We start from the raw sequence: 57,178 nt of genomic DNA, 5'->3' as shown, positions 1-57,178 counted from the left end.
ACAGCGGGCGCGGCGAGTACCGCGCGGTCACCGACGACGCCGCCATGCAGGCCCTGCGCCTGCTGTCGCGCACCGAGGGCATCATCCCGGCCATCGAGAGCGCCCACGCGCTGGCCGGTGCCCTGGAGGTCGGCAGGGAGCTGGGCAAGGACGGGTTGATCGTGGTCAACCTGTCCGGCCGCGGCGACAAGGACATGGACACGGCGGCCCGTTACTTCGGGCTGTACGACAACGGCGTGGACGCCGAGGTCGCGCCCAACGAGGCCGACACGGCCGAGATCGAGGGGGACGCCAAGTGAGCGGAAACATCCAACTGCTGTCGGACACCCTCGCCGGCGCCAAGTCCGAGGGCCGGGCCGCGCTCATCGCGTACCTCCCGGCCGGGTTCCCGACCGTGGACGGCGGCATCGAGGCCATCAAGGCCGTGTTCGACGGCGGCGCCGACGTCGTCGAGGTCGGGCTGCCGCACAGCGACCCGGTGCTCGACGGCCCGGTCATCCAGACCGCCGACGACATCGCCCTGCGCGGCGGGGTCAGGATCGCGGACGTCATGCGTACGGTCCGTGAGGCGTCGGCCGCCACCGGGAAGCCGGTGCTCGTCATGACGTACTGGAACCCCATCGACCGCTACGGCGTCGAGCGCTTCACTGCCGAGCTGGCCGAGGCGGGCGGCGCCGGCTGCATCCTGCCCGACCTGCCGGTCCAGGAGTCCGCGCTGTGGCGCGAGCACGCCGAGAAGCACGGCCTCGCGACGGTCTTCGTGGTCGCGCCCAGCAGCAAGGACGAGCGGCTCGCCGAGATCACCGCGGCGGGCAGCGGCTTCGTGTACGCGGCCTCGCTGATGGGTGTCACCGGCACCCGTGCGTCGGTCGGCGCGCAGGCCCAGGACCTGGTGGAGCGCACCCGGGCGACCGGCACCGAGCTGCCCGTCTGCGTCGGCCTCGGCGTCTCCAACAGTGCCCAGGCCGCCGAGGTGGCCGGCTTCGCCGACGGCGTGATCGTCGGCTCGGCGTTCGTGAAGCGGATGCTGGACGCGCCCGATCACGCGGCCGGCATCGAGGCCGTCCGCGAACTCGCCGGTGATCTGGCGAAGGGTGTGCGCGGACAGGCGTGACGCAAGGGATCGTGACGACGTGACGTAAGGGATATTCCGTACGACTCACTCGAACGGGTGGACCTGGGACCGGGGAGGCGCGCTGCGCCTCCCCGGTTCGTTTCCGGGGTGTGAGCGAGAAGAACCGTGATGGAAAGCGCACCGCCCGTGAGCAGCTGGCGGCAGAGCGCGAGAAGCAGAAGGCCGGGGAGAAGCGTCGACGTGCGCTGATCGTGGGCGCGAGTGTCGTCTGTGTCCTGGGACTCGCGGCGGTGATCGGCGTGATCGCCGCGAACGCGGGCAAGAACAAATCCAGTGACAACGCGGGCCCGGTCGCGGCGCCCTCGGGCGCGCAGGGCAAGGACGGCCTCGTGATCCCGGTCGGCAAGGACAACGCCAAGTCGACGCTCACGGTGTGGGAGGACTTCCGCTGTCCGGCCTGCCAGGCCTTCGAGACGACGTATCGCCCGACGCTCCACGAGCTGACCGACGCGGGCAAGCTCAAAGTGGAGTACCACCTGGTCACGCTGATTGACGGCAACCTCGGCGGCAGCGGCTCCCTACGCGCCGCCAACGCGGCGGCCTGCGCCCAGAGCGCCGGAAAGTTCCGCGACTTCCACGACGTGCTGTACGAGAACCAGCCCAAGGAGACAGACGACGCCTTCGCCGACAACGCGAAGCTGATCGAGCTGGCGGGCAAGGTTCAGGGCCTCAACACCCCGGCGTTCCAGAAGTGCGTCAAGGACGGTACACACGACAGCTGGGTCGTGAAGTCCAACCAGGCCTTCCGGGCGGGCGGCTTCACCGGCACACCGACCGTCCTGCTGGGCGGCAAGAACATCTACCAGACGCTGACCCCGGACAAGCTGAAGCAGCTGGTGGAGTCCGCCAACCAAGGGTGAGGGGGCGAGCGTTTCCCGCGTCCCCGTTATGGAGCCGTTGCCGGGCCGTGTGCCGTGTGCCCGGTCCGGCACGGTAGCGTCGACCTTGCCATGGAACTTGCCTACATTCCCAGCCCGTCGCGCGGTGTGCTGCACCTCGGCCCGATTCCGCTGCGCGGCTACGCGTTCTGCATCATCATCGGTGTCTTCGTTGCCGTCTGGCTCGGCAACAAGCGGTGGGTCGCCCGCGGCGGCCGGTCCGGCACGGTGGCCGACATCGCGGTCTGGGCCGTGCCCTTCGGCCTGGTCGGCGGCCGGCTCTACCACGTGATCACGGACTACGAGCTGTACTTCAGCGACGGCCGTGACTGGGTGAACGCCTTCAAGGTGTGGGAGGGCGGCCTCGGCATCTGGGGCGCGATCGCGCTCGGCGCGCTGGGCGCGTGGATCGGCGCGCGGCGCCGGGGCATCCCGCTGCCCGCGTACGCCGACGCCGTCGCACCCGGCATCGCCTTCGCGCAAGCGATCGGCCGCTGGGGCAACTGGTTCAACCAGGAGCTGTACGGCCGCGAGACGCACGTTCCCTGGGCGCTGCACATCACGTCCTCCGAGGGCGGCCGGGTGCCGGGCTACTACCACCCGACCTTCCTGTACGAGTCCCTGTGGTGCATCGGTGTCGCCCTGCTGGTCATCTGGGCCGACCGCCGCTTCCGGCTGGGGCACGGCCGGGCGTTCGCGCTGTACGTCGCCGCGTACTGCGTAGGCCGCTTCTGGATCGAGTACATGCGCGTCGACGACGCCCACCACATCCTGGGCCTGCGCCTCAACGACTGGACCGCGATCATCGTGTTCCTGCTGGCGGTGGTGTACATCGTGGTGTCGGCGAAGCGGCACCCCGGGCGGGAGGCCGTGGTGGAGCCCGGCGCCGATGCCTCCGGCGGCAAGACCGAGGACGGGACCGAGACCGCGGGCGGCACCGAGGCCGACGGCGCGACCGAGGGCGAGGTCGACTCCGAGGACAAGGCAGACGCCGAGCCGTCGGAGACCGAGGACGAGGTGTCGCAGACCAAGGACGAGGCCGAGTCCGGAGCCAAGAAGAGCTGACCATCGGCTGTACGACCACGAGGGCGCCCGGACTTCTTCGGGCGCCCTCGTCGTGCGTCGGGTGTCAGAGGCGGTTCGGCAGGGACAGGGTTCGTTGGGCCGCAGTGACCACCGCCGCGTCGATGAAGCTGCCGTCCGGGAGGGCCTGGGCTCCCTGGTCGTTCGTTGCCGCCTTGAGGATCTTTTCCGCCTGGTCCAGTTCCGCCTCCGTGGGAAGGTAGGCGCGTTCGATGATCGGGAGCTGGCGGGGGTGGATGGCGGCCCGGCCCAGGAAGCCGAGGGCGCGGCCGTGGGCGCAGGAGGCGGCCAGGCCCTCCAGGTCGCGGATGTCGGGGTGGACCGACTGGGGCGGTGGGGCGAGGCCCGCCGCCCGTGCCGCGACCACGACTCGGGAGCGGCACCAGTCGAGGCCCGTGTCGTCGCGTACGCCCAGGTCGGCCCGTAGATCTGCCTCGCCGAGGGAGATGCCCCGCAGCGATGGGTGTGCGGCGGCGATGGCATACGCGCGCTCGATGCCCAGGGCCGTTTCGAGGAGGGCGTAGAGCGCAAGGCCCGTGCACTCCGCGATCCGCACCACCTCCTCGACGGACGTCACTTTCGGCAGGCGCAGTCCGGACACGCCCGGCAGTTCGGCCATGGCCCGCAGGTCGGCCGCAGCCCAGGGCCCGTCCGTGCCGTTGACCCGGACGTGGACCCGCACCGGCTGCGGCTCGGACAGCAGCTCGGCCGTCGCCGCGCGCGCGTACTCCTTGCGGTCCGGGACGACCGCGTCCTCCAGGTCGATCACCACGACGTCCGCGCCACAGGCCAGCGCCTTGGCCACGACGTGCGGGCGGTCGCCGGGAACGTAGAGCCAGGTCAGCGGGAACGGGATCACAGGACACCCTCCTCGCGCAGCCCGTCGAGGTCAGCCGGGGTCAGGCCCAGTTCAGTCAGGACGGCGTCCGTGTCCGCGCCGTGCGGTCGGCCCGCCCAGCGGATCGCGCCCGGCGTGGCGGACAGCCGGAAGAGGACGTTCTGCATCCGCAAGGGGCCCAGTTCCGGGTCGTCGACGGTGGTGACGGTGTCCAGGGCGGCGTACTGGGGGTCCGTCATCACGTCCCGTACGTCCTGGATCGGGGCCACCGCCGCCTCCGCCTTCTCGAAGGCCGCGAGGACTTCGTCGCGGGTGCGGGCGGCGATCCAGGTGCCGACCGCCGCGTCGAGGACGTCGGCGTGTGCGGCCCGGTCCACGCCCGTCGCGAACCACGGCTCGTCGATCAGCTCCGGGCGCCCGACCAGGTGCATCACACGCTCGGCGATCGACTGGGCCGAGGTGGACGCGGCGACCCAGAAGCCGTCGGCCGTGCGGTAGGCGTTGCGGGGGGCGTTGTTGGCGGACCGGTTCCCGGTGCGTTCCTGCACATAGCCGAGCTGGTCGTACCAGGTCGGCTGCGGGCCGAGGACCGTAAGGATCGGCTCGATGATCGCCATGTCGACGACCTGGCCCTCGCCGGTGCGCTCCCGGGCCGCCAGTGCCGCCATCACCGCGTACGCCGTGGCCAGGCCCGCGATGGAGTCGGCGAGGCCGAACGGCGGCAGCACGGGCGGCGCGTCCGGCTCCCCGGTGATCGCCGCGAAGCCGCTCATCGCCTCGGCGAGGGTGCCGAAGCCCGGCCGGCGCGCGTACGGGCCGAACTGGCCGAAGGCCGTGACCCGGGTCAGGACCAGCCGCGGATTGGCGGCGGACAGCTCCTCCCAGCCCAGGTCCCACTTCTCCAGGGTGCCGGGGCGGAAGTTCTCGACGATCACGTCGGCGGTGGCGGCCAGCCGGAGCAGGGTGGCGCGGCCGCCGGGCCTGGACAGGTCGAGGGTGATGGTGCGCTTGTTGCGGCCGAGCAGCTTCCACCACAGGCCGATCCCGTCCTTCGCCGGGCCGTGGCCGCGGGACGGGTCCGGTTTGCGGGGGTGCTCGACCTTGATGACCTCGGCGCCGAAGTCACCGAGGAGGGTGGCCGCGAGGGGACCGGCGAACAGGGTGGCGAGATCGAGGACGCGCAGGCCGTCGAGGGGGCCGGTGATGTTCGTGGCGTTCATGACGTGTACTGCGCCTCGATCTCCGGGCGGTACGGCATCGACGCCGACGCCCCCTCCCGCTGCACGGAGATCGCCGCGGCCGCGGCCGCCCAGGTCAGCGCCTCCCGGATCGGGCGTTCCTCGCCGAGTGCCACCGCGAGGGCGCCGACGAAGGTGTCGCCGGCGCCCGTCGAGTCCACGGCACTCACGCGGGGCGCCGGAACGACGAGAGGCTCCGCGCCCCGTTTCAGATACAGGCAGCCGACCGACCCCAGGGTCACGACCACCTCCGACACCTCGTCGAGCAGGGCGAGCGCCGCGTCGCGCGGGTCGGTGCGGCTGGTGAGGGTGGCCGCCTCGTGCTCGTTGGGGACCAACAGGTCGATGGAGGCGAGGAGTTCGGGCGGGAGCGGTTGGGCGGGGGCCGGGGTGAGGATCGTACGGACGCCGTGGTCGCGGGCCGCGCGGGCGCCCGCGAGGACTCCGTCCAGGGGAATCTCCAGTTGCAGCAGCAGGGCGTCGGCGGAGGCGATCACGCCCTCGTCGCCCGGGGTGAGGTGATCCACGGTGCCGTTCGCGCCGGGGATCACGACGATCGCGTTGCCGCCCTCGTCGTCCACGACGATGTGCGCGGTTCCGGACGGGCCCTCGACGGTGCGCAGCGAGTCGGTGTCGACGCCGGAGTGTTCGAGGGTCGTGCGCAGCCGGGTGCCGAAGGCGTCGTTGCCGACCGCGCCGATCATCGAGACGGTGGCGCCGGCGCGGGCCGCCGCGATCGCCTGGTTGGCGCCCTTGCCGCCGGGGATCGTACGGAACTCCCGTCCCGCCACGGTCTCTCCGCGCTGCGGGGCCTTCTCGACGTACGCCACGAGGTCCATGTTCGTGCTGCCGAGTACGGCGATGTGGGTCATGGGCGGGTCGCCTCCAGGTGGGTGAGGTGGGCGAGGGAGTCGAAGCCGGTGCCGTTGAAGTCGGCGACGGAGGTGGCGAGCCGGTTCTTGAGCGGGGCCGTCCAGCGGTCGGGGAGCGCGTCGGGGGAACCGGTGAGGAGGCCGGCGATGCTGCCCGCCGTGGCGCCGTTGGAGTCGGTGTCCAGGCCGCCGGACACCGCACGGCAGATGGAGCCGGTGAAGTCGCCGTTCGCGTGGGTGAGCGCGGCGGTGATCAGGGCGGTGTTGGGGATGGCGTGGACCCAGTGGTGGGTGGGGGAGTGGATGGCGTGGAGTGCGTCGACGATGTAGTCGAAGTCCTTGTGGGTGTGGGCGAGTTGGAGTGCCTGGTCGATGGCGCGGGCCAGCCGGGAGCGGGGTGGGATCACCGTACGGCCGGATTCGATGCAGGCGTGGACGTCATGGGTGGCGGTGGCCGCGGTGGCGATGGTGGCCGCGGTGAACATGGCCGCGTAGACGCCGTTGGCGGTGTGGGTGAGGACGGCGTCGCGGTGGGCCTGTTCGGCGGCGGCGCCCGGGTCGCCGGGGTTGGTCCAGCCGTGGACGTCGGCGCGGATCAGGGCGCCGATCCATTCGCGGAAGGGGTTGCGGTGGCGGGCCGTGTGCGGGGGTTCGATGCCGGAGAGGAGGTTGCGGTAGGCGACGCGTTCGGCGGTGAACGTGCGGCCGGCGGGGAGTTCGTCCAGCCAGAGGGTTGCCACGTCGGTGGTGGTGAAGGTTCTGCCGTGACGCTGCATCAGGAGGAGGTTGAGGAGGGGGTAGTTGAGGTCGTCGTCCTCGGGCATGCCGTCGATGTTCTCAGCGAGGGAGGTTGGGGCGGAGCGGCGGTTCCAGGGGTGGGTTGTCAGTAGGTCCGCCGGGACCCCCTTTGCCGTGAAGTAGGTGTGGAGGGGCCAGTTGCCGGTGGCCTGGGCGAGTTGGCGGATGGCGGGGAGGGGGAGCTTTTCGACGGGTTTGCCCAGGAGGCAGCCGACTGCTCTGCCTAGCCAGGCCGCTTCCAGGGCTCGCGGGGTGGGAGGTGCCGCCGAGCCGGCCGCAGGCTGGGACGGTGGCCATGCAGGGCAGAGCGCCCTGATCTTTGCCAGGTCCGTTGGTTCCTCGTCCTTCAAGTTGCTTGGCAGGTCCGCCAATTCGTCCAGCAAGTCCTCTGCCAGCAACCGGAGATGGCGGGAAGCCTGTGTCGGGGACGCGCCCGCCCGGGCTGGGGCCTCACCGCCCCCGGCCGCCCTCCACCTCGCCTCGATCGCCGACGGCTCGCGGCCGTCCTGGTGGGCCTGGTGGAGTTCGTGGGGCAGTAGGTCCTCCGGCTGGACCCAGGTCAGTCGGAGCATCCCGTGCCTCCGAGGTCGGTGAAGGCCTGTTCGTGGGCCCGGCGGCGTCGTACGTCCTGGGCGAAGATCTCCCGGGCCACCTCGGTGAGGGTCCGTGCCGGTTCCCACAGGTCCAGGCGGCTCGCCTCGGACACCGTCTTCGACCAGTCCTCCGGGACCGGCGAGCCCAGGGCCCCGGCCAGCGCGCCCGCCATCGTCGCGATGGAGTCGCAGTCCCGGCCGTAGTTGACCGAACCCAGCACCGCCTGACGGTAGTTGCCGCCTGAGACGAGCAACATGCCCAGGGCGACGGGGAGTTCCTCGATCGAGTGGAGGCGGGACGGGCGCCGGGCGCCGAGGGAGGGGGCGCGGTAGTCGGGGCCGACCGTGTCGTACGGCGCCACCGCCTCCCTCAGCGGGCCGAGCGCCGGCTCGAAGTCCCCGTGACGGGAGGCCACTTCGCAGACCTGCTCGATCGCCGCCCGCGTGCCGTCCTTCGCCAGGGTCAGACACGTGGACACCACCGACTCCGGTGTCGCCCCCGGTGCCGTGGCCGCTGCGACCGCCGCCGCGAAGACGCCCGCCGCCTCGCGGCCGTACGACGACTGGTGCGCGCCCGCGACGTCCAGTGCCTCGGCGTACGCGGCGGCCGGGTTGGCCGCGTTGACCAGGCCGACCGGAGCCAGGTACATCGCCGCGCCACAGTTGACGATGTTGCCGACGCCCGCCTCCCGGGGATCGACATGGCCGTAGTGGAGCCTCGCCACCAGCCATTTCTCCGCCAGGAAGATCCGTTGCAGGGGCAGCGCCTCCGCCTCCAGCTCCGGGATCCAGCGCGGGGTGGTCATCAGGTCCGGGACCAGGTGCTCGGCGATCGCGTATGCGTCGAGGTGGTCGCGGACCTGGGCGTACACCCGTACCAGCGCGTGCGTCATCAAGGTGTCGTCGGTGACGTGGCCGTCGCCCTTGTGATATGGGGCGATGGGGCGGGCGGTGCGCCAGGCGTCGCCGTTCCAGGGGCCGACGATGCCGTGGACGCGGCCGCCGTGGCGTTCCAGGATCTGGTCGGGGGAGTAGCCCTCGACAGGGCCGCCGAGGGCGTCGCCGACGGCGGCCCCCACGAGCGCTCCGGTGATCCGCTCCTCAAGACCGGCCGCGCTACTTTCTTCTCCTTTGGGCGTCATGCCCCGAATCATCCTCCTGGAAGGGCCGGTTGTGCGGCTTCCAGGAGTTCGGCGAGTTCCACGAGGTCGGTGCCTGTGAGGCGGGGGAGCACGCAGCCGGAGAGGGTGCGGCAGGCGTCGCGCCAGGCCTCCGGGATCGACTCGCCCCCGCCCAGTGCTCCGGTCAGGGCACCGGCGAGGGCGGGGGCCGAGTCGGCGACCCGGGACAGACAGGCCGCGGCGGGCACGGCGTCGGCGATCCGGCCGCGTGCGGCGGTGGCCAGGGCCAGGGCGACCGGGACCGTCTCGGCGGCGGCGATGCCGTAGCTGTAGACATGGTCCACGATCTGGTGTTCGAGCAGCGGGATCAGGGCGAACGCGGACTCCGTGCTGCGCGCGAGGACCAGTGCGTGCCGGGTGTTGCGGCCGATCTCCGTGCACTCGGGGAGTTCGGCGAGTGCGGCCGTCACGCACGCGTCCACCTCCGCTCCGGCGAGGGCCAGTGCGAGCGCCGCCGCCATCGCCCGGGCACCGTGCACGCCGTCGCCGTCCTGGGTGTAGCGGGCGTCGAACTCCGCGAGTTCTGCGGCGCGTTGGGGGTCTCCGGCGTGGGCGATGGCGAGGATGCAGGCCCGTACGCAGGCTGCGTCGTCGAAGTAGTGCGGGTTGTCGTGACCGGTCGCGGGCGGACGCAGACCGGCGGCGAGGTTGCCGAGTCCGGCGCGCACGGAGATACGGGCGCGCAGCGGCAGCACCGCCGACTCCACCTCGGGGGCGCGGTCGGCGGCCGCAGCGACCTCGGAGGCGACGGCGCTCCAGGTGAGGTCGATGGCGGCGCGGGTCCTGCGCTCCCGGCTGAGGTCGCCGAGCGCGCTGTCGTCACCGGCCCGCAGCACGGCCTCCGCAGCGAACACCGCCCACTCGGCGTCGTCGGAGGGGCCGAGGCGCAGGGGTTCCGGGGCCTGGTTGAGCGCGATCGGGACGGGGAGCGTCGTCGTCGCGTTCTGCTCGGCGAAGCTGTCCAGCTCACGGGTGAGCCGCCGGGTCCACTCGGGCATCCGGGCGGCCCGGTGCCGCGCCGCGGGCCATCCGGCGGCGTCACCGGCGGCCAGTCCGAGGAGAAGACCTTCGATACGGCGGGTCATGAGCGCACCTCGTTCTCCGTGGGGGTAGGGGGATCGGCAGCCGGCAGCACACACTTGTACGACTGCCCGCGGCTCACGGCCGTACCTCCTCCTCGTCCGCCAGGACGTACGCCGTCGGATCCGGTGTCTGCCACTCGGCCGGCTGCCACTCCTCGCGGCGGACGACCTCCGGTACGCGGCCGCCCGTGCGCGCGCCCCACTTCCCGCCCTCCTCCGGCACCAGCAGTTCCGCCACGTCCAGGATGTGGTGGCCCGCCATGGAGGGCAGGCAGGTGCCGCGCGCCGGGCCGATCGCCGCGGCCCAGTCGGCCGGGATCGCGGCGGAGCCCTGGGTCGCGCCGGCCAGGGCGCCCGCCACGGCGGCCGTGGTGTCGGCGTCGCGGCCCATGTTGACGGCGGTCAGGACGGCCTGCCGGAAGTCGCCGTCGGCCGCCGCGTACGCTCCGAAGGCGAGCGCCACCGCCTCGGGGGCCAGGTCGGTCCAGGGGTAGCCGCCGATGACGACGGCGGAGCGCACCGCGCGCTCCCCGCGGTGTGCGACGGCCACCGCCCGGCGCAGGGAACGGGCCGTCCAGGAGTCGTCCGGTACGACGGCCAGGGCGGAGGCGACGACCGCGATGGTCGGGGCGCCAGCCATCGCCGCCGCGACCCCGGCCGCCACCGCCTGGCCGCCGTAGATGCCCTCGCCGTCGTGGCTGACCGAACCGTCGATCGCCACCAGGCGGGCCGCCTCGGCGGGACGGCCCGCCGCGAACACCCCGAACGGCGCTGCCCGCATCGCGAGCCCGTCGCTCCAGGCGTGGCGGTGCTGGGCGGAGATGGGGGCGGCGAGGCCCCGGCGCAGGTTCTCCAGCGTGCCGCGCTCGCTGAAGCCCGCGCCCCGGAAGGGCCCCTCGTCCCGGTCGGCGATCCACTCGTGCCAGGCCGCCTCGACATGGGCCGGGGTGAGGGCCGAGCCGTGCCGGGCGAGCAGCAGCCCCGACAAGATCGCGTACTCCGTGTCGTCCGTGCCGGCCGGCTTCTCGGCGACATAGCCGGTGATACGGCCCCAACGGGCGCGGATCTCGGAGGGCTTCATGTTCTCGGCGGGTGCCCCGAGCGCGTCCCCGACGGCCAGGCCGAGCAGCGCGCCGCGGGCCCGCTCCCGTAGTTCGGCGGCGTCCCCGGGTGACGGGACCGAGGGGACGCAGGCGATCGATGCCATGGGCTGCCTCTCCTTCGGGGACCTTTGCGGATGTGTGCCACGGGAGGCGTGCGGGTGAGCACCGCGGGCCCCAGCATCACCCGGTCGACATTTGTGCGTGATTACTCTCGGATGAGCATTCGAAGGCAAAGTCGCAGGTTAGCCCAGCCTTTCCTTGCTGGCAGGGTGGGAATGGGAGGCGTATGTTTTGTGTTGTCGAAAAATAGAACTTGTCCAAAGTTAGCTTTGGCTAAGCTTCCTGGAGGACCTTTATGGCCATCATCGAGACCGAGGCTGCGCTGCATGTGGCGCACCGTGACAACCACACGCACCGGGATGTGAACGGCGGCTGGCTGCGTCCCGCCGTCTTCGGCGCGATGGACGGACTGGTCTCCAACCTCGCCCTGATGACCGGCGTCGCGGGCGGCGCGGTCAGCCAGCAGACGATCGTCATCACCGGACTCGCGGGCCTCGCCGCAGGCGCCTTCTCGATGGCGGCCGGCGAGTACACCTCCGTCGCCTCCCAGCGCGAGCTGGTCGAGGCCGAGCTGGCTGTGGAGCGGCGTGAGCTGCGCAAGCACCCTCAGGACGAGGAGGAAGAGCTCGCCGCGCTCTACGAGGTCCGGGGTGTGGAGCCGAAGCTGGCCCGCGAGGTCGCCCGACAACTGTCCGCGGACCCCGAGCAGGCCCTGGAGATACACGCCCGCGAGGAACTGGGCGTCGACCCCGGTGACCTGCCCTCGCCGCTGGTCGCGGCCGTGTCGTCGTTCGGTGCCTTCGCCCTCGGCGCCCTGCTGCCCGTGCTGCCGTATCTGCTGGGCGCGACCTCGCTGTGGCCGTCCGTGCTGCTGGCGCTCGCCGGGCTGTTCGGCTGTGGTGCCGTGGTGGCCAAGGTGACCGCGCGGACCTGGTGGTTCAGCGGTCTGCGGCAGCTCGCTCTGGGTGGCGCCGCGGCCGGTGTGACGTACGCCCTGGGTGCTTTGTTCGGAACCGCCGTAGGATAGTTCGGCTGGTACTTATGCGTTGGGCCGCATAGATAGCCGTTACTCGCTGGTTTCGGATGCTTAACGACTGGGCATGAGCCGTAAGCGCTGTCGGGCAAGGGAGCCCACGGTGCACCCGCGAGGTGGGCGACGCCGCTCCCCCCGCTCCTTTGGGCCGACGGACATCGATCTGTCCACGTCGGCCCCCGCATACCTCCGCCGCCCGTGCGCGGTACCCCCGCCGCGACCCGGTGGCGTCCGCATGTTGGAACGGAGTATCCGGTTCCTGAGAACCGCTCCATCATGTAACCTGCACGAAATTTTGCATCCAGCAGAGGGCCAACGTCGTCCCTCGGCACTTGTTCCCCCAGAGCCTGAACGGCCTGGGAGGGCCCCCAGCCACTGACGACGACGGGAGAGCCGATGCGTACGCCGCGCCAGCCGTCCCAGCACTCCACGAATGGCCAGAACTGGTCGTTCATGGATGCTCGCCCTGCTGCGCAGGGTATGTACGACCCCCGCAACGAGCACGACGCCTGTGGCGTCGGCTTCGTGGCCACCCTCACCGGCGAGGCGAGCCATGCGCTGGTCGAGCAGGCGCTCACCGTGCTGCGCAACCTCGAACACCGCGGCGCGACCGGCTCCGAGCCGGACTCGGGCGACGGTGCCGGCCTCCTCTGCCAGGTGCCGGACGCCTTCTTCCGTGAGGTGGCCGGATTCGACCTCCCCGCGGCCGGTGCGTACGCCGTCGGCATCGCCTTCTTCCCAGAGGACGGGGCCGCGGACACCGTCTCACGGATCGAGACGATCGCCGCCGACGAGGGCCTCACCGTCCTCGGCTGGCGCGAGGTCCCGGTCGCCCCCGAACTCCTCGGCGCCACCGCCCGCTCCACGATGCCCGCGTTCCGCCAGGTCTTCGTGACCGACGGCCAGTCCGAGGGCATCGCCCTCGACCGCAAGGCCTTCGTGCTGCGCAAGCGCGCCGAGCGCGAGGCCGGTGTCTACTTCCCGTCGCTCTCGGCCCGCACGATCGTGTACAAGGGCATGCTGACCACCGGCCAGCTCGAGCCCTTCTTCCCGGACCTGTCCGACCGCCGCTTCGCCTCCGCGATCGCGCTCGTGCACTCCCGGTTCTCCACGAACACCTTCCCGTCGTGGCCGCTCGCGCACCCGTACCGCTTCGTCGCGCACAACGGTGAGATCAACACCGTCAAGGGCAACCGCAACTGGATGCGCGCCCGCGAGTCCCAGCTGTTCTCGGAGCTGTTCGGGGACAAGGACCTGGCGCGGATCTTCCCGATCTGTACGCCCGACGCCTCCGACTCGGCGTCCTTCGACGAGGTGCTCGAACTCCTGCACCTGGGCGGCCGTTCGCTGCCCCACTCCGTGCTGATGATGATCCCCGAGGCGTGGGAGAACCACGACTCCATGGACCCGGCACGACGCGCCTTCTACCAGTTCCACGCCACGCTGATGGAGCCCTGGGACGGCCCGGCCACCGTCACCTTCACCGACGGCACCCAGGTCGGCGCCGTGCTCGACCGCAACGGCCTGCGCCCCGGCCGCTACTGGGTCACCGACGAGGGCCTCGTCGTCCTCGCCTCCGAGGTCGGCGTCCTCGACATCGACCCCGCGAAGGTCGTCCGCAAGGGCCGGCTGCAGCCCGGCCGTATGTTCCTCGTCGACACCGCCGAGCACCGGATCATCGAGGACGACGAGATCAAGGCGGCCCTCGCCGCGAAGCAGCCGTACGCCGAATGGCTGGAGGCCGGTGAGATCGAGCTGGGCGACCTGCCCGAGCGCGAGCACATCGTCCACACCCACGCCTCGGTCACCCGCCGCCAGCAGACCTTCGGGTACACCGAGGAGGAGCTGCGCGTCATCCTGGCGCCGATGGCCAAGGCCGCCGCCGAGCCGATCGGTTCGATGGGCACGGACAGCCCCATCGCGGCCCTCTCCGAGCGCCCCCGGCTGCTCTTCGACTACTTCACCCAGCTGTTCGCGCAGGTCACCAACCCGCCGCTGGACGCGATTCGCGAGGAGCTGGTCACCTCCCTGCGCTCGTCGCTCGGCCCGCAGGGCAACCTGCTGGAACCGACGGCCGCCTCCTGCCGCTCCGTCGTGCTGCCCTTCCCGGTCATCGACAACGACGAGCTGGCCAAGCTCATCCACGTCAACGCCGACGGCGACATGCCCGGCTTCAAGGCCGCGACCCTGTCCGGTCTGTTCCGGGTCAGCGGCGGCGGTGCCTCCCTCGCCGCGCGCATCGACGAGATCTGCGCCGAGGCCGACGCCGCCATCGACAACGGCGCCCGGCTGATCGTCCTCTCCGACCGCCACTCGGACGCCGAGCACGCGCCGATCCCCTCGCTGCTGCTCACCTCGGCCGTCCACCACCACCTCATCCGCACCAAGCAGCGCACCCAGGTGGGCCTGCTGGTCGAGGCCGGTGACGTCCGCGAGGTCCACCACGTCGCCCTGCTCATCGGCTTCGGCGCCGCGGCCGTGAACCCGTACCTGGCGATGGAGTCCGTCGAGGACCTGGTCCGTGCAGGGACGTTCCTGCCGGGCATGGAGTCCGAGCAGGCCATCCGCAACCTGATCTACGCGCTCGGCAAGGGCGTCCTCAAGGTCATGTCCAAGATGGGCATCTCGACCGTCGCCTCCTACCGCGGCGCCCAGGTCTTCGAGGCCGTCGGTCTTGACGAGGCCTTCGTCGAGAAGTACTTCAACGGCACGGCCACCAAGATCGGCGGCGTCGGCATCGACGTCATCGCCAAGGAGGTCGCCGCCCGGCACGCGAAGGCGTACCCCGCCTCCGGTATCGCGCCCGCCCACCGCGCCCTGGACATAGGGGGCGAGTACCAGTGGCGCCGCGAGGGCGAGCCGCACCTGTTCGACCCGGACACGGTCTTCCGCCTCCAGCACTCCACGCGCACCGCGCGCTACGACATCTTCAAGAAGTACACGGACCGCGTGAACGAGCAGTCCGAGCGCCTGATGACGCTGCGCGGCCTGTTCGGCTTCAAGAGCGACCGGCAGCCGATCTCCATCGACGAGGTCGAGCCGGTCTCCGAGATCGTCAAGCGCTTCTCCACCGGCGCCATGTCGTACGGCTCCATCTCGCGCGAGGCGCACGAGACGCTGGCCATCGCCATGAACCAGCTCGGCGGCAAGTCCAACACCGGTGAGGGCGGCGAGGACCCGGAGCGTCTGTACGACCCGGCGCGCCGCTCGGCGATCAAGCAGGTCGCCTCCGGCCGCTTCGGCGTGACCTCCGAGTACCTGGTCAACGCGGACGACATCCAGATCAAGATGGCCCAGGGCGCCAAGCCCGGCGAGGGCGGTCAGCTGCCCGGCCACAAGGTGTACCCGTGGGTGGCGAAGACCCGGCACTCGACGCCGGGCGTGGGGCTCATCTCCCCGCCGCCGCACCACGACATCTACTCCATCGAGGACCTGGCCCAGCTGATCCACGACCTCAAGAACGCCAACCCGCAGGCGCGCATCCACGTCAAGCTGGTCTCCGAGGTCGGCGTCGGCACGGTCGCGGCCGGTGTCTCCAAGGCGCACGCGGACGTCGTCCTGATCTCCGGCCACGACGGCGGCACGGGTGCCTCGCCGCTCACGTCGCTCAAGCACGCCGGCGGTCCCTGGGAGCTCGGCCTCGCCGAGACCCAGCAGACGCTGCTGCTCAACGGCCTGCGCGACCGGATCGTGGTCCAGACCGACGGTCAGCTGAAGACCGGCCGTGACGTCGTCATCGCCGCGCTGCTCGGCGCCGAGGAGTTCGGTTTCGCGACCGCTCCGCTCGTCGTCTCCGGCTGCGTCATGATGCGCGTCTGCCACCTGGACACCTGCCCGGTCGGCATCGCCACCCAGAACCCGATCCTCCGCGACCGGTTCGCCGGCAAGGCCGAGTACGTCGTGAACTTCTTCCGGTTCATCGCCGAGGAGGTCCGCGAGATCCTCGCCGAGCTGGGCTTCCGCTCCATCGAGGAGGCCGTCGGCCATGCCGAGAGCCTCGACGTCACCCGTGCCGTCGAGCACTGGAAGGCCCAGGGCCTCGACCTGGCGCCGCTGTTCCACGTGCCCTCGCTGCCCGAGGGCGCGGTGCGCCACCAGATCGTCGGCCAGGACCACGGCCTGGAGAAGGCACTGGACAACGAGCTGATCAAGCTCGCCGCCGACGCCCTGGCCGCCTCCAGCGCCACCGACGCCCAGCCGGTGCGCGCCCAGGTCGCCATCCGCAACATCAACCGCACGGTCGGCACCATGCTCGGCCACGAGGTGACGAAGAAGTTCGGCGGCGCGGGCCTGCCCGACGACACCATCGACATCACCTTCACGGGCTCGGCCGGCCAGTCCTTCGGCGCCTTCCTGCCGCGCGGTGTCACGCTGCGCCTGGAGGGCGACGCCAACGACTACGTCGGCAAGGGCCTCTCCGGCGGCCGCGTCATCGTCCGCCCGGACCGCAGCGCCGACCACCTCGCCGAGTACTCGACGATCGCGGGCAACACCCTCGCGTACGGCGCGACCGGCGGCGAGCTGTTCCTGCGCGGTCGGACCGGTGAGCGGTTCTGCGTGCGCAACTCCGGCGCCACGGTCGTCGCCGAGGGCGTGGGCGACCACGGCTGCGAGTACATGACCGGCGGACACGCGGTGGTCCTCGGCGCGACGGGCCGTAACTTCGCGGCCGGCATGTCGGGCGGTGTCGCCTACGTCGTCGACCTCGACCGCGACAACGTCAACGCCGGCAACCTCGCGTCGGTCGAGGCGCTGAGCGAGGACGACAAGCAGTGGCTGCACGACGTGGTGCGCCGTCACCAGGAGGAGACCGGCTCGACGGTCGCCGGGAAGCTCCTGGCCGAGTGGGACACGGCGGTCGACCGCTTCAGCAAGATCATCCCCAGCACGTACAAGGCAGTGCTCGCCGCCAAGGACGCCGCCGAGCGAGCCGGTCTGACCGAGACCGAGATCACCGAGAAGATGATGGAGGCGGCGATCAATGGCTGACCCGAAGGGTTTCCTGAACCACGGCCGTGAGGTCGCCAAGAGCCGTCCCGTCACCGAGCGCGTCAAGGACTGGAACGAGGTCTACGTCCCCGGCTCGCTGCTGCCGATCATCAGCAAGCAGGCCAGCCGGTGCATGGACTGCGGCATCCCGTTCTGCCACAACGGCTGTCCGCTGGGGAACCTGATCCCCGAGTGGAACGACTACGCCTACCGCGAGGACTGGACCGAGGCGTCCGAGCGCCTGCACGCGACGAACAACTTCCCGGAGTTCACGGGCCGGCTGTGCCCCGCTCCGTGCGAGTCGGCCTGCGTCCTCGGCATCAACCAGCAGCCGGTCACCATCAAGAACGTCGAGGTCTCGATCATCGACAAGGCGTGGGAGACCGGTGACGTCGCCCCGCAGGCGCCGGAGCGGCTGTCCGGCAAGACGGTCGCGGTCATCGGCTCGGGCCCGGCTGGCCTCGCCGCCGCCCAGCAGCTGACGCGGGCCGGCCACACGGTCGCGGTGTACGAGCGCGCCGACCGCGTCGGCGGCCTCCTGCGCTACGGCATCCCCGAGTTCAAGATGGAGAAGCGGCACATCAATCGCCGTATCGAGCAGATGCGCGCGGAGGGCACCCGCTTCCGCACCGGCGTCGAGATCGGCCGCGACCTCAAGGCGACCGACCTGAAGAAGCGGTACGACGCGGTCGTCATCGCCGCCGGCGCCACCGCCGCCCGTGATCTTCCCGTCCCCGGCCGGGAGTTGAAGGGCGTCTACCAGGCGATGGAGTACCTGCCGCTGTCGAACAAGGTCCAGGAGGGCGACTACGTCGTGTCGCCCATCTCGGCCGAGGGCAAGCACGTCGTCGTCATCGGCGGCGGCGACACCGGCGCCGACTGCGTGGGCACGGCTCACCGCCAGGGCGCCGCCTCCGTCACCCAGCTGGAGATCATGCCCCGCCCGAACGACGAGCGGCACGCGGTCAACCAGCCCTGGCCGACCTTCCCGATCCTCTACAAGGTCACCTCGGCCCACGAGGAGGGCGGCGAGCGCATCTACGCGGCGTCCACGACCCACTTCGAGGGCGACGAGGACGGCAACGTCCAGTGGCTGCACCTGGCCGAGGTGCAGTTCATCGACGGCAAGCTGACCCAGAAGCCGGGCACGGAACGCAAGATCCCCGCCCAACTGGTCGCCCTCGCCATGGGCTTCACCGGCACCGACCGCGAGAACGGCCTGGTGGACCAGTTCGGCCTGGACCTCGACGAGCGCGGCAACATCGCCCGCGACGCCGACTTCCAGACCAATGTGCCGGGCGTGTTCGTCGCCGGTGACGCGGGCCGCGGCCAGTCGCTCATCGTGTGGGCGATCGCCGAGGGCCGCTCGGCCGCCAAGGGCGTCGACCGCTACCTGACCGGCGCGAGCGACCTGCCGGCTCCGATCCGCCCGACGGACCGCTCGCTGATGGTCTGACGCCTCATCAAAATACGTCCCGTACAAAGGCGTACGGAACACAGCACGGCGCCTGCCCCAGTCCCCGACCGGACGACCGGGCAGGCGCCGTCGCATGTCCGCTGCTTCTCGTACCGCAGCAGCCGCGTCGGCTCCGCGTAGACCTGTTCGCCGAGCCGCCCGTGCACAGCGAGGACGCTGCGCCAGGACGCCGAGAGGGCGTCTTCCGCACCCCGGTCGGCAGTGCGCGCCTTCTTCCGTCGGCCGCCAAAGGGGAGTTGGCGTCGGTCTACGGCACCTTGTACGTCTCCCCGTACACCTGCCACACCAGCGGCGTCTGCAGGTCCAGGTTGCCGTCGTACAGGAACTGGCGCTGGGCCGTGTCGATGCGGGTGGTGTCGATGCCGGGCTTCTTGGTCTTCATGGTCCCCCGGCGCACGTCGAGGAAGATGTCGAGGTAGTTCTTCTCGCTGCCACCCTGGGACGGGGTGTCGGCCTCTCGCATGGCGCGTTCGCGCAGGCCGTAGAAGCCGTCCGCGCCGGTGCCGGGGCCGTGGAAGACCATGGCGTCGTAATAGATGAACTGGCCGAGCGTGCCCAGGCCGTCGAGCTTGGCGAGGCGGACGGACGGGTTGAAGTAGACGCGGTCGCGTTCCTTGTCCTGGGCCGTGCGGAAGGCCGGCAGCTCGGACTCCGCCTTCCAGGCAGTGGTGAAGCCGGGGTCCAGGCCCTCGTGGGAGTCCGTGCCGTCCACCTTGCGCAGCGCGGGGAGGTAGGTCGCGAGGCCGTTGTCCGGGTGGGCCTTGGTGTACCGCTCGACCAGGGTGAGCAGGTCGTGGGTGCCCGTGCAGAAGCCGATGATGCCCGCGGTGTAGCCCTGGCCGTCGCCAATGTCCTCGATGTAGCCGTACGCGCTGCGCCAGTCGAGCGTGGAGTTCTCGGCGCTGGCCACGATCCGCTGGGCCAGCTCCTTCTTCGCGGGCGCGGCGAGGCCCGGCGGCAGGTCGGCGATGACCTCGTCGTCCTCGGCCCGCTCCGACCGCTCGGCCCGCGCCTTGGCGTCCTGACGCGCCTGCTGCGCGGCCGACGTGGGGTGTTTCGTCCCGGACGAGTCCGAGTCGCCGGGCGTGGCGACGTACACCAGTGCCGTCACGACGACCGGGACGGCCGCGAACAGCAGGATTCCGGAGCGTTTCATTGCAGATACCGTACGGCCCTGATCAGGCCGCCCCTCCCGACAGTTCCGAGACCTTCGCCCAGGTGAGCACCACGAGCAGGGCCAGCAGGGCCACACACGCCGCCGCCTGCACCAGGGTGCGGCGGGCGTCCCGGGGTGCGTAAGCGTACGCCAGCGTCACCGCGCCGCCCGCCAGCAGACCGCCGAGGTGCCCCTGCCAGGAGGTGAGCCAGGCGGAGAGCACCAGCCAGAGGAGCAGGCCGGTCATGTAGCGGTTGACCCCGTCCATGTCGTAGCCCAGGCGGCGGGCCATGACGTAGTACGCGGCGCCGAGCCCGAAGATCGCGCCGGACGCGCCGACGGTCTGGGTGTCCGGTGCGATCAGCAGCACCAGGACCGAGCCGCCGAGCGCGGAGAGCAGATACAGGGCGAGATAGCGGACGCGGCCCAGCTGGCTCTCCACCACCCGGCCGATGGTCCACAGCGAGGTCATGTTCAGCACGATGTGCACGACACCGATCCCCTCGGTGGGCGGCATGTGCAGGAACGCGCCGGTCAGCAGCCGGTACCACTCGCCGCCGACCAGGCCCTCCGCGTGCATGTCACGGCCGTAGGGGTACGTCCACAGGTAGTGCGCTCCGTCGGTTCCCACGAGCCCGCGCCCCAGCATGGCGAACCGGTCGACGGCGGACGGGCGCACCAACTCGACCAGATAGGCGAGCACGTTGAGCCCGATCAGGACGTACGTCACCATCGGCACCGCCGAGATCCGGCCGCCGAACGCCGTCCGCGCCTGCCGGATCGACCGCGTGCCCTCCTTCACGCAGTCCACGCACTGGTGGCCGACGGCCGCCTCGCGCATGCAACTGGGGCAGATGTAGCGGTCGCAGCGGGTGCAGCGGACGTGGGACTCCACCTTGGGATGGCGATAGCAGGTGGTGACGGCGGACTCGGCGGTCACGGCCGGCTCCTCTGAAAGATACGGGGACAGGGTGAGCCGGTGGGGACGGCGGCGAACAAAATAGCGAACCCTGGTGACAGCAGGGAGAGCAGGGCCCGCGATCACGTAGTCTCGGCCTCCTCGACGGGAACCAGGGGGGAGACCGGCATGGCCGCGATCAGTCTGAGCAAGCTGGAGGAGACCGCGCCCGCGCTGGCCGGCTCCTACAAGAGCGCCGGGATCTCGCTGACGAAGCACGGGCTCGACGGGTTGCGGGCCGCCGTCTATCTCGTGGTCGACTACTCCGGTTCCATGAAGCCGTACTACAACGACGGCAGCGTGCAGGCGCTCGCGGACCGCGTGCTCGGGCTGTCCGCGCATCTCGACGACGACGGCCGGGTGCCGGTGGTGTTCTTCTCGACGGACATCGACGCCGAGACCGACATTGCCCTCGCCGACCACCAGGGCCGTATCGACCGGATCGTGGCCGGGCTCGGGCACATGGGCAAGACCAGCTACCACCTGGCCATGGACGCCGTCATCGACCACTACCTCGACAGCGGCTCCACCGACCCCGCCCTCGTCGTCTTCCAGACCGACGGCGGCCCGATCAACAAGCTCGCCGCGGAACGCTATCTGTGCAAGGCGGCCAGGCTGCCCCTGTTCTGGCAGTTCGTCGGCTTCGGCGACCCCGGCAGCCGGCAGTTCGAGTTCCTGCGCAAGCTCGACGAACTCGCCGTACCGGGCAAGCGGATCGTCGACAACGCCGGCTTCTTCCACGCGGGACGGGACCCCCGGAAGGTGTCCGACGCCGAGTTGTACGACCGTCTCGTGGGCGAGTTCCCGCAGTGGCTGACGGCGGCGCGGGCGCACGGAATCGTACGGACCGGCTGAGAGCGTCCGTTCGCACCGTTGGCTTGGGCTTGGCGGCGTGTCACCCTGTGGGTGATCGGTGGGGAGGGCGACGGATGGCTGACGGCGCACGATCGGTGAACGGCACCCGAGACGCGGTGCGCGGGGACGAACCCGGCAAGGGCGAGAAGCTCGCCGACTGGGCCGACGGACGGCTCGGGCTCTACGCGCTGGCCAAGGCCAACATGCGCAAGGTGTTCCCGGACCACTGGTCCTTCATGTTGGGCGAGGTCTGCCTCTACAGCTTCCTCATCCTGATCCTCACCGGCATCTACCTCACACTCTTCTTCGAACCCAGCGGCGCCGAGGTCGTCTACCACGGCTCGTACGGCCCGCTCAACGGCATCATCATGACCAAGGCGTACGAGTCGACGCTGCACATCAGCTTCGACGTGCGCGGCGGGCTGCTGATCCGGCAGATCCACCACTGGGCGGCGCTGGTCTTCGTCGCCGGGATGCTCATCCACATGATGCGGGTCTTCTTCACCGGCGCGTTCCGCAAGCCGCGCGAGGTCAACTGGGTGTTCGGCTGGACCCTGTTGTTCCTCGGCATCATCACCGGCCTGACGGGCTACTCGCTCCCCGACGATCTGCTCTCCGGCACCGGCATCCGGTTCGCCGACGGCGCGATCCTGTCGATCCCGATCGTCGGGACGTATCTGTCGATGTTCCTGTTCGGCGGGGAGTTCCCGGGCCACGACATCATCTCGCGGCTCTTCCCGGTCCACGTTCTGCTGCTGCCCGGCATCATGCTGGGCCTGGTGGTCGCCCATCTGATCCTGGTCTTCTACCACAAGCACACCCAGTACCCCGGGCCCGGACGCGACCAGAAGAGCGTGGTCGGCATGCCCTTCCTGCCGGTCTACATGGCCAAGGCGGGCGGCTTCTTCTTCCTCACCTTCGGCGTGCTCGCGCTGATGGGCGGGATAGCCAGCATCAACCCGGTGTGGGCGTTCGGCCCCTACCGCCCGGATCTCGTCACCACGGGCGCGCAGCCCGACTGGTACCTCGGCTTCTCCGAAGGCCTGATCCGGGTGATGCCGGGCTGGGAGATCAACGCCTGGGGCCACACCCTGGAACCGGGCGTCCTCATCCCCTTCTCGCTCTTCCCGCTGATCCTGCTCGCCCTCGGCGTGTACCCGTTCGTCGAGGCGTGGGTCACCGGCGACAAACGCGAGCACCACATCCTCGACCGGCCGCGCAACGCGCCCGTGCGCACCGGCCTAGGCGTGGCCTGGCTGAGCCTGTACGGCGTGCTGCTGATCGGCGGCGGCAACGACATCGTGGCCACACATCTCCACCTCTCCATCAACGCGATCACCTGGTTCGTACGGATCTCCGTGTTCGCCGTCCCGGTCCTCGCCTTCGTGGTGACCAAGCGGATCTGCCTGGGACTGCAGCGCCGCGACCGGGACACAGTGCTGCACGGCAGGGAGACCGGCACCATCAAACGGCTCCCGCACGGCGAGTACGTCGAGGTCCACGAAGCCCTCGCCCAGGACGCGCTGTTCACCCTCACCCAGCACGAGCAGAACCCGCCCTACGAGATCGGCCCGCTCGAGGACACCAACGGTGTACGGCGGACGGTCACCGTCTCCCAGCGGGCGCGCGCCCTGATGGCCCGGGCTCTGTACGGCCCCGAGTCGCACATCCCGAAGCCGACCCGCGAGGAGTACCGGGAAGTCACGAGCGGCGACCACCACCAGCACTGAGAGCGCCGTTGAGGACGGCGTCCCGGCACTCCTGCGGGGTGCCCCACGCCGTGCGCAGGGCGCGGGCCTTGGTCAGCCACAGCGACAGGTCGTACTCCGCGGTGTAGCCGATCGCGCCGTGCAACTGGAGCGCCGCACGGGCCGTGCCGTACGCCGCCTCGCACGCGCTCACCTTGGCCGCGGCCACGTCCGCAGGGGCCAGCGTCAGGGCAGCACCGAAGAGCAGGGGCCGGGCGAACTCCAGGGCGGTCTTCGCGTCGGCGAGACGGTGTTTCACGGCCTGGAACGAGCCTATGGGGGCGCCGAATTGGCTGCGCTGCCCGACGTAGGAGACGGTTCTGTCGAGGAGTGCGAGGCCGACGCCGAGGGCTTGGGCGGCGGTGGCGAGGCGGGCCCAGGTGAGGGCGTGTTCGGTGGGCGGGTCGGGGGTGAGCAGTTCGCCGCCGGGGGCGAGGGTGGTGAGGCGGCGCGTGGGGTCGAGGGAGCGGCGTACCGGGCCGGGACCGGGGGACAGGCGCAGACCGTCGTCGGCCAGGGCGAGGTGGAGGCCGGCCGCGTCTCCGTCCAGGGCGTACTCCGTGGCGGCGACCGTGGCCAGCGTCTCGCCGGACACGATCGACGGCAGGAACCGCTTGGCGAGTTCGGGCTCGGTGAGGAGTGCTGTCGCGGTGACCGTCTCCACCAGCGGCCCGGGCACCGCTTGCCGGCCCAACTCGATGAAAGCCACTGTGAGTTCGACGGGCCTCGGGCCCATCCCCCCGTACGCCTCAGGAACCGCGAGCCCGAACACCCCCGCCTCCGCGACCCGGCGCCACAGCGCACGGCCGCTCGCCCGGTCGCCGCGGCTCCAGTCGCGGGCCACCGACGGTGTGCCCGCCGCCGTCAGCATCGCGCGCAGCGAGTCGGCGAAGGCACGCTGCTCGGCGTCGAGGAGGAAGCGCATCACCGGCGTCCCTTCGGCAGGCCGAGCAGGCGCTCGGCGATGATGTTGCGCTGGATCTCGTTCGTGCCCGCGTAGATGGGGCCGGCGAGCGCGAAGACATACCCCTCGGCCCAGTCGGTGTCCGACAACTCGCCCTCCGCGCCGAGCAGATCGAGTGCCGTCTCGTGCAGCGCGAGGTCGTACTCGGACCAGAAAACCTTGTTCAGACTGGACTCCGGGCCGAGGGACGCGCCGTCCAAGACGCGGGAGGCGGCCGCGTACGTGAACAGCTGGTAGGCACGGGCGCCGATCAGGGCGTCGGCCACCCGCGCGCGGGCCCACTCCGGTCTGCCACGGTCCTGCCAGAGCCTGAGCAGCCGCCCGGCCGAGGCAAGGAAACGGCCGGGCGAACGCAGCGTCAGGCCCCGCTCGTTGCCCGCCGTCGACATCGCGATCCGCCAGCCCCGGCCCGGCTCGCCGATCACGTCCTCGTCCGGCACGAACACCTCGTCCAGGAACAGCTCGGCGAACGCGGGCTTGCCGTCGAGGCGGCCGATGGGGCGGACCGTGACGCCGGGTGCGCGCAGGTCGAACATGAGGTAGGTGAGACCCTGATGGGGTGACGGGGGTACCTCCCGCGCGAGCGAAGCCGAGCGTGGGGGAGGGGGCGGGTCGCTGCGGAACAGGCCAAAGGCGCGGTCGGCGAACGCAGCTCGCGACGACCATGTCTTCAGCCCGCTCAGCAGCCAGCCGCCGTCCGTGCGCACCGCCGTCGACCTCAGCGCCGCGAGGTCCGAGCCCGCCTCCGGCTCCGACCAGGCCTGCGCCCAGACCACCTCGCCCGAGGCCATCGACGGCAGGACCCGCGCGCGTTGCTCCGCCGTGCCGTGCTCGAAAAGCGTCGGCGCGAGCAGGCTGATGCCGTTCTGGCTCACCCGGCCCGGCGCGCCGGCCGCGTGGTACTCCTCCTCGAAGAGGAGCCAGCGCAGCAGTCCGGCGCCCCGGCCGCCGTACTCCTCGGGCCAGGACACCACCGACCAGCGGTCCGCGGCCAGTTCGGCCTCCCAGGCGCGGTGGGCCGCGAAGCCCTCCTCGGTCTCCAGGGAGGGAAGGGGTGTTCGCGGCACATGCGCGCCGAGCCAGGCGCGGGCCTCGGCGCGGAACTCCTCGTCGGCCGGAGCGTGGGTGAGGTCCACTCTCGCGTCACCGTCCTTCCCTAACAAGTGTTTGGTAGGTTAGCGTGGCGCTATGACAGGCGTCGAGAGTCCGGCGTACGTACCCGGGCACGGGCTGCTGAAGGGGCGCACCGCCGTCATCACCGCGGCGGCCGGCGCCGGGATCGGTGGGGCCACCGCCCGCCGCTTCCTGGAAGAGGGCGCCCACGTGCTGATCAGCGACGCGCACCCGCGGCGCCTGAAGGAGCACGAGGCCGCGCTGGGACAGCAGTTCCCCGGCGCGGTGAGTGCGGTGCCCTGTGACGTCACCGACGAGTCCCAGGTCCGGACGCTCTTCGACACGGCTGTCCGGGAGCACGGACGGCTGGACATCGTCGTCAACAACGCCGGTCTGGGCGGGACTTCGCCACTGATCGACATGACCGACGAACAGTGGTCCCGCGTCCTGGACGTCACACTGAACGGCACCTTCCGCTGCACCCGCGCGGCACTGCGCGCGATGAAGGAGACGGGCGACGGCGTGATCGTCAACAACGCCTCCGTCGTCGGCTGGCGCGCCCAGGCCGGACAGGCCCACTACGCCGCCGCCAAGGCCGGGGTGATGGCCCTGACCCGGTGCGCCGCGATCGAGGCCGCCGCCTACGGGGTGCGGGTCAACGCGGTCGCGCCCAGCCTCGCCGTGCACCCCCACCTGGCCAAGGTGACCACCCCCGAAATCCTGGAGGAGCTGACCGCGCGGGAGGCCTTCGGGCGGTACGCCGAACCCTGGGAGGTCGCCAACGTGATCGTCTTCCTGGCCTCCGGCTACTCCTCGTACCTGACCGGCGAGGTCGTCTCCGTCAGCAGCCAGCATGCCTAGGCCGGCAGGGCCTGTGCCCACAATGGACCCGTGCCGACCAAGAAGAAGCCCCAGGTGACCGCCGCGAAGAAGCCCGCGGGCGGCGCGGCGGCGGAGCGCCGCCGCGAACTCCTCGACACCGCCGCCGAGGTCTTCGCCGAACAGGGCTACAACGCCACCACCGTACGCAAGATCGCGGGCCACGCGGGCATGCTCGCGGGCAGCCTCTACTACCACTTCGACTCCAAGGAATCGATGCTCGAGGAGATCCTGCGGACCTTCCTCGACGAACTCTGGGACGGCTACGACACCGTCCTCGACGCGGAACTCGGGCCCCGCGAGACCCTCGAGGCGCTCGTCACCGAGTCGTTCCGGGAGATCGACCGGCACCGCGCCGCCGTCGCGATCTACCAGAAGGAGTCCCGGCAGCTGGCCGCGCAGGAGCGCTTCACGTTCCTTGCCGACTCCCAGCGCAAGTTCGAGAAGGCGTGGCTCGCCACCCTGGAGCGCGGGGTCGCCGCGCGCGTCTTCCGGGCCGACCTCGACGTCCGGCTCACCTACCGCTTCGTGCGCGACACGGTGTGGGTCGCCGCGTCCTGGTACCGGCCCGGCGGACAGCACAGCCCCGAGGAGATCGCCCGGCAGTACCTGTCGATGGTGCTCGACGGCATCGCCGTACACCGAGCCGTACCCGAAGAGTCCAAAGAGTCCCTTCATACTTGAACATCCCTTCCATCAGGGGGAGTTGACATGGCCGAGGCCTACATCGTCGAAGCGGTCCGCACGCCCGTCGGGCGGCGCGGGGGCGGACTGAGCGGGGTCCACCCGGCCGACCTGGGCGCGCACGTGCTCAGGGAACTCGTCGCACGCGTCGGCGTGGACCCGGGCGCCGTCGAGGACGTCGTCTTCGGCTGCCTGGACACGGTGGGCCCGCAGGCCGGTGACATCGCCCGGACCTGCTGGCTGGCGGCCGGGCTGCCCGAGGAGGTGCCGGGCGTGACCGTCGACCGGCAGTGCGGCTCCTCCCAGCAGGCCGTGCACTTCGCGGCGCAGGCCGTGCTGTCCGGCACCCAGGACCTGGTGGTCGCCGGCGGCGTCCAGAACATGTCGCAGATCCCGATCGCCTACGCGACCCGGCAGGCCGCCGAGCCCCTCGGGTTCACGCAGGGCCCCTTCGCCGGCAGCACCGGCTGGCGCGCCCGGTACGGGACGCAGCCCGTCAACCAGTTCGCCGGCGCCGAGATGATCGCCGCCAAGTGGGGGATCAGCAGGCAGGACCAGGAGGAGTTCGCGCTGACCTCGCACCGGCGGGCGGCGCGGGCCATCGACGAGGGCCGCTTCGACCGCGAGCTCGCGCCCTACGGCGGCGTCACCGCCGACGAGGGCCCACGCCGGGACACCTCCCTGGAGAAGATGGCCGCACTGAAGCCGGTCGTCGACGGCGGCACCGTCACCGCCGCCTGCTCCTCCCAGGTCTCCGACGGCGCGGCGGCCATGCTGCTGGCCTCGGAGCACGCCGTCCGCGAGCACGGGCTGCGCCCCCGCGCCCGCGTCCACCACCTCTCCGTACGCGGCGAGGACCCCATCCGGATGCTCTCCGCCCCCATCCCGGCCACCGCGCACGCCCTGAAGAAGACCGGCCTGACCATCGACGCCCTCGACCTTGTGGAAATCAACGAGGCCTTCGCCCCCGTCGTGCTGGCCTGGCTGAAGGAGACGGGCGCCGACCCGGAGAAGGTCAACGTCAACGGCGGCGCGATCGCCCTCGGCCATCCGCTGGGCGCGACCGGGGTGCGGCTGATGACGACCCTGCTGCACGAACTGGAGCGCACCGGCGGCCGGTTCGGCCTCCAGACCATGTGCGAGGGCGGCGGCCAGGCCAACGTGACGATCATCGAACGGCTCTGACTCCCTCCAGCGACCTCAGCACGATCATCGAACGGCTCTGAGCCCCTCCAGCGACTTCAGCGTCTCCCCCGCCTCCCGCACGATCCGCTCCACCAGTTCCGCGCACGACGGCAGGTCGTCGATCACCCCGGCGACCTGCCCGGACGCCATCACCCCCAGATCTGTACGCCCGTCCACCATCGCGGACTTGAGCAGCATCGGCGTGTTCGCGGCGAGCAGGACCTGACTCCAGGACAGCTCCTTGCCGTGCCGCAGGGCGAGACCGTCGCCGACCATCCGCCGCCAGGTGAGCCCGGACAGCTTCCGGAACCGCGCCGCCCGCCGGACGGCCCGCAGCAGGGTCCGGGTACGGCCGGAGCGCTCCAGTGAGTCCACCAGGTCCGTCCGCAGCATCCGGTGCGGCAGCCCGTCGACCGCCCTGGTCACGGTGACGTCCCCGACGCCGGCCGCGAGATACCCGGCCTTCACCGCGTCCGGCACCGTCGAGTCCGAGGTGAGCAGGAACCGCGTGCCCATGGCGATGCCCGCCGCCCCGTACGCCAGCGCCGCGACCAGCCCCCGGCCGTCGAAGAACCCGCCCGCCGCCACCACCGGTATCCGCACCGCGTCCACCACCTGCGGCAACAGCACTGTCGTCGCCACCTCACCGGTGTGCCCGCCGCCCTCACCGCCCTGCACGATCACCGCGTCCGCGCCCCACGCCGCGACCTTCTCCGCGTGCCGCCGCGCCCCGACGGACGGCACGACCACCACACCCGCCTCCTTCAGCTCGGTGATCAGCTCACGGGAGGGAGCGAGCGCGAAGGACGCCACCCGCACACCCTCGTCGACGATCACGCGGACCCGGTCGCCGGCGTCACCCGCGTCCGCCCGCAGGTTCACCCCGAACGGCGCGTCCGTACGCGACCGCACCTCCCGTATCGCCGCACGCAGTTGATCGAGGGTCATCGTCGCGGAGCCCAGGATGCCAAGCCCGCCCGCGTTCGCCACAGCCGACACCAGCCGCGGCCCCGCCACCCAGCCCATCCCCGTCTGCACCACCGGGTGGCGGACCCCGGCCAGCCGGGTCAGCGCGGTATCCATCAGCTCCCCACCTCCCGTGCGCGGGTGCCCTCCGGGTCCAGCACGTCCCGGATCAGCCGCAGTTCCTCCACCGTCGGCTCGCGGGTGCACGGCACCTCGTGCGGCACCGTGAGCGGGAATCCAGTCGCCTCCTCCACCTGGGCCACAGTCACCCCAGGATGCAGCGAGGCCAGCCGCATCGAACGGTCCGGTGTGGCGAAGTCGAGGACACCCAGGTCGGTGACAACCCGCTCGATGCGATGGTGGCGGGCGGAGCCCGGATGCTCGGCGGCCCGGTCGTACCCCACGCCGCACACCAGGTCGACCCGCTCCACGAAGACCCGCCCGGAGTGCCGCGGGATCCAGTAACTCGTCGGATTGTTCAGCGTGTTGAGCGGCGCCCCACGCACCCCGAGCAGCTGCCGCCGGGGCCTGGCCCAGTCCCCGATACACGAGATGTTCTGGTTGCCGAACCGGTCGATCTGGCTCGCGCCCATCATCACGTGCCGCCGCCCGCCGGCCACCAGGGCCAGATGCTGCCGGTATGGCAACCAGCCCTCCGGCGTCCCGTCCGGCCGGACGAGCAACGCCTCGCCGTCGGTCAGCAGCAGGTCCGGCGCGAAGGCCAACCGGGCCAGCCGAGCGCCCAGCGACGGGATCAGGCCCATCGGACTGGCCAGGACCTCGCCCGCACCGCGCCAGACCTCGGCACAGGCGATCACGCAGTACTCGGCACGGGTGACCGTCACTGTTCCCTCCTCTGCCGGTCCTGCACCGCCGACTGGTAGGTCTGCTCGTCCCCGAACAGGAACCGCTCCTCGAACTCCGGCCAGGGGGCGCTCGCGTACTCCCGCTGAAAGCGCTCGTCCCTGCCGTAGTCCGGCGCGCAGGACGTGAAGTGCGCCCCGTTCGAAGCCTCGATCACCCCCGTCACCACATGCCGCTTGATCAGGAGCGACTGCGGTGCCGCTTCCTTCGTCAGCTCGGCCGTGTCCACGATCCGCTCGCACGACACGTATGCCGCGTCCGCCGCCTCGCAGAACAGGTCGTCGAAGTACGGGTCCGGGCCCAGATACTGCCCGTTGCCCAGCCGGTCGGCGCGGTTGACATGAACCAGGGCCGCGTCCAGGCGCAGGGCGGGCATGGCCACGAAGGTCTCCCCGTCCTCGTACGGCGAAGTGATCGTCCGCAGGCCGGGGTTGACCCGCATCACGTCCGAGCCGATCCCCGCCCGCACGGGCAGGAAGGGCAGCCGCTGGGCAGCCGCGCGCAGCCCCCACATGAACATCCCCTCGTCGACCTCCATCAGCTCCAAGGCCCCGCGCTCACGCGCCGCCCGGTAGTGCGGTTCGAGCGGGATCGAGTCGAGCGTGACGAAAGGGGCGACGAGCTTGCGGATCCGTCCGGCGGCGGCCAGCATCCCGACATCCGGGCCGCCGTACGAGACGACCGTGAGATCGCTGAGACCGGACCTCAGCAGCGCTCTGACCAGGGCCATCGGCTTGCGGCGCGACCCCCAGCCACCGATGCCGACGGTCATGCCGCTCGCCAGCTGGGACACGGCCTCGTCGGCGGTCATCGTCTTGTCGCTCATCTACGCACCCTCCTTCCCGAAGGCACTCCGGACCCGGTCGGCCACCCCGCTGAGGCCGGCCTCGAAGGTGAAGCCCTGCTCGAAGCGGTAGCTGCGGCGCACGTCGACCGGGTCGATCCCGTTGATGGCGGCCTTGGCCAGGCGCAGCAGCCGGCCGTCCTTGCCGGCGATCTCCCGCGCCAGCTCCAGCGCCGCCGCCCGTAACTCCGCGCGCGGCACGACGCGCCACACCGAGCCGTGCGCGTGCAACTCGGCCGCGCTCACCGTGCGGGAGGTGTAGTACAGCGTCCGCATCAGGTGCTGGGGGACCAGCCGGGCCAGATGCGTGGCGGCACCCAGCGCGCCCCGGTCCAGCTCGGGCAGCCCGAAGGTGGCGTCCTCGCTCGCCACGATCGCGTCCGCGTTCCCCACCAGGCCTATCCCGCCGCCCAGACAGAAGCCCTGCACCGCCGCGACGACCGGGATCTCGCACTCGTACACCGCCGCGAAGGCCTCCGCGCAGCCCTGGTTGGCGCCGATCAGCGCCTCCTGCCCCCGCGCCTGTATCTCCTTGATGTCCACGCCCGCGTTGAAGCCCCGCCCCTCGGCGGCCAGCACCACGCACCGCACCCCGGAATCGCGGCCCGCCGCCCGCACGGCCTCGGCCAGCGCGAACCAGCCTTGCACCGGCAGCGCGTTCACCGGCGGGAAGTCGACGGTGACGACGGAAATCCCCTTTTCCGGGGACGAGGTGGAGACACCCATGGATGCATCAGCTACCTTCGCACTCAGCACTTTTTCCACCAAACATTTGTTAGGTGGATGTCTTCGAAGCTAGCAGCCGCCACCGACCTGCGGGAGGGCCTGTGGATAACTCACCGCACCGCAGAACGGTGGTCGTCACCGGCGGCACCCGAGGAGTCGGCGCGGGCATCGCACGCGCCTTCGCCGAGGCCGGCGCCCGAGTCGTCGCCTGCGCCCGCAGACCTCCCGAAGCGCCGCTTCCGGGCGTGGAGTTCGCCCCCCTCGACCTGCGCGACCCGCCCGCCGTCCGCTCCTTCTTCGACGCGCTGCCCCGGCTCGACGTCCTCGTCAACAACGCGGGCGGCGCCCCCTACCGGCGGCTGGCCGACGCCGACGCCGAGCGGCACGCCCGGGTGATCGAGCTGAACCTCGTCACCCCGCTGACCGCCTCCCTCGCCGCCTACGACCAGCTCAGACGGGCGCGGGGCGCAGTCGTGATGATCGGCAGCGTCAGCGGCAGCCGCCCCTCGCCCGGCTCCGCGGCCTACGGCGCGGCCAAGGCCGGTCTTGAGAACCTGGCCCGCTCCATGGCCGTGGAATGGGCGCCGGAAGTCCGCGTCAACACGCTCGTCGTCGGCATGGTCCGCACCGAGCTGTCCCACCTGCACTACGGCGGCCCGGACGGCGTCGCAGCGGTCGCGGGCACCGTCCCGCTCGGACGGCTGGCCACCCCGTCCGACATCGGCGCCGCCGCCGTCTTCCTCGCCTCCGACGCCGCCGCCTACATCAGCGGGGCGAGCCTGCTCGTGCACGGGGGAGGGGAGCGGCCCGCGTTCCTGGACGCCGCGACGGTCAACGGCGACGGCCGACAAGAAAAAGGAGGAGTGACATGAGCGGCAGCTGCGAGGGCCGAGTCGTCGTGGTCACCGGTGCCGGGCGGGGGCTCGGGCGGGCCCACGCGCTCGCGTTCGCCGCCGAGGGCGCCCGGGTCGTCGTCAACGACCTGGGCGTGGGGCTGGGTGGGGAGCCCGGCTCGGACAGCCCTGCCGACCGGGTCGTCGAGGAGATCCGCGCGGCCGGCGGCGACGCGGTCGCGCACGGCGGCGACATCGCGACCAGCGCCGGTGCAGCGTCCCTGGTGGCGGCCGCCCTCGAGACGTACGGCAGGCTCGACACCCTGGTCAACAACGCCGGCTTCCTGCGCGACCGGATGCTCGTCAACCTCGACGAGGACGACTGGGACGCCGTCGTGCGCGTCCACCTCACGGGGCACTTCCTGACCCTGAAGCACGCGGCCGCCCACTGGCGGGCCGAGGCCAAGGCGGGGCGGACCCCGGTGGCCCGGATCGTCAACACCAGCAGCGGCGCCGGGCTGCTGGGCTCGCTCGGACAGGGGAACTACAGCGCCGCCAAGGCCGGGATCGTCGGGCTGACGCTGGTCGCGGCGGCCGAACTGCGCCGCTACGGCGTCCAGGTCAACGCGATCGCCCCCGCGGCCCGTACCCGGATGACGGAACACACCTTCGCCGAGACGATGGCCGCCCCCGGCTCCGGCTTCGACGCGATGGCCCCCGAGAACGTCTCCCCACTCGTGGTCTGGCTGGGCTCCGCCGCGAGCGCCGGAGTCACCGGCCGGATCTTCGAGACCGAGGGCGGCCGGATCACCGTCATGGAGGGCTGGCACCCGGGGCCCACCGCGGAGAAGGGGGCGCGCTGGACGCCGGCGGAGGCGGGGGAGACGGCACTGAAACTGCTCGCGGACGCGGAGCCGCCCATACCGGTGTACGGCGCATAGCCGCTCTCACGTGTCGCACTCCAGGACCGTCCGGCACAGGCCGCACCGCGCCCGCACCCGTCCCTTCACCGGCACCCTGATCCGCTGGTGGCAGGTGGGGCAGGGGAAGGAGACGCGCAGGTGGCCGACGCCGTCGGGGGTGAAGGTGTAGGGGACGCCGGGCTGGGGGCCCGGCGCGTGACGGCGGTCGCGGGCGTAGCGGCGGCGGCCCGCCCAGCCCGCGGCGGTCAGCGGAGGCTGCTGCTCGTCCTGGCGCGCCTGAGCCATGCCCTTGACGTACGCCGTGTACGCCTGCGGACTGGTGAACCACACCGACGGGTCCTCGCCGAAGGCCAGCGAGCGCTTCGCCAGCACGTACCCGAACTCCTCCGGGGTGAGATAGCCGAGCTTCTGCGACGACACCGTGTCCTCCCGGTACGCGTCCAGCAGGAGCCAGCCCGCGCCCAGGTACGTGGTCGCCGTGTCCGTGAGGATCTCGTTCTCCGCCGTACTGGGGAAGGACAGGTCGAGGCGGTGCAGATAGACGTGCATCACCTCGTGCGCCAACGCCGCGCCGATGTCCCGGCGATGCGTGCGGAACCGGTCGTTCAGGTCGACGAAGTACTCGGGGCCCGCAGCGAGTTCGACGTTCGCCGCATGCGTCATCTCCCGGAAGCTCACGATCAGACGGGCGTCCGGCAGCCGGAAGTGCCGCACGATCTCACGTGCCACCCGCTGGGCCCCCAGATACAGGTCGTCGGTGTCGCAGAACGCCACGTCCGCGGGGGCCACGCTGGTGGAAAAGGTCTGGACGGTGTCGTACGAGAGGCGTCGGTACAGCGCCGTGACGGCGGCCCGCACCGTCTCCAGATGCGGGTAGCCGTGCTGGACCGGTCCGCCGTTCGCCACGCCCGTACCCCCAAAGACGCCCTGGACTCCTCATCCACTCTAGGCGGGTGTGAGCCGATTTTCGCCGGTCCCCGCGCCGTCGTCGCCCGCATCGCCCGCGCCGCCCGCCGCGGCAACCCCCTCCTCGAGGTGGAGACCGGCGCCGCCGTCCATGAACTCCTCGTCGTCCTGCGCCGCGCCCGCGCCGACCTCGCCCCCGACGGCGACCAGGTGCTCCAGGCCCTCGCCCGCGACGCCTGCAAGACGATGTCCGTCGCCGACCACGCCGCCCGGCACGGCATGACCCCCGCCGAACTACGCGCCGCCGTCCGCCGCGCCGCCGGCTGCAGCCCCAAGGACTACCTGCTCGGCATCCGTCTGGGCCGCGCCAAGGAACTCCTCGCCGCCACCGAGCTGCCCGTCGCCGCCGTCGCCCGCCGCGTCGGCTACGACGACCCCGCCTACTTCTCCCGCCTGTTCACCCGCCGCGTCGGCATGGCACCGGTCCACTTCCGCGCCCAGCAGGGCCGCACCGTCCCCGGCGGCTGGAGCGACCGAGTGCCGGACCCCGACGATCCGCCCATGATCCACGAATGATCAGCCGATGACTCAGCCAGCGAACGGTCATTGATCCGCCGAAGATCGAGGCCCCGCACTCCCCGTAGGGTTGACCTCCATGACCACCAGCAACACCGGTACCGGTGACGTCCAGCCCGCCGTGCGGGAGGAACTCGACCGGCTGCGCGACAGCATCGACAACATCGACGCGGCCGTCGTCCACCTGCTCGCCGAGCGCTTCAAGGCCACCCAGCAGGTCGGCCGCCTCAAGGCCGTCCACCAGCTGCCGCCCGCCGACCCCGACCGCGAGGCACGGCAGATCGCACGGCTGCGCACCCTCGCCGAGAACGCCAAACTCGACCCGGCGTTCGCCGAGAAATTCCTGAACTTCATCATCGCCGAGGTGATCCGACACCACGAGCGCATCGCCGAGGACACCGCCAACGGCAAGCCGTCCGAGGCCAACTGACCCCGGTGACACAGACGGGGGAGTGACAGGACGGCCCGGGTGGGGCATGCTGCGTGTGCAGTCGTTGTCATCCGGCGAGCACTCCGTGTCAGTGCGCAGACGTGAGCCGGCTGTCCACGCGGGAGGAACGTCGGGCCATGCCGTCGGATGCCAGGATCCTCATCGTCGACGACCACCAGGACGCGCTCTATGCACTGGAGAGCGCCCTCGCCCCGCTCGGCCACCGGCTCGCCCGCGCCACCAGCGACGACGAGGCCCTCAAGCAAGTGATGCGCGGCCAGGTCGGCCTCCTCCTGCTCGACGTGCACACGCCCGGCGCCGACGGCCTGGACGTGGTGCGCTACCTGCGCCGCCTGGCACAGACCCAGCACATCCCCGTCATCCTGCTCACCGGCTTCGGCCGGGACCACGAACTGACCTCCGCCGCGTTCGGCCTGGGCGTCGCCGACCTCCTCCACAAACCCGTCGACCCCTGGGCCCTGCGCACCAAGGTCCGCTACCTCTACGACGCCCACCAGCGCAACCTCGCCCTGGAACGGGAGATCCGCGAACTGCGCGCCCTGACCACGGGCCGCACCGCCGGCGAGCCGCACCATCCGCGCACCACCGGCGAGCCGTACGACCCGCGCACCACCGGCGACGCGCACGGCCCGTGCACCGCCGGACGCCGCCCGGAGGGCCTGGTCCCGCCCCAGCGGAACCTCCGCAAGACCGCCCCGGCGCAGGACCGGACATAAGCCGTGTCGCGATCCACCCCTGTGCGCTGTCGGCGGCATCAGGCAGCATGGCCTGCATGTCCGTACTGACGCGCGACGAAGCGCAGCTGAGAGCAGAGCTCCTCGACGTCCACCGCTACACGATCGACCTCGATCTGACCGCAGGGGACGAGACCTTCGACTCACGCACGGTGATCCGGTTCACCACGCGGACCGACGGGGACACATTCGTCGAGGTCAAGCCCGCCGAGCTGCGCTCCGTCACGCTGGACGGACAACCCCTCGACCCGGAGAGCCTCGACCAGGACCGCGTGCCCCTGAAGAACCTCACCGCCGGAGAGCACGAGCTGCGCGTCGACGCGCGCATGAGCTTCTCCCGCACCGGCGAGGGCATGCACCGCTTCACCGACCCCACCGACGGCGAGACGTACCTCTACACCCAGCTGTTCATGGACGACGTGCAGCGCGTCTTCGCCGCCTTCGACCAGCCCGACCTCAAGGCCGTCTTCGAGCTGTCCGTCAAGGCACCCGAAGGCTGGACCGTCCTCGCCAACGGCATCACCGAACACCTCGGCGAAGGCCGCTGGCAGGCCGCCCCCACCCCGCTGATCTCCACCTACCTCGTCGCCGTCGCCGCCGGCCCCTTCCACTCCGTGCGCACCGAGCACCGCGGCCTGCCCTTCGGCATCCACTGCCGCCGCTCCCTCGCCCCCCACCTCGACGCCGACGCCGACGAGATCCTCGACGTCACGCGCGCGTGCTTCGACCGCTTCCACGAGAAGTTCGAGGAGCCCTACCCCTTCGACTCCTACGACCAGGCCTTCGTCCCCGAGTTCAACGCGGGCGCCATGGAGAACCCCGGACTGGTCACCTTCCGCGACGAGTTCGTCTTCCGCTCCGCCGTCACCGACACCGAGCGCCAGACCCGCGCCATGGTCATCGCCCACGAGATGGCCCACATGTGGTTCGGCGACCTCGTCACCCTCAAGTGGTGGGACGACATCTGGCTCAACGAGTCCTTCGCCGAGTACATGGGCTACCAGACCACCCTCGAAGCCACCCGCTTCACGGACACCTGGGTCGACTTCGGCGTCGCCCGCAAGGCCTGGGGCTACGACGCCGACCAGCGCCCCTCCACCCACCCCGTCGCCCCCGAGGCCGTCGACGACACCGCCGCCGCCCTCCTCAACTTCGACGGCATCTCCTACGCCAAGGGCGCCTCCGCCCTGCGCCAACTCGTCGCCTGGCTCGGCGAGAAGGACTTCCTCGCCGGCATCAACATCCACTTCGCCCGGCACAGGTTCGGCAACGCCACCCTCGCCGACTTCATCGACTCCCTCGCCGCCGCCACCGAACGCGACGTCCACGCCTGGGCCGACCAGTGGCTGCGCACCACCGGCGTCGACACACTCACCCCCGCCCTCAGCACCGCCGACGGCACCTGCACACTGACCGTCGAGCGCCACGGCAGCCGCCCGCACCGCATCACCGCCGGCCTGTACGACCTCGACGTCACCGGCGACGGCGGCCTCACCCTGCGCGAGCGCATCGACCTCGACATCCCACAGGTCGAACCCGAGCCCATCGGCAAGCGCCCCGCACTGCTCCTCCTCAACGACGGCGACCTGACCTACGCCAAGGTCCGCTTCGACGCCGAGTCCTTCGACGCGATCCGCACCGGCCTGTCCACACTGCCCGACCCGCTCACCCGCGCCGTCGTCTGGAACGCGCTCAGGGACGCCGTCCGTGACGGCGAACTCCCGCCCGCCGCCCACCTCGAGACCGCCCGCGCCCACCTGCCCCGCGAAACCGACCTCGCCCTCGTCCAGGGCGTACTCGCCTTCGCCTCCGCCCAGGTCGCCGGCCGCTACGTCACGCCCGAGGACCGCCCGGCCGCCCTGGCCACCCTCCGCTCCCTGTGCCGCGACCTCATCCGGCGCACCGAGGACGGCGACAACCCCAGCCTGCGGCTGATCGCAGTACGCCACTTCATCGACGTCTCCGCCCACCCCGACACCATCGCCGCCTGGCTCGCCGACGGCACCGTGCCCGGCGGACCCGAACTCGACCCCGAGCTGCGCTGGCGCATCCTCGGCCGGCTCGCCGTGCTCGGCGCCACCGGAGAGGCCGCCATCGCCGCAGAGCTGGAGCGCGACCCGAGCGCCACCGGCCAGGAGGGCGCAGCCCGTTGCCGCGCCGCGCTGCCCGACCCGGAGGCCAAGCGCACGGCCTGGGAGGCGATGTTCGTCACGGACGACCTCTCGAACTACCTCTTCACGGCCACCGCCCGAGGCTTCTGGCAGCCCGAACAGGCCGATCTGATCCGGGAGTACGTGCCCCAGTACTACGAGGACGCGGTCGCCCTCGCCGCCCGCCGCGGCCCCGCCATCGCGACGGCCGTGGGCCGCTGGGCCTTCCCGACCCACGCCGTCGACGCCGAGAACCTCGCCCTCGGCGAGGCCTGCCTGCGCGACGCCGACCCGGCCACCGCGCTACGCCGCAGCCTGGCCGACCAACTCGACGATCTCGCACGGGCGTTGCGGGTCCGGGAGGATAGAGGCGCGGAGGCGTAGGACGTGCGGCGGTGGGGCTGATACGGCAGTCCCACCGCTGCCTCAGCTGCCTCAGCTGCCTCAACTCAACGGTTCCCTCAGCCCCACCGCTCCCCGTTACGCCGCAACTCGGCCCGCCGGGCAAGTCGGGGGAGAACCCCGGCACGTCGAGGAAGAACGCGTCAACCATCCGACCGACGCCACCCCTCGCCCCACCCGGCCCCAACACGTTTTCCCCGCACGGGAGTACCCACTTTCGGGTTCCGTTCGTTGGACTTTCGGGCGCGTCGGCTTCCTGGCGTTCAAGCTGGAATCCCATGGTCGTTTCCCTGCCCGCCGCCCCGGAGGTGAGCCCATGACCACGCCGCCGCCCCTGGCCTCAGGACCCGAAGGCCCCGACGCCCTGCGGCCGTTGCTCGCCGCCGTACTCGACGCGCTGCGCGACGGGCGCCAGGCCCGCGGCGGACCGCTGCCCGCGGGCGGACCCGCGGCCGTCGGCGCGCGGATCACGGACGCCGTGGGAGACGTCCTGCCCGACGACGGCGACCCCGATGCCCTGCGCACCCTCGTACGCGCCCTCGCCGAAGGCGCCGCCGACCCCGCCGACCCCCTCTGCGCGGCCCACCTGCACGGCCCGCCGCTCGCCGTAGCGGCCGCCGCCGACCTCGCCGCGAGCGTCCTCAACCCCTCCCTGGACTCCTGGGACCAGGCCCCCGCCGCCTCCGCCCTCGAGGCCATCGTCACCCGTGAACTCGCCCACGAGATCGGCCTCGCCGACTCCCTCGTCACCACCGGCGGCACCGAGTCCAACCAACTCGCCCTGCTCCTCGCCCGCGAAGCCCACGGCGGCAGCGTCCGCCTGGTCTGCGGCGCCAACGCCCACCACTCCCTGCCCCGCGCCGCCTGGCTGCTCGGCCTGCCCGACCCGGTGATCGTCCCCGCACCCAACGGCACCCTCGACCCCGCCGCCCTCAACGAGGCCCTCACCCGCTTCACCGGCCCCCTCCTCGTCGCCGCCACCGCGGGCACCACCGACGCCGGACTCATCGACGCACTGCCCGAGATCGCCGGCCTGTGCGCCGCCCACGGAACCCGCCTGCACATCGACGCCGCGTACGGCGGCGGGCTCGTCTTCAGCGACCGGCACCGCGAAAAACTCGCCGGACTCGAAGCCGCCCACACCGTCACCCTCGACCTGCACAAACTCGGCTGGCAACCGGTCGCCGCAGGCCTCCTCGCCGTCGCCCGCCCCCGCGAACTCGCCGTCCTCCACCAGCACGCCGACTACCTCAACGCCGACGACGACACCGAAGCCGGCCTCCCCGACCTCCTAGGCCGCTCCCTGCGCACCACCCGCCGCCCCGACGTCCTCAAGATCGCCGTCACCCTCAGGACCCTCGGCCGCACCGGCCTCGGCGCCCTCGTCGACCAGGTCTGCGCGCGGGCACGCGAGTTCGCCGCCCTCGTCCAGGACCACCCGGGCTTCGAGCTGTACGACGGGCCCGTCATCAGCACCGTCCTGTTCCGGCCCGTCCTGGCCACCGACGACGCCGTGGCCGCCCTCAGGCGCACCCTGCTGCACGACGGCCGCGCCGTCCTCGGCCGGGCCCGCCTCGACGGCCGCCTCTGGCTCAAGGTAACCCTCCTCAACCCCCACACCCGCCCGGACGAACTGGCCGGCCTACTGAAACTCGTGGAAGGAACCAACCCCGGATGACCCGCCCCCCACACCACGAGACCGCAGCACCCCGCGACCTGGTCGGCATCGGCATCGGCCCCTTCAACCTCTCCCTCGCCGCCCTCGCCCACCCCCTCACCGAACTCGACACCGTCTTCTACGAACAACGCCCAGGCTTCGACTGGCACCCCGGACTCCTCATCGACGGCGCCACCCTCCAAGTCCCCTTCCTCGCCGACCTGGTGACCCTCGCCGACCCCGCCAGCCGCTGGTCGTTCCTCAACTACCTCAAAACCCGCGACCGCCTCTTCCCCTTCTACTTCGCCGAACGCTTCCACATCCAGCGCGCCGAATACGACGCCTACTGCCGCTGGGTCGCCGAAAACCTCCCCGGCCTGCACTTCTCCCACCAGGCCGACGCCGTCCGCTGGAACGCCGAACGCGACGTCTTCGAAGTCGACTACACCCAACTCGACAGCAACGCAGAAGCCGAGGCACTCGGCCGCGCCTACACCAGAAACGTCGTCCTAGGCGTCGGCACCGCCCCCCACGTACCCGATCCGCTCAGCCCCCTCGTCGACACCCCCGGCGTGCCCGTCGTCCACGCCGCCGACTACCTCGAACACCGCGAGACCTTCCTCACCGCCGGACACGTCACCGTCGTCGGCTCAGGACAGTCCGGCGCCGAAGTCTTCCTCGACCTGCTGCGCCACCGCCCACCCGGCCGCGAGAACCTGCACTGGATCGGACGCTCCGAGTCCTTCGCCCCCATGGAGTACTCCAAACTCGGCCTCGAACACTTCACCCCCGACTACACCCGCTACTTCCACGCCCTTACCGAACCCGTCCGCGACCAGCTCGTCGCCGCCCAGTGGCAACTCCACAAAGGCATCGGCGCCGACACCATGGCCGCCATCCACGACGAGCTCTACCGCCGCAGCCTGCACGGCGGCTGGCCCGACACCGTCCTCACACCCGGCGTCCAGGTCCGCACCGCCGGCCGCATCGCCACCAACAAAGTCGAACTCCACCTCGAACACATCCAGCAGAACACCCGCTCCCGGCTCACCACCGACGCCGTCGTCCTCGCCACCGGCTACCGCGAACGCCCCCTCGGGCGCATCCTCGCCGGACTCGACCCCCACCTGCGCCGCGACGCCGCCGGACGCCCACGCATCGACGAGGAGTTCCGACTCGTCCTCGACCCCTCCGTCACCGGCACCGTGTACGTGCAAAACGCCGAACTCCACACCCACGGCGTCGGCACCCCCGACCTCGGCCTCGCCGCCTGGCGCAGCGCCACCATCCTCAACTCCCTGACCGGAAAAGACCCCTACCCCCTGCCCGCCCGCACCGCCTTCACCAGCTTCGGCCTCGAACCACACCCCCAGCTCCCAACGGCCCGCAGGACCACCACGCTCACCCCGCTCAGCGACGCAAGATGAGAAACGGCCGACGGCGCCGGCGAAAGTCATCGCCGGCGCCGTCGGACTGACAGGGTTCTAGAACACAGGCGTGCCGTCGCGCGTCAGCTTCCAGTCCACCGACGCGAAGTCCTTCGGGTCCAGGACACCCTTCGCCGTCGCCCACTCCGCGATCCGCGTCCGGATCTCCGTCGACTCCGACCACAGCTCCTGCGCCGAAGCCACGTGCGGGAACGCGCCGCCACCGTTCGCCCGGTAGTTGTTCACCGCGAACACGAACTGCTGCGCGTCGTCCAGCGCCGCACCGTTGAACGTGAGGTTCTTGATCCGCGAACCCGCCGGCTGCGCCACGTCGATGTCGTACTGGACGCCCGACACATAGTCGTAGTTGTAGTCCGGACGGCCGTTCGCGTTCGTCAGCTTGTCCACGTCCACCACCGCGTCCGCGGCCGTCTGGACGTAGTACGCCGCCGAGTACTCCAGGTACGCCCGCACCTGAGCACCCGTCAGCAGCTTCGCGACCAGCGTGTTGTCGTACACATACAGGCTCGACAGATCCCGGATCGTCACATTTCCGGCCGGGATCTGCGAGGTGCGCGAGAACGGCGAGGCCTGCGAGATCACCGGCAGCGAGGCATACTGCGTGCCCGCCAGCGCCGCCTTGACCACGTCCTCCTGGACCTTGTTGATCAGGTCGATGATCGGCGCGTCCTTGTAGCGGGCGTCCACCGTGGTCAGCGTCACCGTCGCGGTGCCGACGACCTGGTTGACGTACTCGACGACCTTCTCGTGCTCGTCCGTCAGCAGCTTGGTGATCTTCGGGTCCGCGGCGACCGAGTTCGAGTTCAGCAGCGACGCCGCCACCGACTCGACCTCCCAGCGGCCCTTGCTGAACACCAGCTCGACGTCGAACACCGTGAGGCGCTCACCCCACATCAGCGGCTCCGACAGCACGACCGACTTCCCGGTCTGCTCGTTGACGACCTTCTGCTCCGGGATCTCCACATGCGCGTGCCCGACCAGGATCGCGTCGATGCCCGGCACCTGCCGGGCCACGTTGGCAGCCGCGTTCTCCACATACGGCAGCTGGTCACCGTACGAAGACGTGCCCGACGCGCCCGAGTGCGCCGACACGATCACGACGTCCGCGCCCAGCGACTTCAGCTTCGGCACCCACTTCGCGGCCTGCTCCTCCAGACCCGGGAACGCCAGTTTGCCCTGCACATATGCCTTGTCCCAGATCGCGATACCCGGGTTCGTCAGCCCGAGGACGGCGACCTTCACCGGCCGGGCGCCCGGAACGCGGAACTCCTTGATGAAGTACGGCGGGAACGCGGGCCGCAGCGACTTCGCGTCCACCGCGTTGGCGCCCAGCAGCGGAAAGTCCAGTTGGTCCTCGAACTTGCGCAGCGTCTCGATGCCGTAGTTGAACTCATGGTTGCCGAGCGCCGCCGCGTCGTACCCGATCGCGTTCATCGCCAGCGCCATCGGGTGCACCGGGCCGCCCTTGGCGGTGATCGGGTCGACCTTCGCGTAGTAGTACGTCAGCGGGGTGCCCTGGATCGTGTCGCCCGCGTCGATCAGCAGGGTGTTGCAGCGGCCCTTCGCCTCACGCACCTCGTTCACCAGGGTCGAGATACGGGCCAGGCCGACCGCGTTGCCGGCCTTGTCGGAGTAGTCCGCGTTCTTGAAGTAGTCCCAGTTGAAGACGTTCCCGTGCAGGTCCGTCGTGCCCATGACGGTCAGCGAGTACCTCTTCGACTGCTTCGCGGAGGCCGGCGACGCCGTCGTGGCGTGCGCCGCCGGAGCCACCGCCTGGGTGGCCAGCGCGACCCCCGCCCCGGTGACGGCGGACTTCTTCAGGAACTTCCGACGGTTCAACGGCATGTCTGGATCTCCTCGGGGAACGGTCAACGACGCGCGTAGATTGTGACCTGGGCATGACTTACAGCAACAGGTCCAGGAGGTTTCGATCCGGTGACCTAACGGGTCAACTCGACAGGTTCAAACGGAAAAGCCATGGCACAGTGGGACGTATGGCCACCCCGTCGCCCTCCCCCACGCCCGAGGTGCCCCACGTCGCAGTCCGCGGCGAGGCCCATCTCGAGGTCGAACCCGAGACCGCCCGCATCGGCATCACCGTCAACGCCCGCGGACGCGACCGCCGTTCCGCACTCGACGACCTGACCCGCCGCAACGCCGAACTCCTCGAACTCGTCAAGTCCTACGGCGACGCCGTGGAACGCGTCGAGACCGGCTTCTTCTCCATCACCCCCGAACTCTCCCCCCACGGCCGCGGCGAACGCGTCCGCAGCTACAACGGCCGAGTCCACATCATCGCCGACCTCACCGACTTCACCGCCCTCGGCGAACTCGCGACCAAGGCCACCGACCTCGAACTCACCCGCGTCGACGGCCCCTGGTGGGCCCTGCGCCCCGACTCACCCGTCCACCGCCAAGCCCGCCAGCAAGCGGTGCACGAGGCGATCCAGCGCGCCCGCGAATACGCCGAGGCCCTCGACACCACCCTCACCGCCCTCGTCGAGATCGCCGACACAGGCACCGACAGCTTCGAGCCGTACCCCCGCGCCGCCGGCCTCACCCGCTCCATGGCCTTCGGCGCCGCCCTCGACGACGAAACCCCGCCCCCACTGGACCTGGAACCCCAACGCCAACACGTCCACGCCCAGGTCAACGCCCGATTTACGATGACACCACCGCGACTGTGACGCGGCGGGCAACCGACGGAAATTCGAAATGCTCATAGGAGCGGGCCGCCGCACAATTCAACACTTGTCAATGACGCTTCACGCAAAGGTTGTTGAGTAGTCACGTCCGGCCAATTCTCTACCCACTGGTAAGCCATAGGCTCGAGTCATGCGCCGAGCAAAGATCGTCTGTACATTGGGGCCCGCCACCGACTCGTACGACCAGATCAAAGCACTGGTCGAGGCCGGAATGGACGTAGCCCGATTCAACCTCAGCCACGGCACCTACGCCGAACACGAGGAGCGCTACCGGCACGTGCGAAAGGCCGCCGACGAGACCGGCCGCAGCGTGGGCCTGCTCGCCGACCTTCAAGGCCCGAAGATCCGACTCGGACGATTCACCGAAGGCCCCGTACTCCTTGAACGCGGCGACACCTTCACCATCACCGTGGAGGAAGACGCCGAAGGCGACCGCCACCAGTGCGGAACCACATACTCCGGCCTCGCCACCGACGTCACCACAGGCGAACGCATCCTCGTCGACGACGGCAAAGTCTGCCTCGAAGTCACCGCCGTCGACGGCCCCCGCGTCCACACCACCGTCGTCGAAGGCGGAATGATCTCCGACCACAAGGGCCTCAACCTGCCCGGCGTCGCCGTCTCCGTACCCGCCCTCTCCGACAAGGACGAGGCCGACCTCCGCTGGGCCCTGCGCACCGGCTTCGACGTCCTCGCGCTCTCCTTCGTCCGCACCGGCAAGGACATCGTCGACGTCCACCGCATCATGGACGAGGAACACCGCCGCCTCCCCGTCATCGCCAAGGTCGAGAAGCCCCAGGCCGTCGAAAACATCGACGACATCGTGGCATCCTTCGACGGCATCATGGTCGCCCGCGGCGACCTCGGCGTCGAAATGCCCCTGGAACAGGTCCCCATCGTCCAGAAGCGGGCCATCAAACTCGCCAAGCGCAACGCCAAACCCGTCATCGTCGCCACCCAGATGCTCGACTCGATGATCGACAACGCCCGCCCCACCAGGGCCGAAGCCAGCGACGTCGCCAACGCCGTCATCGACGGCACCGACGCGGTCATGCTCTCCGGCGAGACCAGCGTCGGCAAACACCCCGTCGAGACGGTCCGCACCATGGCCCGCATCGTCGAGGCCGCCGAAGAGGACATCCTCGCCAAGGGCCTCCCGCCACTCACCGAGTCGAACAAGCCCCGCACCCAGGGCGGTGCAGTCGCCCGCGCGGCGGCCGAGATGGGCGACTTCCTCGGCGCCAAGTTCCTGGTCGCCTTCACCCAGTCGGGCGACACCGCCCGCCGGCTCTCCCGCTACCGCTCCCCGATCCCCCTCCTGGCCTTCACCCCGGAACAGGCGACCCGCTCCCAGCTCAGCCTCACCTGGGGCGCGGAGACGTTCCTCGGTCCGCACGTCGAGTCCACGGACGCGATGGTCGACCAGGTCGACGAACTGCTCCTCAAGTACGGCCGCTGCGAGAAGGGCGACGTCGTGGTGATCACGGCGGGTTCGCCTCCCGGCGTCTCCGGCTCGACGAACCTGGTGCGGGTACACCACATCGGGGAGGACGACAGTCCCAAGTAGGGCTTCAGTACTTCGGGCCTACGTGGGTGTCCATGAGGGTTGTGGAGGCTTTGCGGGCGATGGAGATGTTGAAGGGGTCGCTGCCGCGGGCGAGGGTGGTCCATTCGACGCCGACTTTGTCGAGGGTGTCGGTGAAGAGCCGCCGGATGTCGTCCGACTTGTTGGAGAAGAAGTAGCGGGCGTACTCGTAGCGCTTGCGCTCGCTGCCGATCAGCTTCTCTGTCCAGTTGGTGATGCGGCAGCCATCGGAGTGGATGAGGCCGCGGATGAAGTCCCAGGGGCGGGCGTCGACGATCTCCTGCTGCCAGGGTTTGAGCATGATCGGTCGCTCGTGCTTCTTGCCAGGGCCGTGTTGTGGAAAGAGGCAATGCAGGTGCTTCGAGTACACCTTCACGTTGCTGCAGCCGATCCTGCGGACGCGGCAGACGGAGTTGCCGGGGAACACGGTACGCATGGCCGCTTCGCATTCGTCCATGAGGCCGGGCCATGACTCGGTGCAGGTGATCATGAGGTTGGGTACTCGGTGCTCGGAGTAGTGGCTGATATGGCCGTCGCCGAGGTAGAGGCCGAGTAGATAGCTGTATCGCGACTCATCGAGTTCCCGTCCGTCGCATCGTGGGCATGGCGGACTGTGCCGTCCGGGACACTCGCCGCGCTTTGCCCGGTCCAGATGCTTCCAGTAGCCGATGGTGCCCAGCGGGACGTTGAGTTTCCGGGCCACTTCCGCGTTCTTCGCGCCGTTGCGCAGCAGCGTGACAGCTTTCTGTCGCACTTCAGTGCCATGAAAGTTCATGCGGCAACTCTGTGTCACTGATCGTGACGACACGCAGCAAAAAGCGGAGGATCACGCGAACGTGATCCTCCGCTTCGGAGAGTGCCGGGTGCGGGACTCGAACCCGCACGTCCTCTCGGACAGATGTGTTTGAGACATCTGCGTCTGCCTGTTCCGCCAACCCGGCATCAGCACTGCTGGGAGTGTACCCGGTCACCCCCATCGGGTTCAGCTAGGTAGGCTCAGAGGCAGCAGAACCTCCCCGGCCCGTACAAGGAGCCCCCGTGACCCCCGAGTCGCCCCAGCCCGTAGACGTGCCTGACGACGACAAGTCGCACGTGCCTCCGCTGACGACCCGTGTCGTCATCGCCGAGGACGAGGCGCTGATCCGGCTCGACCTGAAAGAGATGCTGGAGGAGGAGGGGTACTCCGTAGTCGGCGAGGCCGGTGACGGTGAGCAGGCCGTCGAGCTCGCCCGCGAGCACCGGCCGGACCTGGTGATCCTGGACGTGAAGATGCCCAAGCTCGACGGCATCTCCGCGGCAGAGAAGATCGCCGAGGAGTCCATCGCCCCGGTTCTCATGCTGACCGCCTTCTCGCAGCGCGACCTCGTCGAGCGTGCCCGTGACGCCGGCGCCATGGCGTACCTGGTGAAGCCGTTCACCAAGAGTGACGTCGTACCGGCGATCGAGATGGCCGTGTCGCGGTTCACGGAGTTGAAGGCGCTGGAGAAGGAGATCGTGGATCTCACGCAGCGCCTGGAGACGCGGAAGCTGGTCGACCGTGCGAAGTCGGTGCTGCAGACGGAGTACGGGCTGACCGAGCCCGCCGCGTTTCGGTGGATTCAGAAGACCTCCATGGACCGTCGTATGTCCATGCAGCAGGTCGCCGAGGCGGTCATTCAGGACGCCGAGGAGAAGAAGTCCGCGAAGGGCTAGTTCTCCCCAGTACAGCGGAAGAGGCCCGCGTCCCCGACAGGGGGCGCGGGCCTCTTCGTGCATCGGAGTGAACTCAGTCCTCGCCGAGGTACGCCTTGCGTACGGATTCGTCGTGCAGCAGGTCCTGGCCGGTGCCGGACAGCACGATGTTGCCGACTTCCATGACGTGGCCGTGGTCGGCCAGGGAGAGCGCGGCCTGGGCGTTCTGTTCGACCAGGAGGATGGTCGTGCCCTGGGACTTGAGCTCGGCGATCGTCGCCATGATCTTCTGCATCATGATCGGGGACAGGCCCATGGAGGGCTCGTCGAGCATGAGCAGTTTCGGCTGGGACATGAGCGCGCGGCCCATGGCCAGCATCTGCTGCTCGCCGCCGGAGAGGGTGCCCGCGGCCTGCTTCCTGCGCTCCCCGAGGATGGGGAAGAGGTCGTAGGCGCGCTGGATGTCCTTCTCGATGCCGGGCTTGTCGTTGCGCAGGAACGCGCCGAGGCGCAGGTTGTCCTCGATGGTCATGCGGGGGAAGATGTGCCGCCCCTCGGGGGAGTGGGCGAGGCCGAGTGAGACGATCTGGTGGGCGGGGACCTTCTTCAGTGACTTGCCGTTGAACCTGATCTGCCCGCCGACCGGCTTGAGCAGTCCGGACAGCGTGCGCAGCGTGGTTGTCTTGCCCGCGCCATTCGTGCCGATCAGGGTGACGACCTCACCGGCGTCGACCTTGAAGGAGATGCCCTTGACGGCTTCGATCTTGCCGTAGGCGACGCGGAGGTCCTCCACTTCGAGTAGTGCGGTCATCGGTCGTTCTCCTTGCCGGGCGCGGCGTCCGTGGTGGTCTCGGCGTGTGCCTCGGCGGCCTCGACCTCGGCGACCTCCTCGTCGCCGGGAGCGTTCTCGAAGGGCTCGCCCAGATAAGCGGCGATGACCCGCTCGTCGCCCTGCACGGTGGCGCTGTCGCCCTCGACGAGCTTCTCGCCCTGGACGAGGACGGCGACGCGGTCGCAGAGGTTGAAGATGAAGCGCATGTCGTGCTCGATGACGAGGACGGCGATGCCCTTGTCGCGGATGGCGAAGACGAGTTCTTCGGTGGCGCGGGTTTCCTGCGGGTTCATGCCGGCGGTGGGCTCGTCGAGCAGGAGCAGGCCCGGCTCGCTGGCCAGCGCGCGGGCGATCTCCAGCTTGCGCTGTTCGCCGTAGGGGAGGTTGCGGGCCAGGTGTTCGGCCTTTTTCTCCAGGCCGACGAACTCGAGGAGTTCCATGGCGCGTTCGCGGGAGGCGGCTTCGGCGCGGTGGAAGCCGGGGCCGCGCAGGAGGGCGGACCAGAGGCCTTCCTTCGTCCGCGTGTGGCGGCCGACCAGCACGTTCTCCAGGACCGTCATGTTGGCGAACAGGCGGATGTTCTGGAACGTACGGGCGATGCCGGCGGCGGTGACCTTGAAGGACTTGGGCGGCAGGAGGTTGCCCTTGAAGCGGACCTCGCCCTCGGTGGGGATGTAGAGCCCGGTGAGGCAGTTGAAGAAGGTGGTTTTGCCGGCGCCGTTGGGGCCGATGAGGCCGACGATCTCGCCGCTGTTGACGGTGAGGTCGACGTTGCGTACGGCGGTGAGGCCGCCGAAGCGCATGGTGACGCCGCGGGCGTCGAGGACCGTTTCGCCTGTGGGGGCGACCTTGGTGGTGGTGTCGGTGGTCATGGTGGTCAGGCCCCTGCCTTGGTGAGGACGGCGGGCGCTTCGGCTTCTTCGTGGAATTCGAGCTGGCGGCGCCGGTTGGGGATGAGGCCTTCGGGGCGGAAGCGCATCAGCAGGACGAGTGCGACGCCGAAGGCGAAGAGCTGGTAGTCGCCCAGGAACTGGAGCTTGGCGGGGATCAGGTACAGCAGCGCGGCGCCGACGAGCGGTCCGGAGATGGTGCCCATGCCGCCGAGGACGACTGCGGCGAGGAGGAAGGCCGAGTTGGGCGGTACGACGTGGGCGAACTGGTACTGCTCGGGGGTCACGGTGTAGGTGACGTGGGCCTGGACGGAGCCGGCGAGGCCGGCGAGGCAGGCGCCGAGGGCGAAGGCGATGAGCTTGACGCGGAAGCCGTTGATGCCCATGGCGAGGGCGGCGGTTTCGTCTTCGCGGATGGCGATCCAGGCGCGGCCGATGCGGGAGTCGCTGCTGCGGCGGAATACGACGACCACGATGAGGGTGATGAGCAGCATCAGCAGGAAGTAGTTCGCGAACCGGCCGACGGTGGCGCCGAGGATGGTGTGCTCGGCGCCGAAGTCGAAGCCGAGGATGTCGAGGTTCGGGATCGAGGAGATGCCGTTGGAGCCGTTGGTGACGTCGGGGCCGGACGTGCCGTCCATGTTGAGGACGGTGATGCGGAAGATCTCACCGAAGCCGAGGGTGACGATGGCGAGGTAGTCGCCGCGCAGGCGCAGGGTGGGGGCGCCGATGAGGACGCCGAAGACCATGGCGACGGCTGCGCCGAGCAGTGCCGAGGCCCAGAACGGCCAGTTGACGTGCAGGGGCGAGGAGGGTGAGCCCGAGACGAGCGCCGAGGTGTAGGCGCCGACGCCGAGGAAGGCGACGTATCCGAGGTCGAGGAGGCCGGCGAGACCGACGACGATGTTGAGGCCGAGGGCGACGGTGGCGAAGATCAGGATGTAGACGCCGATGGTCGCGTACTGGTCGTCGGACTGGGTGAAGGGGAAGGCGGCGGCGGCGAGGAACGCGCCGGTCATGGTGATGGTGCGGTGTCGCGCGGTGATCGCCGAGACGCGGGCCACGAGCCCGGCCTTGCCGATGGCGGCGAAGCTGAAGCCGGCGGTGATGAGGAAGCCGACGAAGAGCTGGTCGTACTGGGTGCCGATGCCGTAGGTGAAGACGATGAGGCCGAGGGCCATGGCGGCGACGATGACGAGGATCTCGGCGTAGGCGGCCAGTTGGCGCGCGGGTGCCGGGGTCTCGGAGGCGAAGGCGGCCTTGAAGTTGTTCCAGTTCTGGCGGCTGTTGTGCTTGAAGAGTTCCCAGCCGGTGTCGTCGGGGTCGGCCAGGTCGGGGGCCGGGCGTTCGAACGGGAGGGAGAGCGCGCCGAGGAGGGCGGCGAGGGTGGCGGCGGCGACGATGAAGCCGCCGGGCTCGAGGTTGACGACGCCGCCGAGCTTGGCGCTGATGGCGATGACGGTGTACCAGGCGGTGGCGAAGGCGCCGAGCGCGGACAGCTTGAGGGCGCTGTCGGCGCTCGCGGGGGTCAGCCAGCCGAGGCCCTTGACGCCGTACGAGGCGAGGCCGAAGAGGGTGGTGAGGACGCCGCCGATGAGGACGAGCACCTGGAGGCCGCCCGGGTAGCCGTAGACGGTGAGGTCGCCGGGGAAGTCGGGGGTCCAGGTCCAGGCGAGGAAGGTGGAGACGATGGTGAGGGCGCCGCCGGCGGTGGCGAGCGCCCGGCCGAGCTGCGGCGGCAGGCCGATGAGTCCGGTGGGGGCGGCCGAGGGGGTGCTCGGGGATTCGGGTGCGGTGGTCTGTGTGGTCATCGGTGTCACGCCCTGTCCGCGACGCGCTCGCCGAGCAGGCCTTGTGGCCTGAACAGCAGTACGAGGATGAGGAGTACGAAGGCCCAGACGTCTGCCCAGGACTGGCTGCCGAACTTGTCCATGCCCGGGATGTCCGCGATGTAGGCGGTGGACAGGGCCTCGGCGACGCCGAGGACGAGGCCGCCGAGCATGGCGCCGTAGATGTTGCCGATGCCGCCGAGGACGGCCGCGGTGAAGGCCTTGAGGCCGAGGATGAAGCCCATGCGGAAGTCGATCTGACCGTACTTGAGGCCGTAGGCGACGGAGCCGACGGCGGCGAAGGTGGCGCCGAGGGCGAACGCGATGACGATGATGCGGTCGGTGTTGACGCCCATCAGTTTCGCGGTGTCCGGGTCCTGGGCGGTGGCCTGCATGCCGCGGCCGGTGCGGGTGCGCATCACGAAGTAGGCGAGGAACGCCATGCTGACGGGGGCGGCGACGAGCAGGAAGATGTCGCCGGTCTGGATGGTGACGTTGCCGATCTCGAAGGGGCCGCCGGGGATGCTCGGGAAGGTGCGGGCGGACTTCGCCTCGGGGTACCAGGCCCACACGGCCTGCTGCAGCGCGAGGGAGAGGCCGATGGCGGTGATGAGGGGCGCGAGGCGCGGCGCGGTGCGCAGGGGGCGGTAGGCGAACCGTTCCGCTCCGACGGCGACGGTGACGGCGACGAGGATGGCGCCGACCAGCATCAGTGGCAGGGCCACCCACATGGAGGTGCCGTCGGGAAGGATGTACGCGTAGACCGTGAGAGCGCCGAACGCTCCCGTCATGAAGATCTCGCCGTGGGCGAAGTTGATGAGCTGGACAATGCCATAGACCATCGTGTAGCCGATGGCGACCAGCCCGTACATGGATCCTAGTAGCAGGCCGTTGACCAGCTGCTGCGGCAGTTCGTTCACCGCATGTCCTCCGAGACTTCGGATGTTCGACGAATGTGGCCGGATGTGAGTCCGCGCGGGGCGCCAGTGGAACAGCGCCCCGCGCGGCTCGAGGGTGCGGGTGTGGGTCAGCTGCCGCTGAAGGTGCCGGACTCCACGGCCTTCCAGGCGCCGCTGGTGACGGAGTACACCGTGAGCTGCTTGTTGGTGGCGTCACCGAACTCGTCGAAGGAGACCTTGCCGGTCACACCGTCGAAGGAGACGTTCTGCATGGCGGCGGTGACCTTGTCGCGGGCGTCGGACGGCAGCTTGCCGCCGTTGTCGTCCACGACCTTCTTCACGGCCTCGATGATCGCCCAGGCCGAGTCGTAGGAGTAACCGCCGTACGCCTCGTAGGCCTCCTTGTAGCCTGCGGTCTTGTAGTTGGCGACGAACTCCGTGGCGGAGGGCAGCGTCTCGACCGGCGCGCCGACCGAGGTGGCGAGGTCGCCGGTGGCGGAGGCGCCGCCCAGCTTGATGAAGTCGGCGCTGTAGATGCCGTCGCCGCCGACCAGCGGGATCTTGGCGCCGGCGGCCTTGATCTGCTTGCTGAGCGGGCCGGCCTGCGGGTACTCGCCGCCGTAGTAGACGACCTCGGCACCGGAGTTCTTCACCTTGGTGGCGACCGCGGAGAAGTCCTTGGTGTCGGGGTTGATGTGCTCGGTGCCGACGACCTTGCCGCCGAGCTTCTTGAACTCGTCGGTGAAGGTGGCGGCGAGGCCGGCACCGTAGGTCTTCTTGTCGTCGATGACGAAGACCTTGGTCTTCTTGGCCTTGTTGTAGACGTACTGCGCGGCGAACGGGCCCTGGATGGCGTCCGTGGTCGCGGTGCGGAAGTACGACTTGTACGTCCGCGCCTTCGACGTCTGCCAGTTGGTGCCCTGGGTCAGTGCCGGGTTGGTGTTGGCCGGGGAGACCTCGACCAGCTTGGCGTCGTCGAAGACCTTCTGCATCGACTCGGCGACGGAGGAGTTGAGCGGGCCGACGACGCCGAGGACCGACTTGTCGGCGACGAGCTTGGTGGCGTTCTGCTGGCCGGAGGACGGCTGCGCCTGGTCGTCGAGGGCCTCGATCTTGAAGGTGACGCCCTTGACGTACTTCTGCTTGTTGGCGGTGTTGGCAGCGAGGTCGACCGAGTTCTTGATGCCCAGGCCGAGCGCGGACAGGTCGCCGGTCAGCGGGGCGTCGACGCCGATGACAACGGTGGTGCCGCCGCTGCCGGAGTCCGAGCCCTTGTCGCCGCTGTCGCGCGAGCCGCAGGCGGTGAGGGTGAGTGCTCCCGCCGCCAGCGCGGCGGTGACGGCAATGAGCGAACGTTGACGCACGATCAGTCCTTTCCCCAGGCACAACCGCATCCCTGTGGAAGCGGCCGAGTCGCACGCGGGCCCGAAGCGACAACCATCGGCGCGGTGACTGGCCGTGACTCTAAGCGCGGGTGGCGAACGTGGAGGAGTGTCTGACCGATGCTGTGACGCTCTTGTTATGACACGAGGTAATGCAGAGCGGTACCCAGTGGGGGGAACGGCAGAATTCCGTCCGATTCGCCCTGTCCGCATGGTGAGAACCCGCAGGACTCACGCGGATCTGTTCAGGCGTCTCGGGTGTTTTGGTGATTACAGGGAATCGTTGCTGCAGGCGACCTGCACCGCACGGGAGAGGTGTCGTGCGTAGCGTGGGCCGAGGATGAAACTCTGGGCTTGTATTGCGCGCGTATTACGTAGAGTTACTTCCAGGAAAGGCAGTCCGGCGTCCTTTGGCACTTTTCCGCAATCCGTCACATGCATGGTGATCGTGACCTCGCGGGGAAAACCCGCCCTTGTCCGGAAAGGGGTGCGCGGCGCCGAGACCAGCGCAAGTCCGGCGTACGGCTGGGTCACCCGGGTCACGGTGACCGGCGGTCCGGACTCGACGGTCATGCGCACGGCGAAGCTGAAGCTGCGAGGCGGGGCGCCGGCCGGGGTGGACTCCGCGTCCAGGTACGCCATTTCGACGACCTGCGCGGGATACGGCGGGGGAGGCGGCGGAGGTTGCTGCGGCCGGGTGGCGTAGAGGTAGCCGCCGCCGGCCAGGAGGGCGGCGGTGGTGACTAGGGCCAGCGTGGCGCGGGGGTGGCGGGCGTACAGGGCGGCGAGATGTGCGCGCGGGGGCCCGTGGGGTCGGCTGCCGTCCGCATCGTGGGCGCCGTAAGTGCCGTGGGTGTCATGCGTGTCGTGGGTGTCCCACGCACGCGTGCCCTCCCCGGGCTCGACCGGACCGACGCCGCTCACTGCCAGGGACCTCCGCTCGGCGCGCCGTGGCGATACCGGTCGGCGCAGGCCGCACGCGTCCGACGGTCGATCAACTCGTCGGCGGCAGCGGCACCTTGATGCCGCTTCATGGCCCGTGCCGCGTCCACGACTTCCCGCAGGATCGCATACTGCCCGTTGGACAGCCCCATCGACTGGTAGTCGCCGTAGGTGCTGCTGTCGAGCACCTGCCGCGCCCAGTGCGTGACGATCCTGGTGCACAGCTCGGCGTCGGAGTTCGCTGACGCCGAGGGGGTACCGTGCGTGGGGTGAACAGCGCTGCCGGAGGCGGAGATGGCGGGGCCGAGCCCTTCGGACCCGCCGCATCCGGTCGTCAACACGCCTGCCAGCAGCGCCAGTCCGAGCGCCGGCAGCGTCGCCCCCGGCCGGGTGACTCTTCGCCGTCCCATGCGACGACGCTAAGGGGCCGGGTGGCGCGGATCAACGGCCCAGCCGGGATCGGGTCCCGGGCTCAGCCCTGCGTGGCCGGAGACGGTGCCGCGTCGCCCGGGTTCAGGTCGCGCAGCAGGCAGGTCAGCCGCGAGGTGCACACGCGGCGTCCCTCCTCGTCGCTGATCACGATCTCGTACGTCGCGGTGGTCCGCCCCCGGTGCACGGGCGTCGCGACTCCGGTGACCAGTCCCGACCGCACGCCCCGGTGATGGGTGCAGTTGAGGTCGACGCCGACCGCGATCTTCGAGCTCCCGCCGTGCAGCATCGAGCCCACCGAGCCCAGGGTCTCCGCCAGTACGGCGGACGCGCCTCCGTGCAGCAGCCCGTACGGCTGGGTGTTGCCCTCCACCGGCATCGTCCCGACGACCCGCTCCGCCGACGCCTCGACGATCTGCACGCCCATTCGGGTCCCCAGGTGCCCCGCGGAGAACAGGGCGGGCAGGTCGACCCCGAGGGCCGCGTACTCGTCGATGATCTCCTTCGGGAACTTCACATGCTGCTGCTCACCCATGGACCCGGCTCCGTTCGGCGTACGAGTGTCTGTCGGCTGAGCAAACGCTCAGTCGGTCGCCGATTGTTCCAGACGCACGACGACGGACTTGCTGGCCGGGGTGTTACTGGTGTCCGCGGTGGCGTCCAGCGGTACGAGCACGTTCGTCTCGGGGTAGTACGCGGCGACGCAGCCCCGAGCGGTCGGGTAGTGCACGATCCGGAACCCGGCGGCCCGCCGCTCCACGCCGTCGCGCCACTCGCTCACCAGGTCCACGTACGACCCGTCGGCCAGCCGCAGCTCCCGCGCGTCCTCGGGGTTCACGAGCACCACCCGGCGGCCGTGCTTGATGCCCCGGTAGCGGTCGTCGAGGCCGTAGATCGTGGTGTTGTACTGATCGTGCGAGCGCACGGTCTGCAGCAGCAGCCGCCCCTCGGGCACCTTCGGGTACTCGATCGGCGCGGCCGTGAAGTTGGCCTTGCCGGTGGCCGTCGGGAACCGCCGCTCGTCGCGCGGGGCGTGCGGCAGCGCGAAGCCGCCCGGGTGCTCCACGCGCGCGTTGAAGTCCTCGAAACCGGGGACCACGCGCGCGATGCGGTCGCGGATCGTCGCGTAGTCCTTCTCGAACTCCTCCCACGGCACCACGCTGCCCTCGCCCAGCACGCGCCGCGCCAGCCGGCACACGATGGCGGGCTCGGACAGCAGATGCGTGCTCGCCGGATCCAGCCGGCCGCGGGAGGCGTGCACCATGCCCATCGAGTCCTCGACGGTCACGAACTGCTCGCCGGAGCCCTGCAGATCGCGCTCGGTGCGGCCCAACGTCGGCAGGATCAGCGCACGCGCGCCCGTGACCACGTGCGAGCGGTTGAGCTTCGTCGACACGTGCACGGTCAGCCGGGCCCGCCGCATCGCCGCCTCGGTGACCTTTGTGTCCGGGGAGGCGGAGACGAAGTTGCCGCCCATCGCGAAGAACACCTTCGCGTCGCCGTCGCGCAGCGCGCGGATGGCTCGTACGACGTCGTAGCCGTGCTCGCGCGGCGGTGCGAAGCCGAACTCCTTCTCCAGGGCGTCCAGGAAGGCCGGGGCGGGCCGCTCGAAGATGCCCATCGTGCGGTCGCCCTGGACGTTGCTGTGACCGCGCACGGGGCAGACACCGGCGCCGGGGCGGCCGATGTTGCCGCGCAGCAGCAGGAAGTTGACGATCTCGCGGATCGTCGGCACGGAGTGCTTGTGCTGGGTCAGACCCATCGCCCAGCAGACGATGGTGCGCTCCGAGGCGAGCACCATGTCCAGTGCCTTCTCGATGTCCGCACGCGTGAGGCCGGTCGCGGCGAGCGTCTCGTCCCAGTCAGCGGCGCGGGCGGCCTCGGTGAACTCCTCGTACCCGTGGGTGTGTTCGCGGACGAAGGACTCGTCGGCGGCGCCCTCGGTCTCCAGGATCAGCTTGTTGAGCAGCCGGAAGAGAGCCTGGTCGCCGCCGAGGCGGATCTGCAGGAACAGATCGTTGAGCCGGCTGCCCGTGGCGAGGCCCTTGGCGGTCTGCGGGTTCTTGAACCGCTCCAGGCCGGCCTCGGGCAGCGGGTTGACGCTGATGATCCGCGCGCCGCCCGCCTTGGCCTTCTCCAGTGCGGAGAGCATCCGCGGGTGGTTCGTGCCCGGGTTCTGCCCGGCGACGATGATCAGGTCGGCCTGGTAGAGGTCTTCGAGCAGGACGCTGCCCTTGCCTACGCCGATGGTCTCGGACAGGGCCGAGCCGGAGGACTCGTGGCACATGTTGGAGCAGTCGGGCAGGTTGTTCGTGCCCAGCTCTCGCGCGAAGAGCTGGTACAGGAACGCGGCCTCGTTGCTGGTGCGGCCCGAGGTGTAGAAGAGGGCCTCGTCGGGGGAGCCGAGGGCGGCGATCTCCTCGGCGACGATGTCGAAGGCGCGCTCCCAGCTCACCGGCTCGTAGTGCTCGCCCCCTTCGGGGAGGTACATGGGGTGCGTGAGGCGCCCCTGCTGGCCGAGCCAGTAGCCGCTGCGGGTCGCCAGGTCGGCGACGGTGTGCGCGGCGAAGAACTCCGGGGTGACCCGACGCAGGGTGGCCTCCTCGGCCACCGCCTTCGCGCCGTTCTCGCA

Annotated in this window: 49 protein-coding genes, 1 tRNA gene and 1 pseudogene (2 of these 51 cut by a window edge); 23 read left to right on the top strand and 28 right to left on the bottom strand. The window is 70.4% G+C overall.

What is annotated here, in order from left to right; all coding sequences use genetic code 11:
• From trpB to lgt, 4 genes are all read left to right on the top strand, one after another.
• Positions 1-299 carry the 3' portion of a tryptophan synthase subunit beta gene (gene trpB, locus ACFYXB_RS11860; RefSeq protein ID WP_351345230.1) on the top strand. The gene continues 991 nt to the left of window position 1, outside the view, so the window shows 299 of its 1,290 coding nt (coding positions 992-1,290); its start codon lies beyond the left edge, outside the window; it ends in the stop codon at positions 297-299.
• On the top strand, positions 296-1,114 hold the full coding sequence (gene trpA, locus ACFYXB_RS11855; RefSeq protein WP_389580588.1) for a tryptophan synthase subunit alpha: 819 nt from the start codon (positions 296-298) through the stop codon (positions 1,112-1,114). Before trpB ends, trpA begins: the two co-directional genes overlap by 4 nt.
• A 110-nt stretch (positions 1,115-1,224) precedes the next feature.
• Entirely contained in the window at positions 1,225-1,995 is a 771-nt protein-coding gene (locus ACFYXB_RS11850; RefSeq protein WP_389580585.1) for a DsbA family protein, read from the top strand.
• Between the two features lie 90 nt (positions 1,996-2,085).
• Entirely contained in the window at positions 2,086-3,078 is a 993-nt protein-coding gene (lgt, locus tag ACFYXB_RS11845) for a prolipoprotein diacylglyceryl transferase (protein WP_389580583.1), read from the top strand.
• A 64-nt stretch (positions 3,079-3,142) separates the two neighbouring features.
• Here the strand turns inward: lgt and ACFYXB_RS11840 are convergent, their stop codons facing one another.
• The 7 genes from ACFYXB_RS11840 to ACFYXB_RS11810 form a co-directional block, all read right to left on the bottom strand.
• Positions 3,143-3,955, bottom strand: a complete 813-nt coding sequence (locus ACFYXB_RS11840; protein ID WP_389580580.1) for an HpcH/HpaI aldolase/citrate lyase family protein — start codon at positions 3,953-3,955, stop codon at positions 3,143-3,145.
• Positions 3,952-5,154 carry a CaiB/BaiF CoA transferase family protein gene (locus ACFYXB_RS11835; protein WP_389580578.1) on the bottom strand — a complete coding sequence of 401 codons (1,203 nt, stop codon included), beginning with the start codon at positions 5,152-5,154 and terminating at the stop codon, positions 3,952-3,954. The genes ACFYXB_RS11840 and ACFYXB_RS11835 overlap by 4 nt, the downstream gene beginning before the upstream one ends.
• Positions 5,151-6,044: a ribokinase gene (rbsK, locus tag ACFYXB_RS11830; protein WP_351345251.1), complete on the bottom strand. Its 894-nt coding sequence runs from the start codon at positions 6,042-6,044 to the stop codon at positions 5,151-5,153. The genes ACFYXB_RS11835 and rbsK overlap by 4 nt, the downstream gene beginning before the upstream one ends.
• A complete protein-coding gene (locus tag ACFYXB_RS11825; RefSeq protein ID WP_389580575.1) occupies positions 6,041-7,414 on the bottom strand; it encodes an ADP-ribosylglycohydrolase family protein in 1,374 nt (457 codons plus the stop codon). The genes rbsK and ACFYXB_RS11825 overlap by 4 nt, the downstream gene beginning before the upstream one ends.
• Entirely contained in the window at positions 7,402-8,577 is a 1,176-nt protein-coding gene (locus ACFYXB_RS11820; protein ID WP_389580573.1) for an ADP-ribosylglycohydrolase family protein, read from the bottom strand. The genes ACFYXB_RS11825 and ACFYXB_RS11820 overlap by 13 nt, the downstream gene beginning before the upstream one ends.
• Before the next feature lie 8 nt (positions 8,578-8,585).
• Complete coding sequence (locus ACFYXB_RS11815) at positions 8,586-9,701, bottom strand: ADP-ribosylglycohydrolase family protein (protein ID WP_389580571.1); 1,116 nt, start codon at positions 9,699-9,701, stop codon at positions 8,586-8,588.
• A gap of 73 nt (positions 9,702-9,774) precedes the next feature.
• Positions 9,775-10,905 (bottom strand): ADP-ribosylglycohydrolase family protein, encoded by a 1,131-nt coding sequence (locus tag ACFYXB_RS11810; protein WP_389580568.1) that lies wholly within the window; start codon positions 10,903-10,905, stop codon positions 9,775-9,777.
• Between the two features lie 251 nt (positions 10,906-11,156).
• On the opposite strand from ACFYXB_RS11810, the gene ACFYXB_RS11805 reads away from it, so the two are divergent.
• From ACFYXB_RS11805 to ACFYXB_RS11795, 3 genes are all read left to right on the top strand, one after another.
• Positions 11,157-11,888, top strand: a complete 732-nt coding sequence (locus ACFYXB_RS11805; RefSeq protein WP_389580565.1) for a VIT1/CCC1 transporter family protein — start codon at positions 11,157-11,159, stop codon at positions 11,886-11,888.
• Between the two features lie 402 nt (positions 11,889-12,290).
• Complete coding sequence (gene gltB, locus ACFYXB_RS11800; protein WP_389580563.1) at positions 12,291-16,883, top strand: glutamate synthase large subunit; 4,593 nt, start codon at positions 12,291-12,293, stop codon at positions 16,881-16,883.
• Positions 16,876-18,339 carry a glutamate synthase subunit beta gene (locus ACFYXB_RS11795; RefSeq protein ID WP_389580560.1) on the top strand — a complete coding sequence of 488 codons (1,464 nt, stop codon included), beginning with the start codon at positions 16,876-16,878 and terminating at the stop codon, positions 18,337-18,339. Before gltB ends, ACFYXB_RS11795 begins: the two co-directional genes overlap by 8 nt.
• Before the next feature lie 268 nt (positions 18,340-18,607).
• Here the strand turns inward: ACFYXB_RS11795 and ACFYXB_RS11790 are convergent, their stop codons facing one another.
• The gene (locus ACFYXB_RS11790; RefSeq protein ID WP_389580558.1) at positions 18,608-19,516 is read right to left on the bottom strand and encodes a chitosanase; all 909 of its coding nucleotides are present in this window, start codon (positions 19,514-19,516) and stop codon (positions 18,608-18,610) included.
• Positions 19,517-19,538: 22 nt separating this feature from the next.
• The gene (locus tag ACFYXB_RS11785) at positions 19,539-20,456 is read right to left on the bottom strand and encodes a rhomboid family intramembrane serine protease (protein WP_389580556.1); all 918 of its coding nucleotides are present in this window, start codon (positions 20,454-20,456) and stop codon (positions 19,539-19,541) included.
• Between the two features lie 147 nt (positions 20,457-20,603).
• Between ACFYXB_RS11785 and ACFYXB_RS11780 the strand changes: the two genes are divergently transcribed.
• Together ACFYXB_RS11780 and ACFYXB_RS11775 are read left to right on the top strand one after the other, a co-directional pair.
• The gene (locus ACFYXB_RS11780; RefSeq protein ID WP_389580554.1) at positions 20,604-21,329 is read left to right on the top strand and encodes a vWA domain-containing protein; all 726 of its coding nucleotides are present in this window, start codon (positions 20,604-20,606) and stop codon (positions 21,327-21,329) included.
• 74 nt (positions 21,330-21,403) lie between these two features.
• Positions 21,404-23,059, top strand: coding sequence for a cytochrome bc complex cytochrome b subunit (locus ACFYXB_RS11775; protein ID WP_389580551.1), 1,656 nt, complete (start codon positions 21,404-21,406; stop codon positions 23,057-23,059).
• On the opposite strand, the gene ACFYXB_RS11770 is transcribed toward ACFYXB_RS11775, so the two are convergent.
• Together ACFYXB_RS11770 and ACFYXB_RS11765 are read right to left on the bottom strand one after the other, a co-directional pair.
• Positions 23,031-24,002, bottom strand: a complete 972-nt coding sequence (locus tag ACFYXB_RS11770) for an acyl-CoA dehydrogenase family protein (RefSeq protein ID WP_389580548.1) — start codon at positions 24,000-24,002, stop codon at positions 23,031-23,033. The genes ACFYXB_RS11775 and ACFYXB_RS11770 overlap by 29 nt on opposite strands.
• The gene (locus ACFYXB_RS11765; protein WP_389580545.1) at positions 24,002-25,177 is read right to left on the bottom strand and encodes an acyl-CoA dehydrogenase family protein; all 1,176 of its coding nucleotides are present in this window, start codon (positions 25,175-25,177) and stop codon (positions 24,002-24,004) included. Before ACFYXB_RS11765 ends, ACFYXB_RS11770 begins: the two co-directional genes overlap by 1 nt.
• A gap of 52 nt (positions 25,178-25,229) precedes the next feature.
• Here ACFYXB_RS11765 and ACFYXB_RS11760 point away from each other — a divergent pair, with 52 nt between their 5' ends.
• The 3 genes from ACFYXB_RS11760 to ACFYXB_RS11750 are packed head-to-tail and all read left to right on the top strand — an operon-like array spanning position 25,230 to position 27,902.
• Positions 25,230-26,015, top strand: a complete 786-nt coding sequence (locus ACFYXB_RS11760; protein WP_389580542.1) for an SDR family oxidoreductase — start codon at positions 25,230-25,232, stop codon at positions 26,013-26,015.
• A gap of 30 nt (positions 26,016-26,045) precedes the next feature.
• On the top strand, positions 26,046-26,717 hold the full coding sequence (locus tag ACFYXB_RS11755) for a TetR/AcrR family transcriptional regulator (RefSeq protein WP_389580539.1): 672 nt from the start codon (positions 26,046-26,048) through the stop codon (positions 26,715-26,717).
• 27 nt (positions 26,718-26,744) lie between these two features.
• Entirely contained in the window at positions 26,745-27,902 is a 1,158-nt protein-coding gene (locus ACFYXB_RS11750) for an acetyl-CoA C-acetyltransferase (protein ID WP_389580537.1), read from the top strand.
• A 24-nt stretch (positions 27,903-27,926) separates the two neighbouring features.
• Here ACFYXB_RS11750 and ACFYXB_RS11745 read toward each other — a convergent pair whose 3' ends face one another.
• The 4 genes from ACFYXB_RS11745 to ACFYXB_RS11730 are packed head-to-tail and all read right to left on the bottom strand — an operon-like array spanning position 27,927 to position 31,302.
• Positions 27,927-28,985, bottom strand: coding sequence for an NAD(P)H-dependent flavin oxidoreductase (locus tag ACFYXB_RS11745; protein WP_389580533.1), 1,059 nt, complete (start codon positions 28,983-28,985; stop codon positions 27,927-27,929).
• Entirely contained in the window at positions 28,985-29,713 is a 729-nt protein-coding gene (locus tag ACFYXB_RS11740; RefSeq protein WP_389580531.1) for a CoA-transferase subunit beta, read from the bottom strand. The genes ACFYXB_RS11745 and ACFYXB_RS11740 overlap by 1 nt, the downstream gene beginning before the upstream one ends.
• The gene (locus ACFYXB_RS11735) at positions 29,710-30,558 is read right to left on the bottom strand and encodes a CoA transferase subunit A (protein ID WP_389580529.1); all 849 of its coding nucleotides are present in this window, start codon (positions 30,556-30,558) and stop codon (positions 29,710-29,712) included. The genes ACFYXB_RS11740 and ACFYXB_RS11735 overlap by 4 nt, the downstream gene beginning before the upstream one ends.
• The gene (locus ACFYXB_RS11730; protein WP_389580527.1) at positions 30,559-31,302 is read right to left on the bottom strand and encodes an enoyl-CoA hydratase family protein; all 744 of its coding nucleotides are present in this window, start codon (positions 31,300-31,302) and stop codon (positions 30,559-30,561) included.
• 101 nt (positions 31,303-31,403) lie between these two features.
• On the opposite strand from ACFYXB_RS11730, the gene ACFYXB_RS11725 reads away from it, so the two are divergent.
• Both ACFYXB_RS11725 and ACFYXB_RS11720 read left to right on the top strand, forming a co-directional pair.
• A complete protein-coding gene (locus tag ACFYXB_RS11725; protein ID WP_389580525.1) occupies positions 31,404-32,174 on the top strand; it encodes an SDR family oxidoreductase in 771 nt (256 codons plus the stop codon).
• Positions 32,171-33,076 carry an SDR family oxidoreductase gene (locus ACFYXB_RS11720; protein WP_389580521.1) on the top strand — a complete coding sequence of 302 codons (906 nt, stop codon included), beginning with the start codon at positions 32,171-32,173 and terminating at the stop codon, positions 33,074-33,076. Before ACFYXB_RS11725 ends, ACFYXB_RS11720 begins: the two co-directional genes overlap by 4 nt.
• A 6-nt stretch (positions 33,077-33,082) precedes the next feature.
• Here the strand turns inward: ACFYXB_RS11720 and ACFYXB_RS11715 are convergent, their stop codons facing one another.
• Complete coding sequence (locus tag ACFYXB_RS11715) at positions 33,083-33,964, bottom strand: hypothetical protein (RefSeq protein WP_389580519.1); 882 nt, start codon at positions 33,962-33,964, stop codon at positions 33,083-33,085.
• A gap of 63 nt (positions 33,965-34,027) precedes the next feature.
• On the opposite strand from ACFYXB_RS11715, the pseudogene ACFYXB_RS11710 reads away from it, so the two are divergent.
• The 6 genes and pseudogenes from ACFYXB_RS11710 to ACFYXB_RS11685 form a co-directional block, all read left to right on the top strand.
• Positions 34,028-34,540, top strand: a pseudogene (locus tag ACFYXB_RS11710) (helix-turn-helix transcriptional regulator); the annotation flags it as partial.
• A 79-nt stretch (positions 34,541-34,619) separates the two neighbouring features.
• Positions 34,620-34,970: a chorismate mutase gene (locus tag ACFYXB_RS11705; protein WP_389580516.1), complete on the top strand. Its 351-nt coding sequence runs from the start codon at positions 34,620-34,622 to the stop codon at positions 34,968-34,970.
• A gap of 137 nt (positions 34,971-35,107) precedes the next feature.
• Positions 35,108-35,707, top strand: coding sequence for a two-component system response regulator (locus tag ACFYXB_RS11700; RefSeq protein ID WP_389580514.1), 600 nt, complete (start codon positions 35,108-35,110; stop codon positions 35,705-35,707).
• Positions 35,708-35,763: 56 nt separating this feature from the next.
• Positions 35,764-38,259 carry an aminopeptidase N gene (gene pepN, locus ACFYXB_RS11695; protein ID WP_389580512.1) on the top strand — a complete coding sequence of 832 codons (2,496 nt, stop codon included), beginning with the start codon at positions 35,764-35,766 and terminating at the stop codon, positions 38,257-38,259.
• 334 nt (positions 38,260-38,593) lie between these two features.
• Complete coding sequence (locus ACFYXB_RS11690) at positions 38,594-39,955, top strand: pyridoxal phosphate-dependent decarboxylase family protein (protein WP_389580509.1); 1,362 nt, start codon at positions 38,594-38,596, stop codon at positions 39,953-39,955.
• On the top strand, positions 39,952-41,361 hold the full coding sequence (locus ACFYXB_RS11685; protein ID WP_351351233.1) for a SidA/IucD/PvdA family monooxygenase: 1,410 nt from the start codon (positions 39,952-39,954) through the stop codon (positions 41,359-41,361). The genes ACFYXB_RS11690 and ACFYXB_RS11685 overlap by 4 nt, the downstream gene beginning before the upstream one ends.
• A 57-nt stretch (positions 41,362-41,418) precedes the next feature.
• On the opposite strand, the gene ACFYXB_RS11680 is transcribed toward ACFYXB_RS11685, so the two are convergent.
• Complete coding sequence (locus ACFYXB_RS11680; protein WP_389580506.1) at positions 41,419-43,227, bottom strand: bifunctional metallophosphatase/5'-nucleotidase; 1,809 nt, start codon at positions 43,225-43,227, stop codon at positions 41,419-41,421.
• Positions 43,228-43,376: 149 nt separating this feature from the next.
• On the opposite strand from ACFYXB_RS11680, the gene ACFYXB_RS11675 reads away from it, so the two are divergent.
• Together ACFYXB_RS11675 and pyk are read left to right on the top strand one after the other, a co-directional pair.
• The gene (locus tag ACFYXB_RS11675; protein WP_389580504.1) at positions 43,377-44,069 is read left to right on the top strand and encodes an SIMPL domain-containing protein; all 693 of its coding nucleotides are present in this window, start codon (positions 43,377-43,379) and stop codon (positions 44,067-44,069) included.
• A 148-nt stretch (positions 44,070-44,217) separates the two neighbouring features.
• Positions 44,218-45,654, top strand: a complete 1,437-nt coding sequence (pyk, locus tag ACFYXB_RS11670) for a pyruvate kinase (RefSeq protein WP_351351224.1) — start codon at positions 44,218-44,220, stop codon at positions 45,652-45,654.
• 4 nt (positions 45,655-45,658) lie between these two features.
• On the opposite strand, the gene ACFYXB_RS11665 is transcribed toward pyk, so the two are convergent.
• Entirely contained in the window at positions 45,659-46,447 is a 789-nt protein-coding gene (locus tag ACFYXB_RS11665) for a helix-turn-helix domain-containing protein (protein ID WP_389580501.1), read from the bottom strand.
• An 82-nt stretch (positions 46,448-46,529) separates the two neighbouring features.
• A tRNA-Leu gene (locus ACFYXB_RS11660) sits at positions 46,530-46,613 on the bottom strand.
• A 97-nt stretch (positions 46,614-46,710) separates the two neighbouring features.
• On the opposite strand from ACFYXB_RS11660, the gene ACFYXB_RS11655 reads away from it, so the two are divergent.
• Positions 46,711-47,364, top strand: a complete 654-nt coding sequence (locus ACFYXB_RS11655; protein WP_389580499.1) for an ANTAR domain-containing response regulator — start codon at positions 46,711-46,713, stop codon at positions 47,362-47,364.
• 73 nt (positions 47,365-47,437) lie between these two features.
• On the opposite strand, the gene ACFYXB_RS11650 is transcribed toward ACFYXB_RS11655, so the two are convergent.
• The 9 genes from ACFYXB_RS11650 to ACFYXB_RS11610 all read right to left on the bottom strand — a co-directional run.
• Complete coding sequence (locus ACFYXB_RS11650; RefSeq protein WP_389580496.1) at positions 47,438-48,154, bottom strand: ABC transporter ATP-binding protein; 717 nt, start codon at positions 48,152-48,154, stop codon at positions 47,438-47,440.
• Entirely contained in the window at positions 48,151-49,047 is an 897-nt protein-coding gene (locus ACFYXB_RS11645; protein WP_351347052.1) for an ABC transporter ATP-binding protein, read from the bottom strand. The genes ACFYXB_RS11650 and ACFYXB_RS11645 overlap by 4 nt, the downstream gene beginning before the upstream one ends.
• A gap of 5 nt (positions 49,048-49,052) precedes the next feature.
• Complete coding sequence (locus ACFYXB_RS11640; protein WP_389580493.1) at positions 49,053-50,876, bottom strand: branched-chain amino acid ABC transporter permease; 1,824 nt, start codon at positions 50,874-50,876, stop codon at positions 49,053-49,055.
• Positions 50,877-50,881: 5 nt separating this feature from the next.
• Positions 50,882-51,814: a branched-chain amino acid ABC transporter permease gene (locus ACFYXB_RS11635; RefSeq protein WP_351347048.1), complete on the bottom strand. Its 933-nt coding sequence runs from the start codon at positions 51,812-51,814 to the stop codon at positions 50,882-50,884.
• 107 nt (positions 51,815-51,921) lie between these two features.
• Entirely contained in the window at positions 51,922-53,157 is a 1,236-nt protein-coding gene (locus ACFYXB_RS11630) for a branched-chain amino acid ABC transporter substrate-binding protein (protein ID WP_388496720.1), read from the bottom strand.
• Positions 53,158-53,445: 288 nt separating this feature from the next.
• Positions 53,446-54,099, bottom strand: coding sequence for a Tat pathway signal sequence domain protein (locus ACFYXB_RS11625; RefSeq protein WP_389580490.1), 654 nt, complete (start codon positions 54,097-54,099; stop codon positions 53,446-53,448).
• Positions 54,096-54,527, bottom strand: coding sequence for a hypothetical protein (locus tag ACFYXB_RS11620; RefSeq protein ID WP_389580488.1), 432 nt, complete (start codon positions 54,525-54,527; stop codon positions 54,096-54,098). Before ACFYXB_RS11620 ends, ACFYXB_RS11625 begins: the two co-directional genes overlap by 4 nt.
• A gap of 62 nt (positions 54,528-54,589) precedes the next feature.
• Positions 54,590-55,081, bottom strand: coding sequence for a hotdog fold thioesterase (locus ACFYXB_RS11615; RefSeq protein ID WP_351347041.1), 492 nt, complete (start codon positions 55,079-55,081; stop codon positions 54,590-54,592).
• Positions 55,082-55,129: 48 nt separating this feature from the next.
• Positions 55,130-57,178 carry the 3' portion of an FdhF/YdeP family oxidoreductase gene (locus ACFYXB_RS11610; protein WP_389580485.1) on the bottom strand. 231 nt of this gene lie beyond the right edge of the window, so the window shows 2,049 of its 2,280 coding nt (coding positions 232-2,280); its start codon lies off the right edge, out of view; its stop codon occupies positions 55,130-55,132.

It is taken from the genome of Streptomyces sp. NPDC002619 (assembly GCF_042889305.1).
In the GTDB taxonomy this organism is placed as follows: domain Bacteria; phylum Actinomycetota; class Actinomycetes; order Streptomycetales; family Streptomycetaceae; genus Streptomyces.
The sequence above is the reverse complement of the archived record's forward strand: the minus strand, read 5'-3'. Positions and strand labels throughout refer to the sequence as shown.

Excerpts from the sequence above, each read along its gene's own strand:
- lgt (WP_389580583.1), top strand. The coding sequence starts at position 2,086 with ATGGAACTTGCCTACATTCCCAGCCCGTCGCGCGGTGTGCTGCACCTC.
- ACFYXB_RS11835 (WP_389580578.1), bottom strand. The coding sequence starts at position 5,154 with ATGAACGCCACGAACATCACCGGCCCCCTCGACGGCCTGCGCGTCCTC.
- rbsK (WP_351345251.1), bottom strand. The coding sequence starts at position 6,044 with ATGACCCACATCGCCGTACTCGGCAGCACGAACATGGACCTCGTGGCG.
- ACFYXB_RS11825 (WP_389580575.1), bottom strand. The coding sequence starts at position 7,414 with ATGCTCCGACTGACCTGGGTCCAGCCGGAGGACCTACTGCCCCACGAA.
- ACFYXB_RS11820 (WP_389580573.1), bottom strand. The coding sequence starts at position 8,577 with ATGACGCCCAAAGGAGAAGAAAGTAGCGCGGCCGGTCTTGAGGAGCGG.
- ACFYXB_RS11815 (WP_389580571.1), bottom strand. The coding sequence starts at position 9,701 with ATGACCCGCCGTATCGAAGGTCTTCTCCTCGGACTGGCCGCCGGTGAC.
- ACFYXB_RS11810 (WP_389580568.1), bottom strand. The coding sequence starts at position 10,905 with ATGGCATCGATCGCCTGCGTCCCCTCGGTCCCGTCACCCGGGGACGCC.
- ACFYXB_RS11805 (WP_389580565.1), top strand. The coding sequence starts at position 11,157 with ATGGCCATCATCGAGACCGAGGCTGCGCTGCATGTGGCGCACCGTGAC.
- gltB (WP_389580563.1), top strand. The coding sequence starts at position 12,291 with ATGCGTACGCCGCGCCAGCCGTCCCAGCACTCCACGAATGGCCAGAAC.
- ACFYXB_RS11795 (WP_389580560.1), top strand. The coding sequence starts at position 16,876 with ATGGCTGACCCGAAGGGTTTCCTGAACCACGGCCGTGAGGTCGCCAAG.
- ACFYXB_RS11790 (WP_389580558.1), bottom strand. The coding sequence starts at position 19,516 with ATGAAACGCTCCGGAATCCTGCTGTTCGCGGCCGTCCCGGTCGTCGTG.
- ACFYXB_RS11780 (WP_389580554.1), top strand. The coding sequence starts at position 20,604 with ATGGCCGCGATCAGTCTGAGCAAGCTGGAGGAGACCGCGCCCGCGCTG.
- ACFYXB_RS11775 (WP_389580551.1), top strand. The coding sequence starts at position 21,404 with ATGGCTGACGGCGCACGATCGGTGAACGGCACCCGAGACGCGGTGCGC.
- ACFYXB_RS11770 (WP_389580548.1), bottom strand. The coding sequence starts at position 24,002 with ATGCGCTTCCTCCTCGACGCCGAGCAGCGTGCCTTCGCCGACTCGCTG.
- ACFYXB_RS11760 (WP_389580542.1), top strand. The coding sequence starts at position 25,230 with ATGACAGGCGTCGAGAGTCCGGCGTACGTACCCGGGCACGGGCTGCTG.
- ACFYXB_RS11750 (WP_389580537.1), top strand. The coding sequence starts at position 26,745 with ATGGCCGAGGCCTACATCGTCGAAGCGGTCCGCACGCCCGTCGGGCGG.
- ACFYXB_RS11745 (WP_389580533.1), bottom strand. The coding sequence starts at position 28,985 with ATGGATACCGCGCTGACCCGGCTGGCCGGGGTCCGCCACCCGGTGGTG.
- ACFYXB_RS11735 (WP_389580529.1), bottom strand. The coding sequence starts at position 30,558 with ATGAGCGACAAGACGATGACCGCCGACGAGGCCGTGTCCCAGCTGGCG.
- ACFYXB_RS11730 (WP_389580527.1), bottom strand. The coding sequence starts at position 31,302 with ATGGGTGTCTCCACCTCGTCCCCGGAAAAGGGGATTTCCGTCGTCACC.
- ACFYXB_RS11720 (WP_389580521.1), top strand. The coding sequence starts at position 32,171 with ATGAGCGGCAGCTGCGAGGGCCGAGTCGTCGTGGTCACCGGTGCCGGG.
- ACFYXB_RS11705 (WP_389580516.1), top strand. The coding sequence starts at position 34,620 with ATGACCACCAGCAACACCGGTACCGGTGACGTCCAGCCCGCCGTGCGG.
- ACFYXB_RS11700 (WP_389580514.1), top strand. The coding sequence starts at position 35,108 with ATGCCGTCGGATGCCAGGATCCTCATCGTCGACGACCACCAGGACGCG.
- pepN (WP_389580512.1), top strand. The coding sequence starts at position 35,764 with ATGTCCGTACTGACGCGCGACGAAGCGCAGCTGAGAGCAGAGCTCCTC.
- ACFYXB_RS11690 (WP_389580509.1), top strand. The coding sequence starts at position 38,594 with ATGACCACGCCGCCGCCCCTGGCCTCAGGACCCGAAGGCCCCGACGCC.
- ACFYXB_RS11685 (WP_351351233.1), top strand. The coding sequence starts at position 39,952 with ATGACCCGCCCCCCACACCACGAGACCGCAGCACCCCGCGACCTGGTC.
- ACFYXB_RS11680 (WP_389580506.1), bottom strand. The coding sequence starts at position 43,227 with ATGCCGTTGAACCGTCGGAAGTTCCTGAAGAAGTCCGCCGTCACCGGG.
- ACFYXB_RS11675 (WP_389580504.1), top strand. The coding sequence starts at position 43,377 with ATGGCCACCCCGTCGCCCTCCCCCACGCCCGAGGTGCCCCACGTCGCA.
- pyk (WP_351351224.1), top strand. The coding sequence starts at position 44,218 with ATGCGCCGAGCAAAGATCGTCTGTACATTGGGGCCCGCCACCGACTCG.
- ACFYXB_RS11665 (WP_389580501.1), bottom strand. The coding sequence starts at position 46,447 with ATGAACTTTCATGGCACTGAAGTGCGACAGAAAGCTGTCACGCTGCTG.
- ACFYXB_RS11650 (WP_389580496.1), bottom strand. The coding sequence starts at position 48,154 with ATGACCGCACTACTCGAAGTGGAGGACCTCCGCGTCGCCTACGGCAAG.
- ACFYXB_RS11645 (WP_351347052.1), bottom strand. The coding sequence starts at position 49,047 with ATGACCACCGACACCACCACCAAGGTCGCCCCCACAGGCGAAACGGTC.
- ACFYXB_RS11640 (WP_389580493.1), bottom strand. The coding sequence starts at position 50,876 with ATGACCACACAGACCACCGCACCCGAATCCCCGAGCACCCCCTCGGCC.
- ACFYXB_RS11620 (WP_389580488.1), bottom strand. The coding sequence starts at position 54,527 with ATGGGACGGCGAAGAGTCACCCGGCCGGGGGCGACGCTGCCGGCGCTC.
- ACFYXB_RS11615 (WP_351347041.1), bottom strand. The coding sequence starts at position 55,081 with ATGGGTGAGCAGCAGCATGTGAAGTTCCCGAAGGAGATCATCGACGAG.